We start from the raw sequence: 46,931 nt of genomic DNA, 5'->3' as shown, positions 1-46,931 counted from the left end.
CGACGACGACCTCCGTCGCCGCCCCCTTCTCCTTCAGCCGGATCGCCTCTTCCACCGCGATCTCATCGAACGGGTTCATCGACATCTTCACGTTCGCCAGATCGACGCCCGTCCCGTCCGCCTTCACACGCGGCTTCACATTGTAATCCAAAACCCGCTTCACGGGCACGACGATCTTCATCGCGGTTCCTTCCCGGCTGGATAGCCCATTGCTGTCACCGTCTTTGGCGGTCCTGCGAGCGTATCGCAAGACTTGCGCCGAACGAACGAGAAAGGGGCCCGGGCGTTTCCGCCCGAGCCCCCTTTATCGGTCCGTCAGGGCCGAAGGACCGATCAGGCGGCCTTCTGCACCTCGGCGACGATCTTCTTGGCGGCGTCGCCCAGATCGTTGGCGGGGACGATGGCGAGACCCGAATTGGCGAGGATTTCCTTGCCCTTCTCGACATTCGTGCCCTCGAGGCGGACGACCAGCGGAACCTGCAGGTTCACTTCCTTCGCCGCCGCGACGATGCCGTCGGCGATGATGTCGCAGCGCATGATACCGCCGAAGATGTTGACCAGGATGCCCTTCACCGCCGGATCGCTCAGGATGATCTTGAACGCCGCGGTGACCTTCTCCTTGTTCGCGCCGCCGCCGACGTCGAGGAAGTTGGCCGGGAACATGCCGTTCAGCTTGATGATGTCCATCGTCGCCATGGCGAGGCCGGCGCCGTTGACCATGCAGCCGATGTCACCGTCGAGCTTGATGTACGCCAAGTCGTACTTCGACGCCTCCAGCTCCATCGCGTCTTCCTCGGTGGTGTCCCGCAGTTCCATCAGGTCCTTGTGACGGAACATGGCGTTGCCGTCGAAGCCGACCTTGGCGTCGAGCACCATCAGCTTGCCGTCCTCGGTGACGGCGAGCGGGTTGATCTCGATCTGCTCGGCATCGGTGCCCAGGAACGCATCGTAAAGCTTCGACGCGACATTGGCGGCCTGCTTGGCGAGGTCGCCGGTCAGTTCCAGCGCGGCGGCGACGGCGCGGCCGTGATGCGGCATGAAGCCGGTCGCGGTGTCGATGTCGATCGAGTGGATCTTCTCGGGCGTGTCATGCGCCACAGTCTCGATGTCCATGCCGCCCTCGGTCGAGGCGACCATCGAGACGCGGCCGGTCGCGCGGTTGACGAGCAGCGCGAGGTAGAATTCCTTGGCGATGTCGACGCCGTCGGTCACGTACAGGCGGTTGACCTGCTTGCCCGCTTCGCCGGTCTGCACCGTGACGAGCGTATTGCCGAGCATGTCGGTGGCCGCCGCGCGCACCTCGTCGGCGGTCTTGGCGAGGCGAACACCGCCCTTCGCATCGGGGCCGAGTTCCTTGAACTTGCCCTTGCCACGGCCGCCGGCATGGATCTGCGCCTTGACGACGTAGAGCGGTCCGGGGAGCTTGGCCGACGCCTCGACAGCCTCCTCGACGGTCATCGCGGCGAAGCCGGCGGGGACGGGAACGCCGAACTTGGCGAGCAATTCCTTGGCCTGATATTCGTGGATGTTCATGCGCTAGCCTTCCGCCTCTCGGGTGGTTCTAGGGAAATTACTGTGCGCTAAAGCACAGGCGGGGATAGGAATCCAGCCCGAAACCGCTTTATTGCACATGCTTCGCAATTGCTATTCTGCGCTTCCCCTCTTTGCTTTATCGCCGAAAGCGAATGCTGCGCAATCCGCGCGCGATGCGCTATAGTGGGAAGATGCATTGGGTCGTCGGCATGTTCCTGTTCCTCGCCACCGTGATCTTCATGGAGGGATTCGCCTATGCGGCGCATCGCTGGATCATGCATGGCCCGGGCTGGTTCCTGCACAAGAGCCATCATCACCCGCGCACCGGCCACTGGGAATTGAACGACCTCTATGCCGCGATCTTCGCGGTCCCGTCCTTCGTGCTGATCCTCGGCGGCGCGCAATTGGGCTGGTGGCCGGGCTGTACCTGGATCGGGGCGGGAATCGCCGCTTATGGCGCGATCTATTTCGGCTTTCATGACGTGATCGTGCACAAGAGGTTGCCCACCCGCTACATGCCCAGATCCGAATATATGAAGCGGATCATCCAGGCGCATCGCCTTCACCATGTGGTGGAAACCAGAAAGGGGACGGTCAGCTTCGGCTTTCTGATCGCGCCCAGGCCCGAAGAGCTGAAAGCCGAACTGAAACGGCGCGCCCGCGCGGGAATGCGGAGCCCGGTCGGCGCGCGCCCCGCCACGGCATCGGAATGCGAAACGGCGTTGGCGGAAAAGTAACCTTCTTCGTCGATAGGGGGAGTGTCATGGAAAAACCGGTTTTCACACCGCCCTTCGAGCCGGTCCCCGGCCAGGATCTCCGTCGTTCGCTGCGCCATGCGGTGCGAATGCGCGCGCATCTGCGCGACAAGGGGCAGACCCGCTTCGAAATCGACGTGGTCGACCTGTCGCAGGAAGGATTCCGCGCCGAAACCAGTTTCACCCTGTGGCCGGGCACGATCGTGTGGCTGACCCTGCCGGGCCTCGCGCCGCTGGAAGCGGTGATCGCATGGCGCGACCGGTTCAAATATGGTTGCGCCTTCACCAAGCCGCTCCACCCGGCGGTGTTCGAGCATATCGTCGCGCTGGGCAATCGCTGACCCATCGCCCGCGCGGCTCACGGCCGACATCGGCGACATGACGAAGCCAGCCAGCGAAGGCCCCAGCCTGTAGCGAGGGCCTGTGACAAGGGCCTGTAGCGAGGCGACGCCCGACCGGACGCCGCCCCATGCGGATCAGTCGAACAGGCTCGACACGCTGGTTTCGTCCGCGATGCGCTTGATCGCCTCGCCCAGCAGCGGGGCGATCGCCAGGTGGCGGATCTTGTCCTTCCCGCCGATCGACTCGTGATTGCCGATCGAGTCGGTGATGACCAGCTCGCGCAGTTCCGACCCTTCGACACGCGCCACCGCGCCGCCCGACAGCACGCCGTGCGTGACATAGGCCACGACATCCTCGGCCCCCGCCTGGCGCAGCGCGGCGGCCGCGTTGCACAGCGTGCCCGCCGAATCGACGATATCGTCGATCAGGATACAGAAGCGGCCCTGCACGTCGCCGATGATGTTCATCACCTCCGACTCGCCCGCACGCTCGCGGCGCTTGTCGACGATCGCCAGTGGCGCGTTGTCGAGCCGCTTGGCGAGCTGGCGCGCGCGGACCACGCCGCCCACGTCGGGCGACACGACCATCAGATTATCGGCCTTGAACCGCGCCAGAATGTCCGCCGACATGACCGGCGCGGCATAGAGATTGTCGGTCGGGATGTCGAAAAAGCCCTGGATCTGACCGGCATGAAGATCGACCGACAGGACGCGGTCGGCGCCCGCGACGGTGATGAGGTTGGCCACCAGCTTGGCCGAGATCGGGGTGCGCGGGCCCGGCTTCCGATCCTGGCGCGCATAGCCGAAATAAGGGATAACCGCGGTGATGCGGCGCGCCGACGCGCGCTTCAGCGCGTCGATCATGATGAGCAGTTCCATCAGATTGTCGTTGACCGGATAGCCGGTCGACTGGATCACGAAGACGTCCTCGCCGCGAACATTCTCCTGAATCTCGACGAAGATTTCCTCATCGGCGAAGCGGCGCACGAGCGCCTCGGTCAAGGGCATTTCCAGATATGCCGAGATTGCCTTCGCCAGCGGCAGATTCGAATTGCCGGTCATCAACTTCATGGTGGTATCCCGTCCCCGCAGACAGCCCAGTGATGCGCGTCCCCTTAATCGCGCTGTCACAATAGCGCAAAGGTGATTCCCCGATTATGGCATCGCCCATGACCGCGATCACCGTGACCCGTTTCGCTCCTTCGCCCACCGGGCGGCTGCATGTCGGCAATATCCGCACCGCGCTGCACAACTGGATGTACGCGCAAAGCACCGGCGGCCGGTTCCTGCTGCGCATCGACGATACCGATGCCGAACGCAGCGAGGAGCATTATGTCGAGGCGATCCGGGCGGACTTGCAATGGCTGGGCCTGATCCCCGATGCCGAGATGCGCCAGTCGCAGCGGTTCGCGCTGTATGAATCGCGCTTTGCCGAACTGGTCGCCAGCGGCCGCGTCTATCCGGCCTATGAAAGTGCGCAGGAACTCGACCTGAAGCGCAAGATTCAGCTCGGGCGCGGCCTGCCCCCCGTCTATGACCGCGCGGCGCTGGCACTGGGCGACGACGATCGCGCCAGGCTGGAGGCGGACGGGGTGCAGCCGCACTGGCGCTTCAGGCTGGACCATGGCGCGACCATCCGCTGGGACGATGCGGTGCGCGGGCCCCAGAGCTTCGAGCCCGCGACGATGAGCGATCCGGTCATCCGCCGCGCCGACGGATCATGGCTGTACATGCTCCCCTCGGTGATCGACGATATCGACATGGGCGTGACCCAGGTGGTGCGCGGCGAGGATCACGTCTCCAACACCGCGCTCCAGATTCAGATGTTCGAGGCGCTGGGCGCCGCATTGCCGCGCTTCGCCCATGCCGCGCTGCTGACCGGCAATGAGGGCAAGCTGTCCAAGCGACTCGGCTCGCTGGGCGTCGATCATTTCCGTGGAGAAGGGATCGAGCCGCAGGCGGTGCGCGCGCTGCTGGCGCGGATCGGGACCAGCGATCCGGTCGAACCGGTCGTCGACATGGCCCCGCTGATCACCGGGTTCGACTTTTCGCGCTTCGGCCGCGCGCCCGCGCGCTTTGACGAAGCCGAACTGGCGCAATTGAACGCGCGCATCCTGCACCAGACGCCCTTTGACGCGGTCGCCGACCGCCTGCCCCACGGCATGGGCGAAGCCGAGTGGGAGGCGGTGCGCCCCAATCTCTCGACCGTGGCCGAGGCCGCCGATTGGTGGCGGGTGATCGAGGGGCCGATCGACGCGCCCGAGCCCGCCGAGGACGATCGCGCCTATCTGGCGCAGGCTGCGCAGGCGGCGGACCGCCTCGACTGGTCGCACGATCCCTGGCACGCGCTGACCGCCGCGCTGAAGGACATGACCGGGCGCAAGGGCAAGGCGCTGTTCCTGCCGCTGCGCCTCGCGCTGACCGGCCGCGCGCAGGGGCCCGACATGGCCGCGCTGCTGCCGCTGATCGGGCGCGAGCGGACGATCGCCCGCCTGAGCGCCGGGCTGACCGCCTGAATCCCGCGCATCGGGCTTTCAAACCGATGCGCCCTCGCCCACATAGGGCCCGCAACACGTAAAGGAGCGTCTTTTGGCCACGTTGGGAATGTCGCCCGCCGAGAAGGAGGCCGTCACGGCCTTCCGCCGCGATGTCGTCGAGCCGTCGATGACCAAGCTCGTGATCCTGGATTTCTGGGCCGAATGGTGCGGGCCGTGCAAGGCGCTGGGCCCGACGCTGGAGAAGGTCGCCGCCGACTATGCCGACAAGGGCGTGGTGCTGGCCAAGATCGACACCGACAAGAATCAGTTCATCGCCAACCAGTTCCAGATCCGCTCGATCCCGACCGTCTATGCGATGTTCCAGGGCCAGCTGGTCGCCGACCTGACCAGCGCCCGCACCGAAAGCGCCTTGCGCACGACGCTGGACCAGTTGCTCAAGCAATTGCCGATCCAGTCGGAAGCCGCCGAGGCGCAAGCCGAGCTGGAACCGCTGATCGCGATGGGTGAGGACGTGCTGGAGGCCGGGGACGCCCCGCGCGCACTGTCGATCTTCGACCAGTTGCTCGACATGGCGCCCGAGCATCCCGCCGTGCTGTCGGGGCGCATCCGCGCGCTGATCGCGGCCGGGCAGATCGACGAGGCGGAAACGGCGGCGAACGCGCTGCCCGAGGCGCTGGCCAAGGACCCCGCGATCCACCGCGCGGTCGCCGCCATCGCGCTGGCCCGTTCGGCGCCTCCGGCCGCCGATTATGCCGGCCTGGCAGCGGAAGTCGCCGCCCATCCCGACGATCACGAAAAGCGCTTCGCGCTCGCCAATGCGCAGATGGCGGCGGGCGATCGCGACGGCGCGGCGGACAATCTGCTCCACATCGTCGCCGCCGACCGTGGCTGGAACGAGGATGCCGCGCGCCAGCAACTGCTCAAGCTGTTCGAGGTGGTCGGCATGACCGATCCGTGGGTCTCGCAGCAGCGGCGGCGGCTGTCCGCCATCCTGTTTGGCTGAGCCGATGGCGCGGCTCTCGATATTCCCGCTGGCGGGCGCGATCCTCTTTCCGGGGATGCCGCTTCCGCTGCACATCTTCGAGCCGCGCTACCGCGCGCTGGTATCCGACGCGATGGCGCGCGACCGGCGGATCGGCATGATCCAGCCTTCGGGCGAGGGCGACAAGCCTTCGCTCTACGCGACCGGCTGTGTCGGCCGCATCGCCGAGGTCGAGGCGATGGAGGATGGGCGCTACAATCTCGTGCTCGAGGGCGTATCGCTGTTCCGCATCGTGCGCGAGCTGGAGGTGACGACGCCCTTCCGCCAGGTGGAGGCCGAATTGCTGCCCTTGCCCGAGGACGACCTGCTGTCCCTCGGCCGCCGCGCCTCGCTGGAGGAAGAATCGCGCCGCTTCGCCGATCTTCAGGGCTATGCCGTGGATTGGGACGCGGTCGCGCGGCTGGACGATGAGAGCCTGGTCAACGGCATCGCGCAGATCGCGCCGTTCGACGTGGCGGCCAAGCAGGCGCTGCTCGAAGCCGCCGATCTGGAGCAGCGCGCCGAACTCATCATCCAGTTGATGCAGTTTTTCGGCCGCCATGACGGCGAGGACCGGGTGACCCTGCAATGAGCGACACGAGACTCGATCCCTGGCTGCTCGAACGGCTGGTCTGCCCGGTGACGCGCCAGCCGCTCCGCTATGACGAGGCGGCGCAGGAACTGGTGTCGGAGGCGGCGGGCCTGGCCTATCCGATCCGCGACGGCGTGCCGGTGATGCTGGCGGAGGAAGCCCGTCCGCTCGACTGAGCCCGGGTTTCCGCTATTTCACGCCACACTGGATCAGCCCGCCACCCGCCATCGTGATGCGGCATTTGGGCGAGCCTTTCACCACCACGCTCCCCAGCCCGCCATTGGCGATGGTCGCGGTGTAGCGCGCCCGCGCGCTCACCTCGCCGCCGCCATCGCTCTGGATCGTCACATCGCCGGTCTCCAGCCCCTCGGCCGCCACGGTCGCGGGACCCTGCACGGCCAGCCGGGCCTTGCCGACGCGGCCGCCGGCGATTTCCAGGCTGCCCGGCCCCATCATGATCGCGTTAAACTGCTCACCGTCCGCGCGACCGATCCGCACCGCGCCCGCCCCCGTGATCGCGACGTTCATCGTGGCCCCACGCAGCGCCTGCGCCGTGACACGCCCGCCGCCGATGACGGTGATCGCGGCCACCGGCGGCCCGGCCAGGCTGAGCGTCACCGGCCCCGCATTCCCGCGTGGCGTCGGCGCCATCGCCGCCCGGTCGACACGCAGGATCAGGGTACGCCCCTCGATCCGCGCCTCGGTCCGCCGCAGCGCCGCGGCATCGCCCGTCAGCATCCCGCGCGGCGAGGGCCCGGTGGTCATGTCGACCACGAACGTCCCCTCCACCCGGATCGCATCGAAGCTGCTCAGGTCGACCCGCCGCTCCGTCGCCTGGACGGGGAAGGGCAGGAGAAGCGCGGCGATCAGGCACAGGCGGGCGGTCATGGCCCCTTTCCTACGCCACGCGCGGCGGATGACAATCAACCATAGCGGCCGCAGCGCGCGGTGCCCGATCCGGTCTTGCTTACCGTGCACACCGCATTCGGGCCCAGATCGGCATTGCCCGATCCGGTCAGGCCGACCTTGGCCCGGCCATTGACCCGGAGCATCACCTGTCCCGAACCGGTGACGCCGACCTCCGCCTGTCTGGTTTGCAGGTCCGCGCCGCGCAGATCGCCCGAGCCCGCGACGCCCGCCTTCACCGCATCGGCCATGCCCGTCGCACGGATCGCGCCGGAGCCCGTAATTCCCAGATCGGCCTTGCCGACCCGCATCGCGGCGATGACCAGATCGCCCGAACCCGCGACGCCCGCCTTGAAACTGGCCCCTTCGACCCGGTCGATCGTCATGCGCCCCGATCCGTCGACCGCCGCCCCGGCCAGACGCGGCAGCGTGACCAGCACCCGGACACCGGTGCGCCGGCCCCACTGGATGCCCTTCTTCACGCCGATCACCAAGGTGTCCCCGTCGCGCGCGACTCGCAGCTGGTCGAGTTCGGCCGCCGGCCCTTCGGCGCGGACCGAGAAATCGCGGCCCACGCGGATATCGACCGGGTCGCTGCCGCGTGCAGCGACGCTGGTGAAGTCGCGCACGACATAACGGCGCGCAGCCCCGGTCCCTTGCGCGGGCACATCCTGCCCGCGCGCCGCACTCTCGAACGAACAGGCCGCCATCGGCAACGCGCCGATGGCGAGCATCAGGGGAAGGGCGACGGACTTCTGCATGGACGGCCTCCTGTGTATTGCCAAAATAATACACAGGGTCATGGCGTCCGTGCAAATGAAAAGGGCGGCCCGATCGGGACCGCCCTTTTCGCTTCGGCGAAAACCGTCGGCGTCAGGCCGCAGGCTTTTCCTTGTTGTAGATGGCGGCGGCGGCGCGCAGGATTTCCAGGATCTTTTCCTGGGCGCGCGGCTCATCCACCTCTTCCATCGCGGCGAGTTCGCGGGCGAGGCGGCTGGTGGCCGCTTCGAAGATCTGCCGCTCGGAATAGCTCTGCTCGGGCTGGTCGTCGGCACGGAACAGGTCGCGGACCACCTCGGCGATCGACACCAGGTCGCCCGAGTTGATCTTCGCTTCATATTCCTGCGCGCGGCGCGACCACATGGTGCGCTTCACCTTGGGCTTGCCCTTCAGCGTTTCCATCGCCTCGCGCATGGTCTTGTCCGAGGACAGCTTGCGCATGCCGACCGACTCGGCCTTGTTCGTGGGCACGCGGAGCGTCATCCGCTCCTTTTCGAAGCGCAGTACGTAAAGTTCGAGCTGCATCCCTGCGATTTCCTGCTTTTGCAACTCGATGACGCGGCCCACGCCATGCTTGGGATACACGACATAGTCACCGACGTCGAAGTGGAGCGCCTTGGCAGCCATTGGGGGCCTTTCCGGATCAGGGCCTTCGCGCGAGCGCCGAACGAGCGGAATGGAGTCCACTGATCAAGTCGGCCTCGGGAAGGAAGGGTCGAACACATCAAAGGCGGGCAGTCGCGAAAACAGCTACGCCCGTCGCGAAACCCTATAGCATGGTCGCAACAAAATTACCAGCATCTCCAATCGCGGCCCTCGGAGCGAGCCGTCGTCGTTCCGGACGCGCCAGCCCCTCAGTCGCCCCTCAGTCGCCTTTGCCCGGCTCCGGGCTGAAGAACTGCTCATACTTGTTCTCGACGCCCTTCATCGCGTCGGCGTCGGGCGGAGTCTGGTCCAGCTTGCGCGTCACATTGGGCCATTGGGCGGAGAAGGTGTTGTTCAGTTCCAGCCATTGTTCCAGCCCGCTTTCGGTGTCGGGCAGGATCGCCTCGGCCGGGCATTCGGGCTCGCACACACCGCAATCGATGCATTCGGACGGATTGATGACGAGCATATTCTCGCCCTCATAGAAGCAGTCGACAGGACACACCTCGACACAATCCATATACTTGCAGCGAATGCAGGCATCGGTGACGACGTAGGCCATGACAACTCCCAAGGTACGAACGCGTGCTGCTATGCCGCGTATGGCGATCCGTCAACGTCCGAAACGGGGGAAGTGACCAGATCGCAGTAACAGGCGCGTCCCTCGGCGGGCGGGCCGCGCCGCGCGGGCAGCGACTCGACGCGCAACACCCGGACATTGCCCTGATGCGCGAACGTCAGGATGCTGCCCACCCGCACCGGTGCATGGGCGCGATCGATCGCGCGGCCGTCCATGCGGAAATGCCCGTCGGACGCCATCGCCTGCGCCGTCCCGCGCGACTTGGCGAGCCGCGCCCACCAGAGGAAACGGTCGAGCCGCATCGATTCAGGGGCCGGGGCGCGGGTGGTCATGGGCGAGAGCGGTCCTTTGTGAAGCAGGAAATCACAGACACGTCACCACCCCGGCGCAGGCCGGGGCCCACTGGCGATGAGCATGGTAACGCACCATCGGATCGTCCCGAATCCATACGCCGGCCTGCGCCGGGGTGGTAAAGCCGGTGGCGATCACGGCGTCCGCCCCCAATCGGCGAGCGCGGCGAAGGCGTTGCCGGGACGCGCCTCGACCCGCGGGGCGGGGCGGGCGGGGGGACGACCGCGCCAGATCCAGCGCACCGGCTCGCCATCGCCCGCGCGGACCCGGCGAAAACCCAGATCGCCCATCAGCCGGTCGAGCGTCGCGGGGTCCAGCCCGATCGAGGTGGCGAGCGCGGCGTCGGGCGTGAACGGCCCGCGCCCCACGCGCGCGTCATGCGCCGCGCGCGCAATGCGTTCGACCAGATCGATCCGCACCGCCTGCTCCCCCAGCGGACGGAAGCCGGAGGCGACGGTCCGCCCCGGTTCGTCACGCCGCAACGTGGTCGCCCCCGCCCGCGCCAGTTCGGGACTCTGGCCCCAAAGCGTCATCAGCGTACGCCGCCATGCCGCCGCGCCGGGCTTGAGCAGGCGCGGATCGAAGATGTCGAGCGTGCCGATGGTGATGCCGAGCCCGCGCAGCCGCCGCCGCTCCTCGGGCGACAGCGCGTCGATCATCAGCCGGAGCGGCTGGCGCGGCACGATCCCGCCCGCATCCTCCAGCGCGGCGGCGACGGCGCGCAACGCGGGCGACGCCCTGGCCTCGCGGGCCAGCGCCGCCAGCCGAACGAGCGCGGGAACCTGCCGGTCGAGCGCGCGCGCCACCCAATCATCCAGCCGCGCCTTTACCCGCTCACGCATCGTCGGCGCCAGGCAGTCGAGATCGCGTTCCAGCCGCACCACCGGCCGCCCCAGCGACGGCCCGGCGACCAGCTTCGCCACACCATGCCCTTCCCAGACCAGCCGATCCTCATCGAGCGCGATCGCCTCCGGCCCGGCGGCGATCAATGTCTCGGCACGGCGCGCGCGTTCGGTGCCCAGCCGCTTTTCGGCCGCCGCGAGCAGCAGACGCTTATCATTCGCCCGCGCATTCGCCTCGACGGTGAAGCGAAACCCGTCCAGCCGCCCGATCGGATGATCCTCGACCAGCACCGCGCCGTCCGGCCCGATGGTGACGGGCAAGGCCCCCGCATCCGCGCCGATCCGGCGGATGAGCGCGGTCGTCCGCTTGTCGACGAAACGCTGGGTCAGGCTGGCGTGCAGCCCGTCGGACAGCCGCTCCTCGATCTCACGCGTCCGCCCCGCCCAGTGCGCGGGGTCGGCCAGCCAGTCGGCGCGCTGCGCGATATAGGCCCAGCTACGAATCGCGGAGAGGCGGCCCGCCAGCGTCTCGACATCGCCCGCCATCGTATCCAGCCGCGCGATCTCGTCGGCGAACCATTGGTGCGGCACATGGCCCAAACCTTCGGACAGATGGCCGAACACGCGCGCGACGAAGCGGGCATGGGGGTCGATACCGACCTTGCGGAAATCGGGAATGCCGCACGCCGCCCAGAGACGCGCGACCATGGCGGGCCGCCGCACCCGGTCGCGCACCCAGGGTTCGTCGGCCAGCCGCTTCAGCACCTGCAGATCGGTGGCGAGCGGCGCGGCGCGCAACACGCCGGGCTCGGGCTTGCGTTCGAGGCTGGCGATCAGCGCATCGATGCTCGACAGGTCGGGCTTGCCGTCGCGCCAATAGAGATGGTCGAGCCGGGGAAAGCGATGCTCTTCGATCGCCAGCACCTCTTCGGGCAGAAAGGAATCCGGCCCCTCCTCGCTCAGTGCGCCGAAGGTGCCGTCGCGGTGGTGCCGCCCCGCGCGTCCCGCGATCTGCGCCATCTCGGCGACGGTCAGGCGACGACGGCGGCGTCCGTCAAACTTGTGCAGCCCGGCAAAGGCGACATGCGCGACATCCATGTTCAGGCCCATGCCGATCGCGTCGGTGGCGACCAGATAATCGACCTCGCCCGCCTGGAACAATTCGACCTGCGCATTGCGGGTGCGCGGCGACAGCGCGCCCATGACCACCGCCGCGCCGCCGCGCAGACGACGCAGCATCTCGGCCACCGCATAGACTTCCTCCGCCGAGAAGGCGACGATGGCGGACCGCTTGGGCAGGCGGCTGATCTTCTTCGCGCCGGCATAGGAGAGCGTCGAGAAACGCGGCCGCGCGACGACCTCCGCCTCGGGCACCAGCGCGCGGATCATCGGTTTCAGCGCCTCGGAGCCGAGGATCATCGTCTCGTCGCGGCCGCGCGCATGCAGCAACCGATCGGTAAAGACATGACCGCGCTCGGGATCGGCGCCCAGCTGCGCCTCGTCCAGCGCGACGAAGGCCACGTCGCGGTCGGGCATGGATTCGGCCGTGCACAGGAACCAACGTGCACCGGGCGGCACGATCTTTTCCTCGCCGGTCACCAGCGCGACCGTGTCCGCGCCCTTCAGCGCGACGACCCGGTCATAGACCTCGCGCGCGAGCAGGCGGAGCGGAAAGCCGATGATGCCGCTGCTATGGGCGCACATCCGTTCGATCGCGAGATGCGTCTTGCCGGTGTTGGTCGGCCCCAAAACGGCCGTCACGGCACCCGATACGCGGCTGGTCATGGCCCCTACATCGGGCTTCGCGCAGCCGGTTGCAACGTCATGCAGCACGCCGCGCGTTCGACCATGGTGTCCGGCCCGATGCGACCACGTCTGGTCGCGCCGGGCGGCATGGCGGTTTGACTTTGCCGGCAACGGCTTTCACCCACGATGCGGTGCGCCGGGGGGAATTCGGCGACGCTGCCACCGCCTGATATTCCGCCCAAAGATACGGACGCATCGCCCCGACATGTTCCTGGCTTCCGACGATATTTCGCAAGTTGCGGGCGGTGCCGCCGCGCGCCGGCTGCCCCGGACCATGGCACCGGTGCCGACCGGCCGGATCGACCGGCTTCGCCGTGCCGCACATGCCATCGACTGGGTGCCCGATCTGGGCGCGCGGATCGGCAGCCGCGACTGGTGGCGCGGCCTGGCCACCTGCACCGCGCTGTGCGCGGCCACGATCGCGCTGGCGCCCGGGCTGCCCCGGCCGATCCCGGCGGCCGCGCCTGCGCCACTGGCGGGCAGCGCCCTCGAACATGACCGGGACCAGGCCATCGCGCCGCTGGCGCTGGGGGCGGGTACCGGACGGCATGTCGCCGCCAACGAAATGGTGAGCCACCTCGCCGAGGCGCCCGAACGCCCCGAAATGGAATTGTCCGCGACGGTCGGGTCGGATGACCGGCTGGCGCGGGTGCTGCAACGCGCCGGGGTGGCGCGCGATCAGGCGCGGCAGGCCGCCGATCTGGTCGCGCAGGCGACCGATGGCGCGGCGATCGCGTCGGGCACGCGCGTCATGCTGACGCTGGGGCGGCGACCCAGCCGCGCGGTGGCGCGTCCGCTCGAACAGATGAAAATGCGCGCGCGCTTCGACCTCGCGGTGACGCTGCATCGCACGCCGCGCGGCCTGACCCTGACCCGCCAGCCGATCGCGGTCGATCGCACCCCGTTGCGCCTGCAGGGACTGGTCGGCAAAAGCCTGTACCGGTCCGCGCGTGCGGCCGGAGCCCCCGCCAGGGTGGTGGAGGCCTATATCAAGGCGCTCGCCTCACGTGTGGCGGTCGGGCGCGAAGTGCACGCAGCGGACAGTTTCGACCTCATCATCGAACGCGAGCGCGCCTCCACGGGCGAGACGCGGCTGGGCAAGCTGCTCTTCGCCGGACTGAACCGTGGCGCGCGCACCGTGCAACTGGCGCGGCTGGCCGATGATGACGGCGGCCAATGGTATGACGTGAACGGCCAGAGCGAACGGCGCGGCGCGATGGGAATGCCCGTCGCGGGCCACGTCACCTCATCCTATGGCCGGCGGATGCACCCGGTGCTGGGCTTCATGCGGATGCACAAGGGGCTGGACATCGGTGCCCCCTATGGCGCGCCGATCCATGCGATCATGGACGGCATCGTCCAGTTTGCGGGCCGGTCGGGCGGCTATGGCAATTTCGTCAAGCTGGCGCATGGTGGCGGGGTGGTCAGCGGCTATGGCCATATGAGCCGCTTCGTCGTGCGTTCGGGCACCCATGTCCGACAGGGGCAGGTGATCGGCTATATCGGCTCGACCGGGCTGTCGACCGGCCCGCACCTGCACTGGGAAGTGTGGAAGAACGGCGTGACCGTCAATCCCCAGAGCCTTAAACTGTCGAGCGTCGCGGTCCTGTCGGGCGCGAAGCTGCGCAGTTTCCGCCATGAGGTCCAGGCGCTGCTGGCGGTGAGGCCCGGGGCGTAGGCGCTACCGCCCCGCCGAGCGCCAGCGCGCGACCGTCTCGGCCAGCGCCTCCGCGCCGCGCGGCGCAGCATCGGCCCAGAGCGCGGTGATCCGCATGTCGCCGGAAGCGGGACGCTTTTCCTCCTCCAGATTGTCGAGACTGGCGCGCATCGGGAAGCTCACGCCTTCGCCGCACAGGATCGCCTCGCGATTGCGCAAGGCCGAGATGGTGTCGAGCAGCCCGCGCCCGCCCTCGGGCATGGCGGTCCGCACCATCGCCTGATCGCGCTCGTTGTTCAGCCGCATCGCGATGACGGTGCCGCATTGCGACAACACCCCTTCGGCCAGGTCGGACGGCCGCTGCGTCACCAGCCCCAGCGAGACGCCATATTTGCGTCCCTCCTTGGCGATGCGCGACAGGATGCGGCCGACAGCGCATCCCTGTTCGGTCCGCGCCGGGATATAGCGATGCGCCTCTTCACAGACCATCAGCACCGGGCGGCGCTCCTCGGGCCGCGTCCAGATGGCATGGTCGAAGATCATGCGCGCCAGCACCGCCACCACGACGCTGGTCACGTCGGACGGCAGGCCGGACACGTCGATGATCGAAATCGGCCGCCCCTCGCCCGGCATGCGCAGGATGCGCCCCAGGAACGATGCCATGGTGTCGGCGACCAGCATCCCGGAGAACATGAAGGCGTAGCGCGGATCGCCCTTCATCTCCTCGACCTTGGCGCGGATGCGCAGATAGGGGCCGGTATCGCCGGCCCGCTCCAGCTTGCTCATCTCCTGGGTCAGCAGGCTGGTCAGGTCGGACAGCAGATAGGGGATGGGCGTATCGACGGTGACGCGCGCCATGTCCTGCGCCGCGCGGCTGCGCATCCGGGCGGCGAGCAGGCAACGGGCCAGCACATCGGCATCGGCGGCGCGCGCATCGCCGCTGCCCGACAGGAGCAGTTCGCAATGCTCGTCGAAATTCATCAGCCAATAGGGCATCCGCAAATTGGCCGCGTCATGGATCGCCCCGGTCTCGCGAAAGGCGGCGGCATATTCGCCGTGCGGATCGATCATCACGATATGGCCGCGCGGTGCGACCTCGCAGATGCGGTGGAGGATCATCGCGGTCGCGGTCGACTTGCCGGTGCCGGTCGATCCGACCAGAGCGAAGTGCCGCCCCAGCAGCGCATCGATCGACAGCGTGGCGGGAATGGTGCGCGCCGGATGGACCGAGCCGATCCGGATCGTGGTCGTGTGGCGCTGGTCATGGATCCCGGCCAGTTCGTCTGCCGTCACCGCATGGATGGTGGCACCGGGCATCGGATAGCAGGTCACGCCGCGCCGAAAGCCGCGAAGCCCGCCATCCTCCTGGCGCATCCCCTCGCCGACCAGATCGATCTCGGTCGTGATCGCGGCGGCATCGCTCGACGGATCGAAGGAGAGACTGCGGATGGTGCCGACGATCCAGCGATCGCGGTGGCGGATCTTGACCGGCATCGCCACCTGCCCCGCCGCGGCCAGCACGGGATCGGCATGATCCGACAGCACGCCCAGCGCCTCGCGGTCCAACACGATGCGCGCCGTCGCGCCGCCAACCCCCAGCAGCCAGCCGATGACGGGGTCATCGGCCGGATCGGTCAGGATGGACGTCGCGGACGGCGCGATGGCACGCAAGGAAGACATACAGACGAACCGTTCAAACCAGATGGGAGCATTGGGCGGGGTAGGCCGTGAACGTTAACAAGGCGTATCGATCGTCAGACGCGACGCGCGATCCATCCCGCGGCCCATCCCAGCAGGACGGAAAGCGCCACCGCGGTCAGGCCATAGGGGATGGCCGCGCGATCGGCGGCGCGCGCGACGAACCGCTCAAAGCCCGATTTGCGGATGTCGATGTCGCGCACCGCCGCCGCCAGTACGCGGCCGTCGCGGATCAGGAAGGTCTCGGCAGTAAAGCGGCCCACCGGCACGCGCGCCGGTATTCGGACGCGGGCACGGTACAACACGTCGTCGGTGATCTCGACCGCGCGCGGTGCCTCGACATACAATCCCGCGCGGCGGCGCTGGTCGACCAGCCCGGCCTGGAACCGCGCCTGCACGTCGGACGGCGCATTGGAGGCGGGGGAGAGTTGCAGGCTGTCAAGCCCCAGTTCGTAGATGGCGCGCGTCCGGTCGTCGACGATCCGTTCGATCGGCCGTGACGAGGCGATGGCGTAGAAGGACGGTGCCGAGCGATAGCGCAGCCGCCCGGCATTGACCCACAGCCCGGCGATCTTCTCCTTCTCGCGGATCAGGATCGACTGGGTGGGGCCCTTCACCACCACCACGATATCGGTCGGCCGGTCGCCGCCGGGCGGGCGGCCACCGGGATAGAGGATCGCGCCGAACAGCAGCAGTTCCGCGCCGGTGAAGCTGTAGACGATCTGGATGTCACGCTGCGACACGTCGGGGACGAGGATCGGCTTGTCTTGCGCCATCAGCGCCGGGGCCATGAGCAGGGGCGACCCGAGCGCCAGCAGGACGCCCGCGATCCTCACGACAGTTCAACCGTGAAGATTTCCTCCGGCCGCCAGACCAGCCCCAGCAGGATGCGCAGGCCGACGAGCAGCACGATGATCGCCAGCCCGAGCCGCAGATATTCGGGCTTCACCCGCGACGCGAACTTCGCACCCAGCTGCGCCCCCGTGACCGACCCGATCAGCAGCAGCCCGGCCAGCACGATATCCACCGCCTTCGTCGTGGTCGCATGGACCATCGTCGCCGAGGCGGTGACGAACAGGGTCTGGAACAGCGAGGTGCCGAGGACGACATTGGTCGCCATGCCGATCAGATAGATCATGGCGGGCACCAGGATGAACCCGCCGCCCACCCCCAGCAGGATGGTCAGGATGCCGGTGAAGACACCGAGCAGCAGCGGGGCCAGCGGCGATATATACAGCCCGGAGGCATAGAATCGGGTGCGGAAGGGCAGCGCCGCCACCATCGGATGATGCCGCCGCCGCGCCGCCCGCTGGCTCACCCCGCGCCGCTCCGCCAGGAGCGCGCTCGTCGCCTCGCGCGCCATCATCGATCCGATCCAGCCCAGCATGACGACGTATATGATCGCGATGACCGTATCGATCTGGCCGCTCGCCTGGAGCAGGCGGAATATCCATGCGCCCGCGAACGAGCCGACGATGCCGCCCGCGACCAGCACGCCGCCCATCTTCAGGTCCACGCCGCCGCGCCGCCAATGCGCGAACACCCCCGACACGCTCGCGCCCGTCACCTGGCTGGCGGCGGAGGCCGCGGCGACGGTCGGCGGGATGCCGTAGACGATCAGGAGCGGCGTGGTCAGGAAGCCGCCGCCGACCCCCAGCATCCCCGACAACAGGCCCACGCCCGCCCCCAGCGCGATGATGACAAGCGCGTTGACCGACAGGTTGGCGATCGGAAGATACAGGTCCACGGCCACGTTATAGCCGCCCGTATCGCCCGGACCAGTCCGATCGCCGGGGAAAATCGGTGGATGGAGGCGCCACCCCCAAAAATCCCCGGCCAGCGAACCATCGCTAGAAATCGCTGGCCAGGGAGAGGGTCGGTCCCGACCCCGGCGCGGCGTGCCCCGCCACGCGCTGCCGCCATTCCAGGGACAGGCGCATGGCCGCGCCCGGCAGCGGCAGGGCGGCGCCCAGCATCGGACCGATATCGACCCGCGCCACCCCGCGCTGCGCGCCGCCCCACAGGCCGAGCCCCATGTCCAGCCCTTCGGCGACATCGCGCGTCATCCGCATCGCGCCATCGGCAAAGGGCTCGATCCGGTCGCGCGCGACCATCCCCGCCTGTGCATAACCGGTCAGCGAAAGCCCCGCCGCCAGCCGCCGTGGCCCGATCCCGCCGACCGCCAGCACCGCCGGACCGCCCTGCCCCCGGTCGAGCGCGATCCGCTGTTCGATCAGCAGACGGACCGGCAGGCGGGACGAGGGTCGCCAATCGACGCCCAGCGCCATCTCGCGCCCGATCCCCTCCCACGGCGCGGACACTCGCAGGCTCGCGGCGAGCGCGCCCCGCCGGTCGAGCCGCCGCAGCACCCCCACACCAAATTGCGATCCGCCCAATTGCCCACCGGGCAACAACGCCCCCGCCCCCTGGCGCAGGATCGCCCAGCCGCTGCCGCTCCAGCGGGGCGCGATATCGGTGCGGGATGCATCGCCGATCATGGCGATCCCGGGAGTCGATCGACATGCCAATGCTGGCCCCGACATGCCTCCTCCATAGGGGGACGGGGACCATGCGGTGCATGGTGACACGGTATCCCTGATCACCCGCGACCCTGTCACCTCGGCCCGGGGCTCCCCTCGGACAGGCCTTCGGCCTGCCACCTTCTCTTGCCGCGGAGCAATGGGGGGCGTGTCACGCGCGCTTGGCGGTGAGGGACGGCGCGGGACCAACGGCGCGGCATCGCGCAGGCCGGGGCGGTTGGCGCGCGAAAGACCGCCCCCCACCGGCAATCCGGGGCGTCGCCGGAGTGGATGGGAAGAAGGGGTTCGCTCCTCCGGCCGTTTCGCCACGATCTCCCCCGCCCCCGGCGGCATCAGGACCATCACGCGCGACAATGCCCATAATGCGACGATCCCGCCCAGGAATTGCAGGGGCCGTCCGCTCATGCGTCGGCCGACAGGTCGGGGAAATGATGCCGTGTCTTGTCCCACACCGCCGGTCGGCCGCGCAGCACCCAGATATAGCGGAACAGCGCGCGCGGCGCAGCGGCGAGGGTCACGAAATTGCCGATCACGAAGCGCGGCAGCGACCACAGGGCCTCGCGCCAGCCATAGGCGCGGCCGGTGAAGACCATCCGTACCACCAGCCGCCACCAGAGCAGCATCGCATTGATCGCGAACAGCGACCGCAGCCATGGGTCGAGCGGCATCGGCGTCCCATCCACGACCAGCTGGCCGCCCATCGCCCCCGCCTCGGCGAACAACCCCAGATACGCCGCCGCCAGCACCAGCATGGCCAGCGGCGCGCGCCGGTCCCGCAACCGCCACCAATGGTCGCCCAGCGCCCAGGGCCGCGCCCATCCGGTGCGGTCCCACCCGATCAGCGCGATGCCGGTCATCCACCGCGCCTTCTGGCGGACGGCGGCGACCAGATCGGCGGGAAAAAAGGCGCGCACCGCGACGACCCCACCCGGCGTCCCGTCCGCCACCCGCGCGAACAGCCCCTCCCCGCCCAGTTCGGCGATGCGCAGTCCCAGTTCATAATCCTCGGTCAGGCTGGTCGCGTCGAACGGATCGCCGCCGCGCGTCGCCGCGATCGCCGCCAGCATCGACGGCGCGATGGCGCAGCCGGTCCCGGCCAGCGGCAGGCCCGCGCCGATCCAGGTCCGCACGACCAATTGTTTCTGATGACTCTCGGCAAATTCGTCGGCGTAGTGGCCCGACACCAGCCGCGAGCCCGGCACGACCAGCGGCAGGACCGGCAGTTGGACCACCGCCCGCCCCTCGATCAGCGTGTCGAACACGGCGAGCTCGGCGGGATGCACCACATCCTCGGCGTCGTGGAGGATGATCGCCTTGGGATGGAAACCCTCCTCGCGGCTGTCACGTTGCATGGCGTGCCACAGGGTGTTGAGACAGTCCGCCTTCGTGGTCGGTCCCGCGTTGCCGCCGATGACCAGCCGGATCCGCTCATCCTGTTCCGCCACGCGCGCCGCAACGGCGATGGTGGCGGGATCATTGGGATATAATCCGACATAGAGGCGGTAATCGGGATGCGTGATCCGCTGTAGCGCGGTGGCCAGCATCGCGCCGATCACCTCCGCCTCGTCCCAGGCGGGAACGAAAAGGATGATCCGCCCGCCCCCGGCCGGCGCGGGGAGCCCATCGACCGGGGGCAGCCCATCCTGTCGTCGCATCGCCCGCCGGACGAGATACAGCAGGTCGACCAGCAGGTCGTCGGCACCGCCGATCAACAGTCCCGCCGCCGCGAACAGCAGCAGTTCGCGCGCGACGCCCTCCATCGCCCCGATGATCGCGTCCATCCGGCCGTCCCCCCTCGCCGATCGCGGCACTGTTTCCGACCGAAGAAGCGCTTTCAATCGTTTTTCGCACGCAGGCGCGGCACGGCCACCCGCCCCGGATCGGGAGCGATCGGGATAATCGGGACAATTCAAGGCCCAGCCGGCACATGCGCGGTTGCGATCCGTGCTGCGTCGCAACATATAGCAACGGAAAGGACTGTTTCTTGGCCAGGCAATTTCCCCCCGGCATCGTCCATGCCGCGCTGGCGATGGGCGGTTTCGCGATCGGCACCACCGAATTCGCGGCGATGAGCCTGGAACCCGATCTCGCGCGCGGGCTGGCCATCGACGCCCCAACCGCCGGGCATGTCATCAGCGCCTATGCCGCCGGTGTCGTGGTGGGCGCGCCGATCCTGGCCGTGCTGTCGGCGCGGATGGCGCGGCGCACGCTGTTGATCGGGTTGATGATCCTGTTCGCCCTCGGCAACGGCCTGTCGGCGCTCGCCCCCGATTATCACTGGATGCTCGCTTTCCGCTTTCTCAGCGGGCTGCCGCACGGGGCTTATTTCGGCATCGCCGCGCTGGTCGCCGCCTCGCTGGTGCCGGAGGCGAAACGCACCGTCGCGGTCGGGCGGATCATGCTGGGCCTGACCCTGGCGACGGTGATCGGCGTGCCGCTGGCGCAAATGCTGGGCCAGTGGCTCAATTGGCGCTGGGTGTTCGGCGTGGTCGCCATGCTGGCGCTCGTCACCGCGCTGCTGGTGTCGATCGCCGCGCCACGGGATCGTCCCGATCACGGCGCGACCATCCGACGCGAGCTCGCCGCGCTGGGCAAGCCGCAGGTCTGGCTGACGCTGGCGATCGGTGCGATCGGCTTTGGCGGGATGTTCGCCGTCTATACCTATCTCGCCGCGACCCTGACCGCGGTGACCGGCGCGTCACAGGCGATGATCCCGCTGGTGCTGGGTGTGTTCGGGCTGGGCATGACGATGGGCAATATCGTGGTGCCGCGCTTCGCCGACCGCGCACTGATGCCGACCGCCGGGGGGCTGCTGCTCTGGTCGGCGGCGATGCTGGCGCTCTACCCGCTGGCGGCGGGCAATATCTGGCTGGTGATGATCGACGTCTTCGCCATCGGGCTGGGCGGCGCGCTCGGCACCGTGCTCCAGACGCGGCTGATGGATGTCGCGGGCGAGGGCCAGGGACTGGCCGCCGCGCTCAACCACTCGGCGTTCAACACCGCCAACGCCATCGGTCCCTGGGCCGGCGGCCTGGCCATCGCCCATGGTCTGGGCTGGACCTCGACCGGCTATGTCGGCAGCGGGCTGGCGCTGGGCGGGTTCCTGGTGTGGATCATCGCAATGCGCACCGCGCGCGGGACGCTCGATACGACGGTCGACCGCCGCCAGCGCGCGGCCGCCTCGCACTGAAGGCTCAGGCGCCTTCGGCCTTGAGCGGGCGGGCAAGCAGCGTGCCGATCACGTCAGCCACCGCCGCGCCGTCGAGCAACCGGCACACCGCGTCGCAGACGGGCATGTCGACGCCCGCCTCCGCCGCCGCCTGACGCAGCACGGGGGCGGTGAACGCCCCTTCCGCCACGGTCCGCCGGTCGGCGAGCAGCGCGGTCGCGGAGCGTCCCTGCCCCAGCCCGACGCCGAGCGAGAAGTTGCGCGAGGCGGTCGACGAACAGGTCAGCACCAGATCGCCCAGCCCCGACAGCCCGGCCAGCGTCTCCGCGCGTCCGCCCCGGGCAAGGCCGAACCGCGTCATCTCGGCAAAGCCCCGCGCGATCAGTGCGGCGCGCGCATTCTGGCCCAGCCCCGCCCCCTCCACGACGCCGCAGCCGATGGCGAGGACATTCTTGATCGCCCCGCCAATCTCCGCACCGGTCACGTCGTCGGTGGCATAGGGCCGGAAATGCGGCGCCGCGATCCGGCGCGACAAGGCGGTGCGCAGGCCCGCCTCCTCGCACGCCAGGGTCACGGCGGTGGGCAGCCCGGCCGCTACCTCATGCGCGAAAGTGGGGCCGGACAGGACCGCGATCGGCGCATCGGGATGAAGCGCGCGCGCCACCTCGCCCATCAGCCGCCGCGAGCCCGCCTCGATCCCCTTGGAACACAGGACCAGCGGGGTGCCCTCCACCGGCATGGTCGCCAGCACCGCGCCCACCGCCTGCGCCGGGGTGACGACCAGCAGCGCGTCCAGATCGGCCATGGCGGCGGGATCGCTCACCGCCTCGATCGTCGGGGCGAGCGTGATGCCGGGCAGATAGAGCGGATTGGCATGGTCGCTGTTGATCGCCTCGGCCACTGCCGGGTCGCGCGCCCATATCCGCACATGCTGCCCGCCATGCGCCGCGACCTGCGCCAGCGCGGTGCCCCAGGCGCCCGCGCCGATGACCCCGATCCTCATGCCTTCACCCCCGCGCCGCGCACCGCCTCCGCCGCCGGATCGAGCGGCCAGCGCGCCCGCGCCGGGCTGTCGAGCGGATCGGTCAGCCCCTCACGGAACCGCTCGACCCCGGCCCAGGCGATCATCGCGGCATTGTCGGTGCACAGCCAGAGCGGCGGTGCGACGAAGCGCAGGCCATGCTGCGCCGCGAGCGTCTCCAGCGCCTCCCGGATGACGCCGTTCGCCGCGACCCCGCCCGCCACGACCAGCGCGGTGACCGGCGGTACGGCGGCGAGCGCGCGGGTGGTGCGATCGATCAGGCAGTCGACCACCGCCTGCTGGAACGATGCCGCAATATCCTCCGGCCGGTGATGCCCGACCGCGCGCGCCACCGCGCTCTTCAGCCCGGCGAACGAGAAATGCGGCTCGGCCGCGCCCTTCAACGGACGCGGCAGCGGTACGGCGAAGGGATCGCCCTCCCGCGCCGCCGCCTCGACGCGCGGGCCCCCGGGATAGCCGAGGCCCAGCAGCTTGGCGGTCTTGTCGAACGCCTCGCCCGCCGCGTCGTCGATCGTCGTCGCCATCCGGCGATAGTGCCCGACGCCCTCGACCAGCAGCAATTGGCAATGGCCGCCCGACACGAGCAGCAACAGATAGGGATAGGCCAGTTCGCGGTCCGACAGACGCGGCGACAGCGCATGGCCCTCCAGATGGTTGACCGCGATCAGCGGCTTGCCCGCCGCGTGCGCAAGGGCCTTGCCGGTGACCAGCCCGACCATCACCCCGCCGATCAACCCCGGCCCGGCGGTCGCGGCGATGGCATCGACATCGGCCAGCGTGACGCCGGCATCGGCAAAGGCCGCGGCGACCAGCGGCTCCATTGCCTCGACATGCGCGCGCGCCGCGATTTCGGGAACGACGCCGCCGAACGGGGCATGCGCCGCCTCCTGCCCCGCCAGCCGGTGCGCCAGCACCCGCCCGTCATCGGTGACAAGCGCGGCGGCGGTCTCGTCGCACGAGGATTCCAGTCCCAGGATCAGCATGGCTCCTCCATACCCCTTCGCATAGCGGTTGTCGAAGGGGGGCGTTTTGCGGCAAAGGCCTGCGCCATGGTTCGTTTCCGGCTCGGTACGCGCGGTTCGCCGCTGGCCCTCACCCAGGCGCATATGGTGCGCGCGGCGCTCGCGGCGGCGCATGACTGGGATGAGGAGGCGATCGCGATCGTCCCCATCAAGACGACCGGCGACCGGGTGCAGGACCGCGCGCTGGCCGAGATCGGCGGCAAGGCGCTGTGGACCAAGGAACTGGACCGGGCGCTGTTCGAGGGCGAGATCGACGCCTCGGTCCACTCGATGAAGGATGTGGAGACCGTGCGCCCCGACTGGCTGCGCATCGCCGCGATGCTGCCGCGCGCGGATGTCCGCGACCGGCTGATCGGGGTGTCCTCCATCGCCGAATTGCGCCCCGGCGCAGTGGTCGGCACCAGCAGCCCGCGCCGCCGCGCGCAATTGCTGTCGCATCGCCCCGACCTGACCATCACGCTACTGCGCGGCAATGTCGACACGCGGCTGGCCAGGGTGGCCAGCGGCGAAATGGACGCCACGCTGCTCGCCGCTGCCGGGCTCGACCGCCTGGGGCGCGAGGTCGGCCATGCGGTGCCGACCGACCAGATGCTGCCCGCCCCCGCGCAAGGGGCGGTGGGGATCGAAACACGCGCCGACAATGCCGCCGCGATCATGCTGCTCGGGGCGATCAACCATGCCGAGACCCATGGCTGCGTCATGGCCGAGCGGGCGCTGCTCGCCGCGCTGGACGCCGATTGCCACAGCCCGGTCGCGGCGCTGGCCTCGATGGCGGGCGAGATGTTGACGCTGCGCGCCGAATTGCTGGCGGAAGATGGCTCGGCGCGGGTTTCGGGCTGGATCGAAGGCGGCCTCGACGAAGAACTGGGTGCGCGACTGGCGATCGACCTGCTCGATCGCGCGCCACCATCGGTCCGGCACCTGTTCGCGGGCGGTTGACCGCGATGACGATCGTCGTGATCCGGCCGCAACCGGGCAATGACGCGACGATCGCCGCGCTGCGCGCCCAAGGCCTGCCGGCGCGCGCGCTGCCCTTTTTCGAAACGCGGCCGGTGGCCTGGACTCCGCCCGATCCCGCCATGGTCGACGCCCTGCTGTTCACGAGCGCGCAGGGGGTGATGCTGGCCGGGCCGGGGCTGGCAAAGCTCGCGGATCGGCCGGCCGTCGCTGTCGGCCCCGCCACGGCCGCCGCTGCCCGCTCCATCGGACTGTCGGTGGTGCTGGAAGGCAAACGCGATGCCGCCGCAGTGGTCGCGGCGGCGCGCGCGATCGGCCTGGCCCGGCTGCTCCATCTGGCGGGGCGCGACCGGGTGGCGACGGGCGCGATGGAGCGCATCGTCTATGCGGCCGATCCCCTACCCGTGACGCCGGATGCGATTCACGACCTGCGCGATTGCACCGTGCTTCTCCATTCCGCGCGCGCGGCGCGTCATCTGGCGCAATCGGTCGACGATCACGCTGTTCCACGTGCAACGATCGCGCTGGTCGCCATCAGCGCGAAGACGGCCGAGGCCGCCGGTCCTGGCTGGCGCAGCATCGTGACGGCGGACGCGCCGCGCGACGACGCAATGGTTGCGGCGGCGCGGACGTTGACCCGGACAGCCGCCACGGGGATAAGCGGCGGATGAACGACTTCGCGCCATTCGATCGACCGCCGCCGCGCGGCCCCCGTACGGGCACGATGATCGCGCTGATCCTGTTCGCTTTCGCGGCGGGATTGGCGCTGATGGCATATGGGGTTCACCGCTGGTCCTGGTTCGGCGGCGGTGCCGCGACGACGCAGCATGTCGGCGCGGCCAAGCCCGGCACGACGCCCGATGGCACCACCAATGACACGCCGCGCACCAACCCCGCCGCCGATCCGGCCGCGCTGGCCTCGCGCGAAGCCGCCCTGGCCGCGCAACTGGCCACGCTGGAAGCGCGCGCCGCCGCCATCGCCACCGATTCCGCCGCGGCGGGCGTGCAGGCGAGCCGCGCGGAATCGATCCTGGTCGCGGCCGCCGCGCGCCGCGCGGTCGATCGCGGGCAGCCGCTGGGCTATCTGGAAGAGCAGCTCCGCCTCCGCTTCGGGGCCAGCGAACCACACGCCGTCGCGGCGCTGGTCCTGGCCGCGCGTCAGCCGGTCACGCTGGAAATGCTGCGTCAAGGGCTCGACACGCTCGGCCCCAAGCTGGTGGTCAACGAGGCCCATGGCTGGTGGGAAGGGTTGCGGCAGGAATTGCGTCGCCTGATCGTCATCCGCGAGGCGACGGCGCCGACGTCCGATCCGGTCGACCGGCTGGCCGGTGCGCGTCAGCTGCTCGGCGACGGACAGGTGGATGCCGCGCGCGCCGAAGTGGAACGGCTGCCCGGTGCCGCCTCGGCCAAGTCCTGGCTGAATAACGCGCATCGTTACGCGCTGGCCCGCCGCGCGCTCGACCTGATCGAGAATGCCGCGCTGACGGCCCCAGTGACGCCACCCGCGTCGATCGTCACCAGCCCTCAGGCGGTGACCGCCCCGGCCCCGTCACGCAATGACGACGACGACGCGGCGGACACGCCCACCACACCGGTGACCGCCGCCCCTTCGGTCTGAGGCGTCGCCCCCTCAATCGGGGGCCCATTATTCCCCGCCCCGGATAGGGGCCGTCGCGTCCGGGAGCGGCGGTCAGTCCGTCTCAGGACCGGCTCATCGCGTCGCGCCGGGACGCTGCTCGCCCCGGCGCGACATTGGGTCAGCGCAGGTCCAGCATCACGACCGACTTGGCCGGGATCTGCACGGTCAACAGGCCGCCCGACAGGCCGGCACCGTTGAACGGCTGCGGCGCGACCTGGTTCGGCGCGTCGAAACTATTATGCGCATCCATCGTCGTGCCCGTCAGGATACGGCCCGACACCTGCGTCGCGGTCAGCCCATCCAGCTTGATGGTGACGGTCGCCCCCTGGTTGGGATCGACATTGGTCAGCCCGACATGGACCACGCCCGCCTTGTCCCGAACGGCCGAGGCGCTGACCGCCTTCATCACCCACTGGTCCTTGCTGTACCAGCGCGACTGGACATCGACCGGCAGGACGGTGGCGTCCTGATAGTCCTTGTACATGTCGAACACCCAGTAAGTGGGCGTCTTCACCATGCGCGCGCCGTCGACCAGGATCATCGCCTGAAGCACGTTGATCATCTGCGCGATGTTCGCGCCGCGCACCCGATCGGCATGGCGGGCAAAGATGTCGAGGTTCAGGCTGGTGACCATCGCGTCGCGCAGGCTGTTCTGCTGATAGAGAAAACCGGGATTGGTGCCCGGTTCGACATCATACCAGGTGCCCCATTCGTCGACGAGCAGCGCGACCCGCTTCTTGGGGTCGTATTTGTCCATGATCGCCGAGTGACGGATGAGCAGTTCCTCCATCTTCAGCGTCTTGGACAGGGTCCGCGCCCAGGCTTCCTCGTCAAAGCCGGTCGCCGCGCCCTTTTTCTCCCAGGTGCCGGGTACGGTGTAATAATGGACGCCGATGCCGTCGAACGCGCTGGACGCATCGCGCATCATCACTTCGGTCCAGTTGTAATCGTCGCCATTCGCGCCGCTCGCGATCTTCATCAGCTTTTCGCCGGCGGGAACCTTCAGGAAGGTCGAATAGCGCCGGGTCACGTCCGCCGCATATTCGGGCCGCATATTGCCGCCGCATCCCCATAGCTCGTTGCCGATCCCGAACATCGCCAGCTTCCACGGCTTGTCCCGGCCGTTGGCGCGGCGTTCCTCGGCATAGGTCGATTTGGCGGGGAAGGTCATATACTCGACCCACTCGGCCATTTCCGACGGAGCCGACGAACCGACATTGCCCGAGACATAGGCTTCCGCGCCGACCAGTTCGGTGTAGTTCATGAACTCGTTGGTGCCGAAGCTGTTATTCTCGGTCACGCCGCCCCAGTTGGTGTTGACCTTGGTCAGCCGCTTCGCCTGCGGACCCACACCCTCACGCCAGTGATATTCGTCGGCGAAGCATCCGCCCGGCCAGCGAATGATGGGCACCCGGATCGCGCGCAGCGCGTCGATCACGTCGCGGCGATAACCGTTGATGTTGGGGATATTGCTGCCCTTGCCCACCCAGATGCCGGGATAGATGCCGGTGCCCAGATGCTCGGCGAACTGGCCGAACATGTGGCGGTTGTACACGGGGCCGGGACGGTCGCCATGCACCTCCACCTGCTCGCCGCTCGCCGCGGGCGCGCCCTGCGCGCTCACGCCGCCGGCGAACAGCGCCGCGGCGGCCGCCGCGATCAGAAACTTCGTTGCCCTTTTCATGGTTTCTCCTCTGCCTGAAACCATATGATGGCTTATTGTCAGAGTAAAAAACAACCCCATTGCGCTCTGGTGCCGTGTCAGAGCGCCCCCCGATCCACCGCGCGCCTGGCCGCGCGACCCTATCGACGACGCCCGCCGCGCGGGGCCGCGTTCAAAATCCCCCGGCGTCGGGATCGGTCAGCGCGATCATCCGCCGCCCCGCGCGCCGGGCGAAGTTCAGCATGGTCTTCTTGCGGACATGCGCGGGCAGCGGGTTGCTATGCGCTTCGCGCAGGATCGCCGCGTCATAGCGGTCGGCGACGATGATCCCGGTCCGTTCGGGCAGGAAAGCCGCGCTTTCCAGCGGCGAATGATCGAACCCCGCCGGGACTGCCCAGTAGAAACGGTCGCAATGGCCGAGATAATCGGGCCATTTTCCGTCGCCCAGCATGTCGGCCCGCGTCACCTTGATCTCGACGATCACCAACTGCCCGCGGGCATCGACCGCCATCAGGTCGGCGCGACGCCCCCCCTCCAGCGCGACTTCGGGAATGGCGATCAGGTCGTGGCGCAGCAGCATCCGCGTCACCCCGCGCGCGACGTCGGCGGCACAGAGAGGCGAGGCAGGATCGTCGACACACGAAACGGGCGGCATGTCCAACATACCGCCCGCATAGAACATTTGACGAACAAACGCAAAGCCCCGCCGAAACGGGGCCGGTTCGTCAACGATAGAAGATGTGATTGCCGATCGCGGCGATCTTGGTCACGCGCACGCCGGGGCTGTTGCCGGGCGTGTTGAAGAACAGCGCCTTGCCGGCCTGGCTGTCCCAGGCATCGGCCAGCGCCACCTTCGCCACCGCGACGGCGGTACGATAGGCGCTGCGCGACGGGCTGATCGAAGGGATCTTGCCATGGCGTACGAAGCTGAACTGCCCGCGCTGCGTGATGACATCGCACACGCCGCTCGGGAACCGGCCCGATTTGGTGCGGTTCAGGATGACCTGGGCGACGGCGAGCTGACCGGCAAGCGGTTCGCCCTGCGCTTCGAAATAGATCGCCCCGGCGAGGCAGCGGAGTTCTTCACTCGACGCCAGATCGTCCTGGGCGGCAACGGCCTGCGCCAACGAGTCGAAATCTTCGCCATCGTCGGAGGAGTCGTCGGTGAGATCGGGAAGCGCCGACATGGTGGCCCGGGCGCTTTGTGGAACCAATGGCAGATCCGCCGCGTTGATAGCAGAAGTCGCCATGATGGTGGCCGGAGCCGCATCACCCGTTACGCTGCCTGTGACGTTGGTTGCCAGGCCGGGTGTGCTGGTGGCGAGAAGACCCGCCAGAGATAGAGCCATGGCCGCAGTTGCCGCGACTCGCTTGAAAACCGTCATTCAATCTAACAGACATGCGGTTGGATCACGGACCCGAGCATTGCCCGAAGGCGCTCGTCCGGGCTTCCCCCCGACTGCGTAACCGACCGGATCGCACCCAGCGCGGCACAACGCGAATTTGTGATGGATCGCTCGTGGCCGATCCGGCCGCGTTCGTCAATCGTTCAGGATCGTTTCAGCGGCGAAGCGTTCCGCCTCAGCGCCGCTCAGTTCCACCACCCACAGGTCGGGATCGCGCGACCGCCGCCGCCGCCAATAGCCCGTGACACCCTCGCGCGGGGTCGAGTCGATCAGCGTGGTGGCCCCGTTGAGCCCCAGGCCGCGCTCCAGAATCCGTTCGCGTCCATCGGGATCGACCACCACGACCAGCACGCCGCCCGCATGCGGATCGCCGCGCGCCAGCACCATGCCCATGCCGCCATGATCGTTCATCCGGCGCAGCAGCGCGGTCACCACCAGGCCGGTGGGCAGACGCCCCATGGCTCAGTCGAACCGATAGCCGGGCAGGCCGGCCAGCGCGATCTGCGAGCGCATGAAGGTGCCCGTGCCGCGCGCGACCTCTTCCCCCTGCGCATCGATCAGCCGTGCGTCGGCGACGAACACCCGCCGCCGTCCGCTGGCCCAGCGCCCCTCGGCGATCACCTCCCCCGCCTTCATCGGGCGGGTCAGCAGCAGGTTGAACTGTGTCGTCAGCAGGAAACGATCGGTGACCAGGCTGTTGCAGGCATAGAAAGCCGAATCGTCCAGCATCTTGAAATAGCTGGTGCCATGCGCCGCGCCGGCGGCGTGATAATGACGTTCGTCCACCGTGAAGCGGATGCGCGCGACGCCGGGCTCGGGGATCTCGAGCGCGGAGTCGAACAGCCGGTTGATCGGGGCCTGGGCATAGAGCGCTTCAAGGGCCCGGAAATGCGCGGCCTCGCCCTCAGACCGCGACGTCACGCGCCTCGTCCTGGGTCAGCAGCGCCCAGATCGCATCGGGAGACCCCGCCCCGCGCAGCTTGGCGACAAAGCCCTTGTCGCGCAGCCGCCGCGATACCCGGGCCAGCGCCTTGAGGTGGGCCGATCCGGCATCCTGCGGCGAGAACATCGCAAAGACCAGGTCGACCGGCATGTCGTCGACCGCCTGGAAATCGATCGGCTGGGCCAGTCGGGCAAAGACACCGACGATCTGGGTCAGGCCGGGCAGCTTGCCATGCGGAATCGCGACGCCGCCGCCAAAGCCGGTCGATCCCAGCTTCTCGCGCTCGGTCAGCACATCGGCGAGAAGCTTGGCATCCTGCCCCGCCGGCCCCGCCGCTGCGGACCCAAGCGTTTGGAACAAGGTCTTCTTGTTGGCCGCCGACAAGCCGGCAAGCACCGTTTCGTGGCGCAACAGATCGCTGAAATCATTCATGGTCTTTTCCGGTGCGCCCCCGCGCGGCCCGCCTATTAGCGACCCGCGCGGAAGAACGATAGGGCTTATCCGGCCGATCCGCCCCGTTGAGGTTCCACCCAGCCGATGGTTCCATCGCCCCGGCGATACACCATGTTATACGATCCCGTGCCCGAATTCTTGAACAACAGGGCCGCAGTATTGCGCAGGTCGAGCATCATCACGGCATCGGACACGCTGGCATCGGGAATATCCACACGGGTTTCGGCGATGATCAGGGGCGCATCGCCCGCATCGTCTTCATCGGTGGATTCGGCGAACAGCGTATAGCCGGCATCATAGGCCCCTGCCTCGGCCAGGCCGATCGCCTGGCTGGCATTGCGGTCCTTCAGGCGGCGGGAATAACGGCGCAGCTGCTTTTCGATCTTGGTCGCGGCACCGTCGAAGGACAGATGCGCATCCTGCGCATCGTGGCGACCTTTCAGCACCAGGCCGCGGGTCACGTGAAGGACGATATCGCATTTGAACCCGATGTCGTGCGGGCCCTTGCCGAACGTCACCTCGGCAGAGAGGGCGCGGGCGAAATATTTCTCGGCGATACCCTGAAGACGGTCCGTCACATGGGTCCGGAGCGCATCGCCCGTTTCGACCTGATGACCAGAAATCCGGATATCCATCACTTTCTCCTTACACTGATGGGACGGTCCTTTTGGCCTGTCCCGTGGCGTCAACCGGACGCCTCGGCCCCCCAGATCGGATCACTGATCCCTTTGAGGAACGCGGCATGCGCCGCGCGTTCCTCATCGCTGGGGCGGAACATGCGGGGCGGGCGGACCCTGGCGGGCGCGCGGGTGACGATCGGCTGATCCGTCCCCGGCGTCCCTTCCTCGGCGAGCAGACCCAGACCGATCTGCCGCCCCCCCATGAGCTCGACATAGACCTGCGCAAGCAGCTGCGCGTCGAGAAGCGCGCCGTGCAGCACGCGGTGCGAGCGATCGATGCCATAGCGCGAACACAGGGCATCGAGCGTATGCTTGGCGCCGGGATGCTTCTGCCGCGCGATGGCCAGCGTATCGACCATCCGCGTCTTTTCGCACACGGGCGCGAAGCCCAACGCGCCCAGTTCGCCATTGATGAAGCCGAAGTCGAAGGTCGCGTTATGCGCGATCAGCGGCGCATCGCCGATGAAGTCCAGAAAGTCGGCGACCCCTTCGGCAAAGACCGGCTTGTCCTTCAGGAACGCGTCGGACAAGCCGTGGACCGCCTGCGCCTCGGCCGGCATCGACCGCTCGGGATTGAAATAGGCGTGATAGGTGCGCCCGGTCTCGACCCGGTTGACCAGTTCGACACAGCCGATCTCGACCAGCCGGTCGCCTTCCGAAAATTTGAACCCTGTCGTTTCGGTGTCGAAAACGATCTCTCTCATCACCAGACTATCGGCCTTCCCCGTCACGCATGCAAGCGATCAACCGACGAACCTGCCCGGCGGTTTCGGCCAGCGGTACATCGGTGGCGACGACATGATCGGCCCGCGCGCGTTTCTGCGCATCGGGCAGCTGACGCGCGAGAATCGCAACGAATTTTTCCTCGGTCATCCCCGGCCTTGCCAACACCCTTGCCTTCTGGACATCGGGCTTTGCCGAAACGACCAACACCTTATCCACCGATTTATCCCCGTCCGTTTCGAACAGGAGCGGCACGTCGACCACGACCAGCGGCGCGCCCTGATGGGCGGCGAGAAACGCGCCGCGCTCGGCCCGGACCGCGGGGTGGACGATCGCCTCCAGCCGACGCATCGCCGAATCATCGCCCAGCACGGCGCGGCCCAGCGCGGCGCGATCCACGCCATCCGGTCCCGTGGTGCCGGGAAAGGCCGATTCGATCGCGGGCACCAGTCGCCCGCCCGGACCCTGCAATTGATGGACACAGGCATCGGCGTCGAACACCGGCACGCCTTCGTCGCGAAACAATTGCGCGACGGTCGATTTGCCCATGCCGATCGAGCCGGTCAGCCCAAGGACGATCATGCCAGCAGACGCTGCCGCAATTCCTCGTCCCGGTCGCGCGGCGGGGCGGCGCCGAAGAACAACTCGAACGCGACCGCCGCCTGGCCGATCAGCATCTCCAGCCCGTCGATCGTATCGAGGTCGCGCGCCCGCGCCGCCGCGAGCAGCCCGGTTTCCAGCGGCGCATAGACGATGTCATAGACCACCGCGTCATCGGGGAGGGCCGACAGATCCAGGTCGAGCGGCGGCTGGCCGGTCATCCCCAGGCTGGTGGCGTTGACCACCAGCGCACTGGACGGCACGGCGGCCCCGATCGGCAGCGCCTGTCCCTTCAACCCGAAAGCGGAAAGCAGCGCCTCCCCCTTCAACACATTGCGATTGAACAGGGTGACCGGCCCGACACCCATGCGGGACAGCGCGAACAGGATCGCGCGCGCCGCGCCGCCTGCCCCGATCACCGTCACCGGCTGCCCCGCCAGGTCGAGGCCGTCCAGCGGCGCATAAAATCCCGCCGCGTCCGTGTTGGTGCCGACCAGCGCGCCGTCCTCGGCCCGGATCACGGTGTTGATCGCGCCGATCGTGGCGCGCACATCACCGCGATCCTCGACATGCGCCAGCGCCTCCACCTTGTGCGGCACGGTGATGTTGCAACCGCGCCAGTCCGGGTCCGCGCGCCGCGCGGCGAAATAGGCGGGCAGCGCCTCCGGGGTGACATGGACGGCGCGATAGGCCGCCTCCAGCCCCAGCGCCTCCAGCCAGAAGCCATGGATCAACGGCGATTTGGTGTGGCCGATCGGGTCGCCGATCACCTCTGCATAGGGCTTGGTCATCATCTATCCTGTCAGGCGGCCATCCAGCCGCGTTCGCGCAGATAGCCCAGCACGGGCAGCAGCGGCATGCCGAGAATGGTGAAATGGCTCCCCTCGATCCGCGAGAAGAGCTGGACGCCCGGCCCCTCGATCCGGAAACAGCCGACACAGCCCGCAATGGCGGGCCATTCCTGATCCAGATAGCGGTCGATAAAGGCGGGCGAGAGCGGACGGACATGCAACCGCGCGCGCTCGACATGGCGCCAGACGGGGCGGCCATGTTCGGCGATCACGGCCGCGCTCCACAGGTCATGCGATCCGCCGCTCATCCGCGCCAGATGCCCGGCCGCCTCTTCGCGGCTCTCTGGCTTGTCGAGCAGCGTGCCGTCGGCCAGCGCGACGATCGAGTCCGACCCCAGCACAGGCACCGGCCCGGCCTTGGCCGACACCTTCACCGCCTTCATCTCGGCCAAGGCATCGGACAGGTCGCGCGGGGAGGCCCCCGCCATCGCCGCCTTCATACCGGCTTCGTCGACCCGCGCCGGAAGCGCTTCATAGGCGACACCGGCCGCGTCGAGCATCGCCCGGCGCGAGGCGCTTTGCGAAGCGAGGATGATCATGCGTCGGCCTTTCGCTGGTTGACCAGCGAGATGATCGCCGCCGCCGTTTCCTCGATCGAGCGGCGGGTCACGTCGATCACCGGCCAGTCATTGTCGGCGAACATCCGCCGCGCAAAGGTCAGTTCGCGGTTCACCGCCTCCTGCTCGACATAATCGGTGTCGGGCGGCTGGTTGAGCGAGAGCAGGCGGTTGCGCCGGATCGCGATCAGCCGGTCCGCGCTGGTGGTCAGCCCGACGACCAGCGGCTTCTTCAGGGTGTAGAGCGACGGGGGCGGGGGGCTTTCCACCACGATCGGGATGTTGGCGGTCTTGTACCCGCGATTGGCGAGATAGATGGACGTCGGCGTCTTGGACGAGCGGCTGACCCCGGCCAGCACGATATCGGCCTCCTCCCATTCCTCCCAGCCGATGCCGTCGTCATGCGCGATGGTGAATTGGATCGCATCGACCCGCGCGAAATAGGCGGCGTCCAGCGCATGTTGCCGCCCGGGCCGCATCTTGGCCTGCACCCCCAGCAGTCCCGACAACGCCGCATTGACCGGGTCGAGCGGCGCGACCGTGGGCAGGCCCAGCGCATGGCAACGGCTTTCCAGGATCCGGCGCGTCGCGGGATTCACCAGCGTGTAGATCACCAGCCCGGGATTCTGCGCGATCTCCTGCAGGATGCGCTCCAGATGGCTTTCGGTGCGGACCATCGGCCAGAAGTGCCGGACGGTTTCCACATCGTCATATTGCGCCAGCGCCGCCTTGGCGATGTTCTCCAGCGTCTCGCCCGTGGAATCGGACAGAAGGTGGAGATGAAGCCGTGTCGTCATGGGCACGGGAATGACTCTGTGGATAACATGGGAAGAATCGGTAGCGTAACTCGGCAGCCCGGCCAAGCGGGCGGCACGCGGTGGATAACCGATGATTCGTCCACAATGAATCTCACAGGCCCGATTCTTTTCCACAGGCTGTGAGTTACGGGGGGCATGAATCCGAATCCCGTTGAATCGGCGATTCCCCTTGAGTCAACGTGTTGGCATTTTGGGGATGGCCGCATAATCCCGACAACCAACGTGCCATCCACATCAACAATCCATTTCTAGAATCTTCTTAGACAGAAGAAGGGGGATCACTTGACCCAAGTCCCGATCCAAAAGCCCCTGCTTGCCGTGCTGAAGGGCGAGCGGCAGGCGACGCCGCCCATGTGGCTCATGCGGCAGGCCGGTCGCTATCTGCCGGAGTATCGCGAACTCCGTAGCCGGAAGGGCGGTTTCCTCGCGCTCGCCACCGATCCGGACGCCGCGGCGGAGGTCACCGTGCAGCCGGTCCGGCGATTCGGGTTCGACGGGGCGATCCTGTTCTCCGATATCCTGATGGTCCCCTGGGCCTTAGGACAGGATCTGAGCTTCGGCGCGGGCGAGGGGCCTCGCCTCGCACCGGCGCTGGTCGATCATGCCCTAAATGCCCTCACACGCGTCCCTGAGCGGCTTGACCCGGTCTATGCCACCGTCGCACGGGTCGCGGGCCAATTGCCCCCACAGACCAGCTTTCTGGGCTTTGCGGGCTCTCCCTGGACGGTCGCCACCTATATGGTCGCTGGCCAGGGGTCGAAGGACCAGGGCGAGACGCGGCGGTTCGCCTATGCCGACCCCGAAGGCTTTGGGGCGATCATCGACGCGATCGTGGCGATGACCATCGACTATCTGGCCGGACAGGTCGCCAACGGGGTCGAGGCGGTGCAGCTGTTCGACAGCTGGGCGGGCTCCTTGTCGCCGGCGCAATTCGAACGCTGGGTCATCGCCCCCAATGCGGCGATCGTGGAGGGCTTGCGGGCCCGTTGCCCGGGCGTGCCGGTGATCGGCTTCCCCAAGGGGGCAGGGGCCAAGCTGCCCGCCTATGCGCGTGAGACGGGCGTCGATGCGGTCGGGCTGGACGAAACGGTCGATCCGGTCTGGGCGAACGGCAATCTCCCGGAAGCGCTGCCGGTGCAGGGCAATCTCGATCCGCTGGCGCTGATCGCCGGCGGCGCGGCGCTGGACGAGGCGGTCGACAGGATTCTTGCGGCCTTCGCCGACCGGCCGCATATCTTCAACCTGGGCCATGGTATCCTGCCCGACACGCCGATCGCGCATGTCGAGCGGCTGATCGCCCGCGTACGGAGCATGTCATGATCGGACTATTGGGCCCCGCCTATGAATGGGTGAAGGCGGCGCATATCATCTTCGTGATCTTCTGGATGGCTGGCATGTTCATGATGCCACGCTATCTGGTCTATCATCAGGAAGCTTTGGTCGCGGGGGACGCCGCCGACGCCGCCCGCTGGGTGGAGCGCGAGGGCAAGCTGCGCAGCATCATCCTGACGCCCGCGATGATCGCGGTGTGGGGGCTGGGGCTGCTGCTCGCGGCCTCTCTGGGGCTGTTCTCGGGCGTGCCGGGGCTGGGATGGCTCCACGCCAAGCTGTTCCTCGTGCTGCTGCTGAGCGCCTATCATGGCTGGATGGTCGGCTATGCCAAGAAACTGGCGCGCGGGCAGATGACGCTCACCGGCAAGCGGTTGCGCATGATCAACGAAGTCCCCGCCCTGGCCGCGACGATCATCGTCGTGCTGGTCATCGTCAAGCCGTTCTGATCGCCCGTCCGGAGGCGCGGCGTATGTCCGCGCCTCCTTTGCCCCCCGCTTCCTTTGCCCATTGACTTGGGGCTCCCCGAATCCTAACCCGCAGGACGTACGGTGCGGTCCTCGCCCCGGTACGCTTATCCTTTATCGACAGCCTCGTTTCGCCGCGATCCTCGCCGACCGACGCCCTCCGACCATCCGGACCGATCATGCATCTGAAAGACCTGAAGAAGAAAACCCCCGCCGAACTCGTCCAGCTGGCCGAGGAACTGGGGGTCGAGGGCGCGTCCACGCTGCGCAAGCAGGACCTGCTGTTCGCCATCCTGAAGGAACAGGCGGAAAAGGGCGACCAGATCATGGGTCTGGGCACGATCGAGGTGCTGCCCGACGGTTTCGGCTTTCTGCGTTCGCCCGAAGCGAATTATCTGGCCGGGCCGGACGACATCTATGTCTCGCCCAACCAGGTCCGCAAGCATGGCCTGCGCACCGGCGACACGGTCGAGGGTGAGATCCGCGCGCCCAAGGACGGCGAGCGCTATTTCGCGCTGACCAAGCTGACCTCGGTCAATTTCGACGATCCCGAGGCGGTTCGCCACCGCGTCAATTTCGACAATCTCACCCCGCTCTACCCTGAGCAGAAGCTGATCCTCGACCCTGCCGACCCGACCCAGAAGGACAAGTCGGCACGGGTGATCGACATCGTCAGCCCGCAGGGCAAGGGTCAGCGCACGCTGATCGTGGCGCCGCCGCGCGTCGGCAAGACGGTGATGCTGCAGAACATCGCCAAGGCGATCACCGACAACCACCCCGAAGTCTTCCTGATCGTCCTGCTGATCGACGAGCGTCCGGAAGAAGTCACCGACATGCAGCGCTCGGTGCGCGGCGAGGTCGTCTCCTCGACCTTCGACGAACCGGCGCAGCGCCACGTCCAGGTCGCCGAGATGGTGATCGAAAAGGCCAAGCGGCTGGTCGAGCACAAGAAGGATGTGGTCATCCTGCTCGACTCGATCACGCGTCTGGGCCGCGCCTACAACACCGTGGTCCCGTCGTCGGGCAAGGTGCTGACCGGCGGTGTCGATGCCAATGCGCTCCAGCGGCCCAAGCGCTTCTTCGGTGCGGCGCGCAATATCGAGGAGGGTGGTTCGCTCTCGATCATCGCCACCGCGCTGATCGACACGGGCAGCCGCATGGATGAAGTCATCTTCGAAGAGTTCAAGGGCACCGGCAACTCGGAAATCGTCCTCGACCGCAAGGTGGCGGACAAGCGCATCTTCCCGGCGATGGATGTCGGCAAGTCGGGCACCCGCAAGGAAGAGCTGCTGGTCGAGAAGGACAAGCTGTCCAAGATGTGGGTGCTGCGCCGCATCCTCATGCAGATGGGCACGATCGACTCGATGGAATTCCTGCTCGACAAGATGAAGAACTCGAAGACCAACGAGGATTTCTTCGACTCGATGAACCAGTAAGCGCGGGACAGGGGGCCGGGAGGCCCCCGCCGGCCGGATGGCATGATGGGTTCGCACGCGGGCAAATTGGCCCGCGTGCGAACCCATTTTGGTTTTGGGGCGTTAGCAGGCCCGATCCCACCCCCTTTCGGGATCGTGCCGGTCCAAGCACGGCACGGCCGCGTCGTTGCTTAATTGACGACGCGGCCAAACGGGGGGCTCTCAGGGCAATTCAGGGTTGAGCGAGGCTGCCCATGGCTTCACCGCCACGGGCCCATGGCGACGTCCATGCCTTATGCTCGCCAATCGATCAGGGACGGGTCCGTCCACCACCGCCGGTGCCCGGTGCGCCCGCACCGGCGCCCGGCGCTCCGACCGCACCGATATTGCCGAACAGATCCTGGAAGAAGCCGCGCGAACGACCGAGCGTCGGCGTCGTCTTGCCATAGGGCGAGATGTCGGCGACCTGATCAACGCCCGAACGGCGGATCGCACTGACATTGCCCGCCTGGTCGAAGCTGATCTTCAGCGTGATCTGCGACACCGGATGCGGCAGGTTATAGCCCAGGTTGCGGCTGTCGCGGGCGACATAATACCAGTCGCCGCCGCCGAACTGGCTGCTGATCGTCGGGGTGCCCAGGGTCTGGAGCACCGACTGGCGATTGTCGACGCCCGGCTGGATCGAGTTGACGAGATCGGTGTCGACCACATAACCCTGATGCGAGCGGAGCGGCGCGCAGGCGGCGACCGTAACGGCCAGGCCGAGCCCGAGAACGGCAAGCCGGGTGGAAGAAACGCTCATCATCATCTCCGGGCCGCAGACGGCCGCACACGCGGGAAACAGGCACAGGCGGTCGATCGGCTCGACCGTCGCCCCCTCGATATGCGAAGGGAAAGGCGCATACAAGCACTCGCGCGGTGGACCCGCGTTCGGAAAGGGTAGGGGCGGATGGCCTGGGACTGGCTGAAGCGCATGACCGCGCGCTATTTCGGGCGCGACGGCGACATCGCGCTGCCGCTCTACAATGCGGTGGTGCGGCATGCCCGCGAACCCCGTTGGTATGTGGAGGGGGCGGTGCCCGACACCGTCGACGGTAGGTTCGACATGATCGCCGCGGTGTTGTCGCTGGTCCTGATCCGCCTGGAAGTCGAACCGGAAGGCGCGGTTCCGGCAGCGCGGTTGACCGAACGCTTCGTCACCGACATGGATGGCCAATTGCGCGAGCTGGGTATTGGCGACATCGTGGTTGGCAAGCATATCGGCCGGATGATGGCAATGCTGGGCGGCCGATTGACCGCCTATCGCGACGGCCTGACGGGAGAGGCGCCGACCGGGGAGGCGGGGGCGCTGGATGCGGCGCTGGTCCGCAATCTGTACCGGGGCGCGGCCCCGGCCGATCCCGCCGCCGTCCCCCATGTCCGGGAGGCCCTGCGCGCCCTGCACGAAAGGCTGGCGGCGGTGCCGTTGGCCCGATTGATCCTTGGAGAATTGCCGTGACCCCCGAATGGAGCCGCCCCGAAAAGATCGACACGATCGGCGAGCGTGAAAAACCCGTCGCCATCGAGGCCCAGGTGGAGGAGCGTCAGGCGCTGGCGGCCCGCTTCGGCCTGTTGGCGATCGACGCGCTCAGCGCCGCGCTGGTCGTGCGGCGCGATGCGATGGGCATCCTCGTCACCGGCAGGGTGCGGGCCTCGGTCGTGCAAGCCTGTTCGGTGACCGGCGAGCCGGTGCCCGCCAGGGTCGACGAGCCGGTGGCGCTGCGCTTCGTCGCGCCGGTCGAGCCGGGTGGAGACGAGGAAATCGAACTGTCCGAGGACTCGCTCGACACGATCGAGATCGAGGGCGGCGCGATCGATCTGGGCGAGGCGGCGGCGGAGACCATGGCCTTGTCGCTCGACCCCTTTCCGCGCAGCCCGCATGCCGCGGCGGCGCTGAAGGAAGCGGGGGTCATCAGCGAGGATGAGGCGGGTCCGTTCGGCGCGCTGGCGGGATTGAAGGCGAAGCTGGAAGGCAAGGGGTAAGGGGATGTTTATCCCCGGATCGGCGCAATCCGCCAACAGGGTGGGATCTATCCGAAATGGGCTGATCCAAGATGGTATATGATTGATTTTAAAGAGATATTTCTCTTTATTCTCAATCTATCAACAGCATTGCCAACAGCGGCCCTGACGCCCCGCCGTCGCGATTATCCCCATTCTGGTGGTGGGTCGGCTGCGATCATTGTCCTGACATTCACCCATGAAAGTGCGAGCAGGCGCTGGTCGCCTCGCCGCAATCTATCCACAGGTGGCGGATAGTTGCCAACAGGCTATCGAATGTTGTTGATCATCATGCCGGCGGCGGTCGCGATCCGTCGAGCGCTATGGGCGGCCTCGCGAATTGGCGTCGGGGCGGCAGAGTCGGTGCCGTCTCTCGCCTGTGGATAACTATGGCGTATCCGGTCCCAGCGTCGGATCGAGATCGCGTGGCCGGATGAAGGCCACCAGCGTGGCACTGTGCGATCGGGCGCCGCGCCAATGCTCGATGGGCAAGGTCATCTGCGCCACGGTCGCGGTGGGATATTTGTCCTCCGCCCGGTCGCGCAGGTCATTGTCCAGCGTCAGGTCGAGAGTCAGATCCTCCAGCCCTGGATTATGCCCGACCAGCAGCACATGCCCGGCCGCATCGGGCAGCGACTGGACCAGGTCGAGCAGGCTGGAGGCGGAGGCGAGATACATCGCCTTGTCCCATACCGGCTCCAGCTTGCGACCATAGCCGCCCCAGACTTCGTCCAGCGTTTCGATCACCCGGATCGCGGGGGAGGCGATGACATGGTCGAACCGCATGTCGAGCGTCTTCAGATGCCGGCCGATCATCGCGGCGGCGCGCCGCCCCTTGGTATTGAGCGGGCGGTCGAAATCGCGCGCGACGGGATCGTCCCAGCTCGATTTGGCATGGCGAAGCAGAGTCAGCGTCTTCATCGGTCCGGTGTCTCCGTCGCGGTGGCTGGCCGGGATGCCGCCTGTCCATGCCCGATCCCGGCATCGGAGGAAAGCCGCTCGGCCACCCGCGCGACCGCTTCGTCCAGCGTGACGCGCGAAATCGCCACGCCGGGGGGAAAGGCATCGAGCAACCGCGACGGCATGGCGGCCGACAGCAGGACGAAGGCGCCGCGATCGTCGGCGCGCCGGATCAGCCGGCCGAACGCCTGGGCGAGGCGGGCCCGAACGATCCGGTCGTCATAGGCACTGCCGCCACCCGCCAGCTTGCGCGCGGCATGCAGCACGGTTGGCTTGGGCCAGGGCACTCCCTCCATCACCACGAGGCGCAGCGAAGAGCCGGGCACATCGACGCCGTCGCGCAGCGCATCGGTGCCCAGCAGCGAGGCGGCCGGATCGTCGCGGAAGATGTCGACCAGCGTGCCGGTGTCGATCGGGTCGACATGTTGCGCGTGCAGGGCGAGGCCCTCGCGGGCCAGCCTATCGGCGATCCGGCCATGCACACCGCGCAACCGCCGGATCGCGGTGAACAATCCCAACGTTCCGCCGCGCGCCGCGGCGATCAACCGGGCATAGGCATTGGCCAGCTGCGGAATATCGCCGCGTTTCACATCGGTGACGATCAGCACTTCGGCGCTGGCCGGATAGTCGAACGGGCTGTGCGCGACGAAATGGGCGGGTGCGCGTGCCAGATGCGGGGCGCCGCTGCGCGCGTCGGCGACGTCCCATTCGCCGCCTGCTCGCAAGGTCGCCGAGGTGACGACCGCGCCATGGGCGGGTTTCAGCACGATCTCGGCAAAGGGGCGGGTGGGGTCGAGCCAGTGGCGGTGCAGCCCGATATCATATTCGCGGCCCTCGACCCGATCGACCGCCAGCCAGTCGACGAAGTCGGGATCGACCGGCCCGCCGATCCGTGCCAGCAGCGACAACCAGGCGGCCAGGGTTTCGGCGCGCCAGCCAAGCGACGCGATCGCTCCCTCCACCCGCGCGCGCGCCGGGCCGTCCAGCCAGTCGGGCGCTTCCTGCAGGACCGCTTCCAGTCGCTGGCCCAAGCTGACCAGCGGGCGCAGCAGGGCATCGAGCGCCTGTGCGGCGGGACCGGCGGCATCGATCAGCTCGGGCGACGGATCGGCCAGCTCGGTCTCCAGCCCATAGCCCGCGTCGCCCGGCTGTTCGGCGCGGGCGAAGGCCAGGCCGCGGACCGCCGCCAGCAGCGTTTCGATCGGACCAAAGGGCTGTCCCTCCGCCAACCGGCCGAGCCAGCCATCGCTCGCCAAGGCCTGCGCCGCCTGTACCGCATCGCCGATCGCGCGATTGCCGCCCTCGTCATAGCTCGCGACATCGGAGAGCCGCGCCGCCAGACCCCGGCGGCGTCCACGCGATCCGGCCTCGGGGCCGAGAATCCAGCGGCGCAGCTCGATCGTTTCCGATCCGGTCAGCGCGGTGGCGAACATCGAGTCCGCTGCATCGAACAGATGATGCCCTTCGTCGAAGACATAGCGGGTCGGCCGCGTCTGCGTCTCGCGGCCGCGCGCGGCGTTGACCATTACCAGCGCATGGTTGGCGATGACGATATCCGCCTGGACCGACGCACGGGCGGCGCGCTCGATGAAGCATTTCCGGTAATGCGGGCACCCCGCATAGACGCATTCGCCGCGTCGGTCGGTCAACGCCGCTGATCCGTTGCGCCGGAACAAGGTGGTCAGCCAGCCGGGCAGGTCCCCGCCGACCATGTCGCCATCGCTGCTATAGGCTGCCCAGCGCGCGACCAATTGGGCCAGCACGGCCGCGCGCCCGGCGAACCCGCCTTGCAGTGCATCCTCCAGATTGAGCAGGCAGAGATAGTTTTCGCGTCCCTTGCGCGTGACGACCCGTTCCTTGCGCAGGACGGGGTCGGCGAAGAGTCGCGCGGTTTCCGCATTCAACTGGCGTTGCAGCGCCTTGGTATAGGTGGAGATCCATACCGCGCCGCCTGCGCGCTCGGCCCACAGGCTGGCAGGGGCGAGATAGCCCAGCGTCTTGCCGATGCCGGTGCCCGCCTCGGCCAGCACCATGTTGGGCGCATCGCGCACCACGCGCGGCGCGAAGGCCGCGGTGACGGCGGCGGCATAGGCGCGCTGGCCGGGGCGTTCCTCCGCGCCTTCGCCGGTCAGGTGGCGCAGCCGGTCCTCGGCATCGGCGGGTGGCAGGTCGATGGTCCGGGGGGCGGGGCGGGGGGCATCCTCCTCCCATTCGGGGAGCGCGGTGAACAGCCAGCGCTCATGGCGATCGGGACGGGTCAGTCGTGGGCCGATCAGTGGTGTCCAGGGCCAGCGCAACCGAGCCAGGCTTTGCGCGGCGGTCCAGGCGCCTTCGCGCTCGGGCCAGGCGCCGTCGGGTGTCGCGAGCAACGTTTCGGTCGCGCGCAGCAGGAAGGCGGCGACATCGGCATCGCTTTCCGGCGGGGGCAGGTTGCAGGCACGGGCGAGACCATGGGGTGTCGGCACGGCGAACCGGGCAGGGCGAAGAAAGGCGAAGAGTTCGAGAATGTCGAGGCCGGACAACTCGGCATAGCCCAGTCGCTGGCCGATCAGCGGCGCATTGAGCAGGATGACCGGCGTCTCTGCGGCCAGGCCGATCGCCTCGCCGCGCGATACCGCGCGCGTTTGTCCCCCGGTGGAAAGCCACACGCCACTATGGCTGGCATGGAGGGCGGGGTGGGGCAGCGAACTCACCTTTGCGATATCGGCGACCATGGACGGGTTGGCAACGGGGCAGCGGGGGAATCTCGCCATGGCCTGCCGTTGTTCGCCGATCGCGCGAACAGAGAGGGTCTCTCTGTTCCACGTGGAACACGGCCAACTGTGTACAAAATTGTGGAAAACATCTTGGTAGATCGCGCTTCAACCTCTCTTCAGACCCTTGCAAGTCGTGGACAAGTCCGAAAGTCATTGTGCATCCTCGCCCGACTTGTCAGAGGCAGTTTCATGACAGACGAACTACGCTCCACCGCTTTCGAGTCCAAGGCCTGGCCCTATGAGGAAGCGCGCAAGCTCCTCAAACGCTATCCCGATGGCAAGCCGGGCGGTGAGCCGATCCTGTTCGAAACCGGCTATGGTCCTTCGGGCCTGCCGCATATCGGCACGTTCAACGAAGTGCTGCGCACCACCATGGTCCGCAACGCCTTCCACGCGCTATCGGACCAGAAGACGCGGCTGATCGCCTTTTCGGACGATATGGACGGCCTGCGCAAGGTGCCGGACAATGTGCCCAATCAGGCGATGTTGCGCGAGCATCTCGGCAAGCCGCTGACCCAGGTGCCCGATCCGTTCGAGACGTTCGACAGCTTTGCCGCGCACAACAACGCGATGCTGCGCCAGTTTCTGGACCGCTTCGGCTTCGACTATGAATTTGCGTCGTCCACCGATTATTACATGTCGGGGCGTTTCGACGACGCGCTCCGGCTGGTGCTCCGGCACTTTCAGGGCATTCAGGATGTGATGCTCCCGACCCTGCGGGCCGAGCGTCGCGCGACCTATTCGCCGGTGCTGCCGATCAGCCCGAAATCGGGGGTCGTGCTTCAGGTGCCCGTGGAGGTGGTCGACGCCGACGCGGGGTTGATCGCGTTCGAGGATGAGGGCGAGCGGATCGTCCAGTCGGCGCTGGGCGGCCTGTCCAAGCTGCAATGGAAGGTCGACTGGGCGATGCGCTGGGTCGCGCTGAACGTCGATTATGAGATGGCGGGCAAGGATCTGATCGACTCGGTCACCCAGTCGTCGAAGATCGCGCGTGTCCTGGGTGGTCGTCCGCCCGAGGGCTTCAACTATGAGATGTTCCTCGACGAGCATGGCGAGAAGATCTCCAAGTCCAAGGGCAATGGCCTGAGCCTCGACCAGTGGCTGACCTATGGCCCCGAGGAGAGCCTGGCGTTCTTCGCCTATCGCGAGCCCAAAAAGGCCAAGCAGTTGCATATGGGCGTCATCCCGCGCGCGGTGGACGAGTATTGGCAGTTCCGCACCAACTATCCGGGCCAGACGCTCAAGGAGCAGCTGGGCAATCCGGTGCATCACATCCATGACGGCAAGCTGCCCCAGGGCGAATTGCCGGTGACCTTCGGACTGTTGCTCAATCTGGTCGGGGTGATGGGTGAGGCGACCAAGGCGCAGGTCTGGGGCTATCTCGCCAATTATGTTCCGCAGGCGTCGGCGGAGAAATATCCGGAGCTCGACCGGCTGATCGATCATGCGCTGGCCTATGCACGCGATTTCGTCGCGCCGACGCTCCAGCGCCGTGCGCCGGAGCCGCATGAGGCGGAAGCGCTGCGCCAGCTCGATGCCCAGCTTGCGGCTCTCCCGGCGGGGGCGAGCGCCGAGGATATCCAGAATATCGTCTATGAGATCGGCAAGACCGATGCCTTCCCGTCGCTGCGTGACTGGTTCAAGGCGCTGTACGAAACGCTGCTGGGTTCGGCGCAGGGGCCCCGTATGGGCAGCTTCATCGCGCTGTACGGTGTGGATAACAGCCGGACGCTGATCGCCGAGGCACTGGCCAAGGCGGCGTAATGGAAAGGGGGGAGCGGGATGCTCCCCCCCCTTTTTTGTCAGCCGAGATGCTCGGCGAAGAAGGCCATGGTGCGTTCGTCGGCCAGCCTGGCCGACGCGTCCGACCGGCGCTGTCCAAATTCGGTGGCGAAGCCGTGATCCTCGCCCGGATAGTCATAGAGCGTGACCTTGGGGTGATCGTCCAGCCCGTCATGCATTCGCGCCTGCGCGGCCTTGTCGACGAAATGATCCTCCTCCGGGATATGGAGCAGGACGGGCCTGGCGATCGCGTTCTTCTCGACCAGGAGCCCATCGATACCGACGCCATAATAGCCGACGCTGGCATCCACATCGGTGCGCGCGGCGGTCATGAAGGCCAGTCGCCCGCCGAGGCAATAGCCGACCACGCCGACCCTGGTATCGGCGCCATGCTCGTCCCGGATCGCGCGGATGGTCGCTTCGATATCGCGAATGCCCGCATCCTGGTTGAAGCGGCCCATCAGTTCGAGCGCCTGCTGCATTTCATTGGGCAGGTCGGGGTCCAGCTCGATGCCCGGCGCGATCTTGTGAAAAAGATCGGGGGCGACGGCCAGATAGCCCGCCGCGGCCAGTGTATCGCATTTGCGGCGGATGCCCGCATTGACGCCAAAAATCTCCTGAATGACGATGATCGCGGCCTTTGGGGCTCCGGCCGGCTCGGCATAATAGGCGTTGAACTGTCCGTCGCCGCTCGTGGTGGCGATGGTCTTGGTCCCGGTCATATCCCTCGATCTCCTGTCATGAGCGCAACGAAGCGTTGCGGTTGGATGGTCGGCACGACCATAACGCCATATGCCCCGCGGGTCGCGTGATGGAGGATGACTCATGAAAGTGAATGTGGAAATCGACTGCACGCCCGAGGAAGCGCGCCGCGCCATGGGCCTGCCCGACCTGACGCCGATCCACGAGCGCTATGTCCAGATGATGCTCGAAACGATGGAGTCGGGGGTGAAGCCCGAGATGGTCGAGGCGATGATGCGCAGCTGGTTGCACAGCGACATCGCAGTTGAAGGGTCAGCGACATCGTAGATGACGTGTGGGGGGAAGCGGAGGCCGGGCGTAGCCCGGACGTAGCTTCCCCCCACACGGGCGCGGGTTTCCCCGTGCCGTTGGC

The 46,931-nt window shown here is 67.7% G+C and carries 49 protein-coding genes and 1 pseudogene; 18 read left to right on the top strand and 32 right to left on the bottom strand.

The window, feature by feature from the left end; translation table 11 throughout:
* Both RN629_RS15255 and sucC read right to left on the bottom strand, forming a co-directional pair.
* Positions 1-181, bottom strand: a pseudogene (locus RN629_RS15255) (electron transfer flavoprotein subunit beta/FixA family protein); the annotation flags it as partial.
* A gap of 152 nt (positions 182-333) precedes the next feature.
* Positions 334-1,533: an ADP-forming succinate--CoA ligase subunit beta gene (sucC, locus tag RN629_RS15250; RefSeq protein ID WP_407035993.1), complete on the bottom strand. Its 1,200-nt coding sequence runs from the start codon at positions 1,531-1,533 to the stop codon at positions 334-336.
* 152 nt (positions 1,534-1,685) lie between these two features.
* Between sucC and RN629_RS15245 the strand changes: the two genes are divergently transcribed.
* Positions 1,686-2,270, top strand: a complete 585-nt coding sequence (locus RN629_RS15245; RefSeq protein WP_407035992.1) for a sterol desaturase family protein — start codon at positions 1,686-1,688, stop codon at positions 2,268-2,270.
* A 26-nt stretch (positions 2,271-2,296) separates the two neighbouring features.
* Positions 2,297-2,629, top strand: a complete 333-nt coding sequence (locus tag RN629_RS15240) for a pilus assembly protein PilZ (RefSeq protein WP_407035991.1) — start codon at positions 2,297-2,299, stop codon at positions 2,627-2,629.
* A gap of 135 nt (positions 2,630-2,764) precedes the next feature.
* On the opposite strand, the gene RN629_RS15235 is transcribed toward RN629_RS15240, so the two are convergent.
* Entirely contained in the window at positions 2,765-3,700 is a 936-nt protein-coding gene (locus tag RN629_RS15235; RefSeq protein ID WP_407035990.1) for a ribose-phosphate pyrophosphokinase, read from the bottom strand.
* Positions 3,701-3,798: 98 nt separating this feature from the next.
* On the opposite strand from RN629_RS15235, the gene gltX reads away from it, so the two are divergent.
* The 4 genes from gltX (at position 3,799) to RN629_RS15215 (ending at position 6,916) form a co-directional block, all read left to right on the top strand.
* On the top strand, positions 3,799-5,145 hold the full coding sequence (gene gltX / locus RN629_RS15230) for a glutamate--tRNA ligase (RefSeq protein WP_407035989.1): 1,347 nt from the start codon (positions 3,799-3,801) through the stop codon (positions 5,143-5,145).
* An 88-nt stretch (positions 5,146-5,233) separates the two neighbouring features.
* Positions 5,234-6,130 carry a tetratricopeptide repeat protein gene (locus tag RN629_RS15225; RefSeq protein WP_407035999.1) on the top strand — a complete coding sequence of 299 codons (897 nt, stop codon included), beginning with the start codon at positions 5,234-5,236 and terminating at the stop codon, positions 6,128-6,130.
* Between the two features lie 4 nt (positions 6,131-6,134).
* The gene (locus RN629_RS15220) at positions 6,135-6,740 is read left to right on the top strand and encodes an LON peptidase substrate-binding domain-containing protein (RefSeq protein WP_407035988.1); all 606 of its coding nucleotides are present in this window, start codon (positions 6,135-6,137) and stop codon (positions 6,738-6,740) included.
* A complete protein-coding gene (locus RN629_RS15215) occupies positions 6,737-6,916 on the top strand; it encodes a Trm112 family protein (protein ID WP_407035987.1) in 180 nt (59 codons plus the stop codon). Before RN629_RS15220 ends, RN629_RS15215 begins: the two co-directional genes overlap by 4 nt.
* Positions 6,917-6,929: 13 nt before the next feature.
* Here the strand turns inward: RN629_RS15215 and RN629_RS15210 are convergent, their stop codons facing one another.
* The 6 genes from RN629_RS15210 to RN629_RS15185 form a co-directional block, all read right to left on the bottom strand.
* Entirely contained in the window at positions 6,930-7,628 is a 699-nt protein-coding gene (locus RN629_RS15210; RefSeq protein ID WP_407035986.1) for a GIN domain-containing protein, read from the bottom strand.
* A gap of 35 nt (positions 7,629-7,663) precedes the next feature.
* A complete protein-coding gene (locus RN629_RS15205) occupies positions 7,664-8,407 on the bottom strand; it encodes a head GIN domain-containing protein (protein WP_407035985.1) in 744 nt (247 codons plus the stop codon).
* A gap of 112 nt (positions 8,408-8,519) precedes the next feature.
* On the bottom strand, positions 8,520-9,053 hold the full coding sequence (locus RN629_RS15200; RefSeq protein WP_042486954.1) for a CarD family transcriptional regulator: 534 nt from the start codon (positions 9,051-9,053) through the stop codon (positions 8,520-8,522).
* A gap of 238 nt (positions 9,054-9,291) precedes the next feature.
* Positions 9,292-9,633: a ferredoxin FdxA gene (fdxA, locus tag RN629_RS15195; RefSeq protein ID WP_407035984.1), complete on the bottom strand. Its 342-nt coding sequence runs from the start codon at positions 9,631-9,633 to the stop codon at positions 9,292-9,294.
* 29 nt (positions 9,634-9,662) lie between these two features.
* Entirely contained in the window at positions 9,663-9,983 is a 321-nt protein-coding gene (locus tag RN629_RS15190) for a S4 domain-containing protein (protein WP_407035983.1), read from the bottom strand.
* A 153-nt stretch (positions 9,984-10,136) separates the two neighbouring features.
* Positions 10,137-12,629 carry a helicase-related protein gene (locus RN629_RS15185; protein ID WP_407035982.1) on the bottom strand — a complete coding sequence of 831 codons (2,493 nt, stop codon included), beginning with the start codon at positions 12,627-12,629 and terminating at the stop codon, positions 10,137-10,139.
* Between the two features lie 226 nt (positions 12,630-12,855).
* On the opposite strand from RN629_RS15185, the gene RN629_RS15180 reads away from it, so the two are divergent.
* The gene (locus RN629_RS15180) at positions 12,856-14,328 is read left to right on the top strand and encodes a M23 family metallopeptidase (protein WP_407035981.1); all 1,473 of its coding nucleotides are present in this window, start codon (positions 12,856-12,858) and stop codon (positions 14,326-14,328) included.
* 3 nt (positions 14,329-14,331) lie between these two features.
* On the opposite strand, the gene RN629_RS15175 is transcribed toward RN629_RS15180, so the two are convergent.
* The 5 genes from RN629_RS15175 to RN629_RS15155 form a co-directional block, all read right to left on the bottom strand.
* Positions 14,332-15,987, bottom strand: a complete 1,656-nt coding sequence (locus tag RN629_RS15175; protein ID WP_407035980.1) for an ATP-binding protein — start codon at positions 15,985-15,987, stop codon at positions 14,332-14,334.
* Between the two features lie 74 nt (positions 15,988-16,061).
* Positions 16,062-16,781: a TIGR02186 family protein gene (locus RN629_RS15170; protein ID WP_407035998.1), complete on the bottom strand. Its 720-nt coding sequence runs from the start codon at positions 16,779-16,781 to the stop codon at positions 16,062-16,064.
* A gap of 56 nt (positions 16,782-16,837) precedes the next feature.
* On the bottom strand, positions 16,838-17,752 hold the full coding sequence (locus RN629_RS15165; protein WP_407035997.1) for a sulfite exporter TauE/SafE family protein: 915 nt from the start codon (positions 17,750-17,752) through the stop codon (positions 16,838-16,840).
* Positions 17,753-17,855: 103 nt separating this feature from the next.
* Positions 17,856-18,503 (bottom strand): hypothetical protein, encoded by a 648-nt coding sequence (locus RN629_RS15160; protein ID WP_407035979.1) that lies wholly within the window; start codon positions 18,501-18,503, stop codon positions 17,856-17,858.
* Positions 18,504-18,946: 443 nt separating this feature from the next.
* The gene (locus RN629_RS15155; RefSeq protein ID WP_407035978.1) at positions 18,947-20,326 is read right to left on the bottom strand and encodes a glycosyl transferase family protein; all 1,380 of its coding nucleotides are present in this window, start codon (positions 20,324-20,326) and stop codon (positions 18,947-18,949) included.
* 248 nt (positions 20,327-20,574) lie between these two features.
* Here RN629_RS15155 and RN629_RS15150 point away from each other — a divergent pair, with 248 nt between their 5' ends.
* A complete protein-coding gene (locus tag RN629_RS15150; protein ID WP_407035996.1) occupies positions 20,575-21,735 on the top strand; it encodes an MFS transporter in 1,161 nt (386 codons plus the stop codon).
* A 4-nt stretch (positions 21,736-21,739) separates the two neighbouring features.
* Here the strand turns inward: RN629_RS15150 and RN629_RS15145 are convergent, their stop codons facing one another.
* Entirely contained in the window at positions 21,740-22,717 is a 978-nt protein-coding gene (locus tag RN629_RS15145) for an NAD(P)H-dependent glycerol-3-phosphate dehydrogenase (protein ID WP_407035977.1), read from the bottom strand.
* Positions 22,714-23,739: a tRNA (adenosine(37)-N6)-threonylcarbamoyltransferase complex transferase subunit TsaD gene (gene tsaD / locus RN629_RS15140; protein ID WP_407035976.1), complete on the bottom strand. Its 1,026-nt coding sequence runs from the start codon at positions 23,737-23,739 to the stop codon at positions 22,714-22,716. Before tsaD ends, RN629_RS15145 begins: the two co-directional genes overlap by 4 nt.
* Before the next feature lie 66 nt (positions 23,740-23,805).
* Here tsaD and hemC point away from each other — a divergent pair, with 66 nt between their 5' ends.
* The 3 genes from hemC to RN629_RS15125 are packed head-to-tail and all read left to right on the top strand — an operon-like array spanning position 23,806 to position 26,353.
* Positions 23,806-24,717, top strand: a complete 912-nt coding sequence (gene hemC, locus RN629_RS15135; RefSeq protein ID WP_407035975.1) for a hydroxymethylbilane synthase — start codon at positions 23,806-23,808, stop codon at positions 24,715-24,717.
* Between the two features lie 5 nt (positions 24,718-24,722).
* The gene (locus tag RN629_RS15130; protein WP_407035974.1) at positions 24,723-25,406 is read left to right on the top strand and encodes a uroporphyrinogen-III synthase; all 684 of its coding nucleotides are present in this window, start codon (positions 24,723-24,725) and stop codon (positions 25,404-25,406) included.
* Positions 25,403-26,353 carry a hypothetical protein gene (locus RN629_RS15125; protein ID WP_407035973.1) on the top strand — a complete coding sequence of 317 codons (951 nt, stop codon included), beginning with the start codon at positions 25,403-25,405 and terminating at the stop codon, positions 26,351-26,353. Before RN629_RS15130 ends, RN629_RS15125 begins: the two co-directional genes overlap by 4 nt.
* A gap of 139 nt (positions 26,354-26,492) precedes the next feature.
* On the opposite strand, the gene RN629_RS15120 is transcribed toward RN629_RS15125, so the two are convergent.
* The 12 genes from RN629_RS15120 to RN629_RS15065 all read right to left on the bottom strand — a co-directional run bounded on the left by RN629_RS15120 (position 26,493) and on the right by RN629_RS15065 (position 35,047).
* Entirely contained in the window at positions 26,493-28,058 is a 1,566-nt protein-coding gene (locus tag RN629_RS15120; protein ID WP_407035972.1) for an alpha-N-arabinofuranosidase, read from the bottom strand.
* A gap of 151 nt (positions 28,059-28,209) precedes the next feature.
* Positions 28,210-28,701, bottom strand: coding sequence for an MmcB family DNA repair protein (locus RN629_RS15115; RefSeq protein WP_407035971.1), 492 nt, complete (start codon positions 28,699-28,701; stop codon positions 28,210-28,212).
* Between the two features lie 61 nt (positions 28,702-28,762).
* The gene (locus RN629_RS15110) at positions 28,763-29,386 is read right to left on the bottom strand and encodes a cell wall hydrolase (protein WP_407035970.1); all 624 of its coding nucleotides are present in this window, start codon (positions 29,384-29,386) and stop codon (positions 28,763-28,765) included.
* A gap of 192 nt (positions 29,387-29,578) precedes the next feature.
* A complete protein-coding gene (locus tag RN629_RS15105) occupies positions 29,579-29,902 on the bottom strand; it encodes a DUF1491 family protein (RefSeq protein ID WP_407035969.1) in 324 nt (107 codons plus the stop codon).
* Between the two features lie 3 nt (positions 29,903-29,905).
* Positions 29,906-30,364 (bottom strand): PaaI family thioesterase, encoded by a 459-nt coding sequence (locus RN629_RS15100; protein ID WP_407035968.1) that lies wholly within the window; start codon positions 30,362-30,364, stop codon positions 29,906-29,908.
* Positions 30,348-30,818, bottom strand: coding sequence for a PTS sugar transporter subunit IIA (locus RN629_RS15095; RefSeq protein WP_407035967.1), 471 nt, complete (start codon positions 30,816-30,818; stop codon positions 30,348-30,350). Before RN629_RS15095 ends, RN629_RS15100 begins: the two co-directional genes overlap by 17 nt.
* Before the next feature lie 65 nt (positions 30,819-30,883).
* Positions 30,884-31,474 carry a ribosome hibernation-promoting factor, HPF/YfiA family gene (gene hpf / locus RN629_RS15090; RefSeq protein ID WP_407035966.1) on the bottom strand — a complete coding sequence of 197 codons (591 nt, stop codon included), beginning with the start codon at positions 31,472-31,474 and terminating at the stop codon, positions 30,884-30,886.
* A 50-nt stretch (positions 31,475-31,524) separates the two neighbouring features.
* Positions 31,525-32,223, bottom strand: coding sequence for a DNA polymerase III subunit epsilon (gene dnaQ / locus RN629_RS15085; RefSeq protein ID WP_407035965.1), 699 nt, complete (start codon positions 32,221-32,223; stop codon positions 31,525-31,527).
* Positions 32,224-32,230: 7 nt separating this feature from the next.
* Positions 32,231-32,824, bottom strand: a complete 594-nt coding sequence (gene coaE, locus RN629_RS15080) for a dephospho-CoA kinase (protein WP_407035964.1) — start codon at positions 32,822-32,824, stop codon at positions 32,231-32,233.
* On the bottom strand, positions 32,821-33,633 hold the full coding sequence (aroE, locus tag RN629_RS15075; RefSeq protein ID WP_407035963.1) for a shikimate dehydrogenase: 813 nt from the start codon (positions 33,631-33,633) through the stop codon (positions 32,821-32,823). Before aroE ends, coaE begins: the two co-directional genes overlap by 4 nt.
* An 11-nt stretch (positions 33,634-33,644) precedes the next feature.
* Positions 33,645-34,232: a Maf family protein gene (locus RN629_RS15070; RefSeq protein WP_407035962.1), complete on the bottom strand. Its 588-nt coding sequence runs from the start codon at positions 34,230-34,232 to the stop codon at positions 33,645-33,647.
* Positions 34,229-35,047: a pyruvate, water dikinase regulatory protein gene (locus RN629_RS15065; RefSeq protein ID WP_407035961.1), complete on the bottom strand. Its 819-nt coding sequence runs from the start codon at positions 35,045-35,047 to the stop codon at positions 34,229-34,231. The genes RN629_RS15070 and RN629_RS15065 overlap by 4 nt, the downstream gene beginning before the upstream one ends.
* A gap of 318 nt (positions 35,048-35,365) precedes the next feature.
* Between RN629_RS15065 and hemE the strand changes: the two genes are divergently transcribed.
* The 3 genes from hemE (at position 35,366) to rho (ending at position 38,300) form a co-directional block, all read left to right on the top strand.
* Positions 35,366-36,388, top strand: coding sequence for a uroporphyrinogen decarboxylase (hemE, locus tag RN629_RS15060; protein ID WP_407035995.1), 1,023 nt, complete (start codon positions 35,366-35,368; stop codon positions 36,386-36,388).
* The gene (locus tag RN629_RS15055) at positions 36,385-36,846 is read left to right on the top strand and encodes a CopD family protein (protein ID WP_407035960.1); all 462 of its coding nucleotides are present in this window, start codon (positions 36,385-36,387) and stop codon (positions 36,844-36,846) included. The genes hemE and RN629_RS15055 overlap by 4 nt, the downstream gene beginning before the upstream one ends.
* A gap of 197 nt (positions 36,847-37,043) precedes the next feature.
* Positions 37,044-38,300 carry a transcription termination factor Rho gene (gene rho, locus RN629_RS15050; protein WP_407035959.1) on the top strand — a complete coding sequence of 419 codons (1,257 nt, stop codon included), beginning with the start codon at positions 37,044-37,046 and terminating at the stop codon, positions 38,298-38,300.
* A 289-nt stretch (positions 38,301-38,589) separates the two neighbouring features.
* On the opposite strand, the gene RN629_RS15045 is transcribed toward rho, so the two are convergent.
* Complete coding sequence (locus tag RN629_RS15045; RefSeq protein ID WP_407035958.1) at positions 38,590-39,081, bottom strand: outer membrane protein assembly factor BamE; 492 nt, start codon at positions 39,079-39,081, stop codon at positions 38,590-38,592.
* 147 nt (positions 39,082-39,228) lie between these two features.
* On the opposite strand from RN629_RS15045, the gene RN629_RS15040 reads away from it, so the two are divergent.
* Positions 39,229-39,777 (top strand): ubiquinol-cytochrome C chaperone family protein, encoded by a 549-nt coding sequence (locus RN629_RS15040; RefSeq protein WP_407035957.1) that lies wholly within the window; start codon positions 39,229-39,231, stop codon positions 39,775-39,777.
* Positions 39,774-40,301, top strand: coding sequence for a YceD family protein (locus RN629_RS15035; protein WP_407035956.1), 528 nt, complete (start codon positions 39,774-39,776; stop codon positions 40,299-40,301). Before RN629_RS15040 ends, RN629_RS15035 begins: the two co-directional genes overlap by 4 nt.
* A 405-nt stretch (positions 40,302-40,706) precedes the next feature.
* On the opposite strand, the gene RN629_RS15030 is transcribed toward RN629_RS15035, so the two are convergent.
* Together RN629_RS15030 and RN629_RS15025 are read right to left on the bottom strand one after the other, a co-directional pair.
* On the bottom strand, positions 40,707-41,240 hold the full coding sequence (locus RN629_RS15030; protein WP_407035955.1) for a SixA phosphatase family protein: 534 nt from the start codon (positions 41,238-41,240) through the stop codon (positions 40,707-40,709).
* Positions 41,237-43,993 carry an ATP-dependent DNA helicase gene (locus tag RN629_RS15025; RefSeq protein WP_407035994.1) on the bottom strand — a complete coding sequence of 919 codons (2,757 nt, stop codon included), beginning with the start codon at positions 43,991-43,993 and terminating at the stop codon, positions 41,237-41,239. The genes RN629_RS15030 and RN629_RS15025 overlap by 4 nt, the downstream gene beginning before the upstream one ends.
* Positions 43,994-44,224: 231 nt before the next feature.
* Between RN629_RS15025 and RN629_RS15020 the strand changes: the two genes are divergently transcribed.
* Complete coding sequence (locus RN629_RS15020; protein WP_407035954.1) at positions 44,225-45,799, top strand: lysine--tRNA ligase; 1,575 nt, start codon at positions 44,225-44,227, stop codon at positions 45,797-45,799.
* Between the two features lie 38 nt (positions 45,800-45,837).
* On the opposite strand, the gene RN629_RS15015 is transcribed toward RN629_RS15020, so the two are convergent.
* Entirely contained in the window at positions 45,838-46,539 is a 702-nt protein-coding gene (locus RN629_RS15015) for a dienelactone hydrolase family protein (protein WP_407035953.1), read from the bottom strand.
* Between the two features lie 103 nt (positions 46,540-46,642).
* Between RN629_RS15015 and RN629_RS15010 the strand changes: the two genes are divergently transcribed.
* Positions 46,643-46,846 carry a DUF6489 family protein gene (locus RN629_RS15010; RefSeq protein WP_407035952.1) on the top strand — a complete coding sequence of 68 codons (204 nt, stop codon included), beginning with the start codon at positions 46,643-46,645 and terminating at the stop codon, positions 46,844-46,846.
* The last annotated feature ends 85 nt before the right edge of the window (positions 46,847-46,931 follow it).

Origin of the sequence: Facivitalis istanbulensis (genome assembly GCF_040560405.1) — a bacterium.
GTDB classification, from domain to species: domain Bacteria; phylum Pseudomonadota; class Alphaproteobacteria; order Sphingomonadales; family Sphingomonadaceae; genus Sphingomonas; species Sphingomonas istanbulensis.
This window is presented reverse-complemented; position numbering and strand designations above follow the sequence as displayed.

Bases quoted from the DNA above. Each gene is read 5' to 3' on its own strand.
- RN629_RS15200 (WP_042486954.1), bottom strand. From the start codon at position 9,053: ATGGCTGCCAAGGCGCTCCACTTCGACGTCGGTGACTATGTCGTGTAT.
- RN629_RS15170 (WP_407035998.1), bottom strand. From the start codon at position 16,781: ATGGCGCAAGACAAGCCGATCCTCGTCCCCGACGTGTCGCAGCGTGAC.
- dnaQ (WP_407035965.1), bottom strand. From the start codon at position 32,223: ATGAGAGAGATCGTTTTCGACACCGAAACGACAGGGTTCAAATTTTCG.
- RN629_RS15240 (WP_407035991.1), top strand. From the start codon at position 2,297: ATGGAAAAACCGGTTTTCACACCGCCCTTCGAGCCGGTCCCCGGCCAG.
- RN629_RS15015 (WP_407035953.1), bottom strand. From the start codon at position 46,539: ATGACCGGGACCAAGACCATCGCCACCACGAGCGGCGACGGACAGTTC.
- RN629_RS15045 (WP_407035958.1), bottom strand. From the start codon at position 39,081: ATGAGCGTTTCTTCCACCCGGCTTGCCGTTCTCGGGCTCGGCCTGGCC.
- coaE (WP_407035964.1), bottom strand. From the start codon at position 32,824: ATGATCGTCCTTGGGCTGACCGGCTCGATCGGCATGGGCAAATCGACC.
- RN629_RS15125 (WP_407035973.1), top strand. From the start codon at position 25,403: ATGAACGACTTCGCGCCATTCGATCGACCGCCGCCGCGCGGCCCCCGT.
- RN629_RS15245 (WP_407035992.1), top strand. From the start codon at position 1,686: ATGCTGCGCAATCCGCGCGCGATGCGCTATAGTGGGAAGATGCATTGG.
- RN629_RS15215 (WP_407035987.1), top strand. From the start codon at position 6,737: ATGAGCGACACGAGACTCGATCCCTGGCTGCTCGAACGGCTGGTCTGC.
- RN629_RS15180 (WP_407035981.1), top strand. From the start codon at position 12,856: ATGTTCCTGGCTTCCGACGATATTTCGCAAGTTGCGGGCGGTGCCGCC.
- RN629_RS15070 (WP_407035962.1), bottom strand. From the start codon at position 34,232: ATGATCATCCTCGCTTCGCAAAGCGCCTCGCGCCGGGCGATGCTCGAC.
- RN629_RS15065 (WP_407035961.1), bottom strand. From the start codon at position 35,047: ATGACGACACGGCTTCATCTCCACCTTCTGTCCGATTCCACGGGCGAG.
- RN629_RS15225 (WP_407035999.1), top strand. From the start codon at position 5,234: ATGTCGCCCGCCGAGAAGGAGGCCGTCACGGCCTTCCGCCGCGATGTC.
- RN629_RS15010 (WP_407035952.1), top strand. From the start codon at position 46,643: ATGAAAGTGAATGTGGAAATCGACTGCACGCCCGAGGAAGCGCGCCGC.
- RN629_RS15025 (WP_407035994.1), bottom strand. From the start codon at position 43,993: ATGGTCGCCGATATCGCAAAGGTGAGTTCGCTGCCCCACCCCGCCCTC.
- hpf (WP_407035966.1), bottom strand. From the start codon at position 31,474: ATGGATATCCGGATTTCTGGTCATCAGGTCGAAACGGGCGATGCGCTC.
- RN629_RS15160 (WP_407035979.1), bottom strand. From the start codon at position 18,503: ATGATCGGCGATGCATCCCGCACCGATATCGCGCCCCGCTGGAGCGGC.
- RN629_RS15115 (WP_407035971.1), bottom strand. From the start codon at position 28,701: ATGTTGGACATGCCGCCCGTTTCGTGTGTCGACGATCCTGCCTCGCCT.
- RN629_RS15210 (WP_407035986.1), bottom strand. From the start codon at position 7,628: ATGACCGCCCGCCTGTGCCTGATCGCCGCGCTTCTCCTGCCCTTCCCC.
- RN629_RS15040 (WP_407035957.1), top strand. From the start codon at position 39,229: ATGGCCTGGGACTGGCTGAAGCGCATGACCGCGCGCTATTTCGGGCGC.
- RN629_RS15110 (WP_407035970.1), bottom strand. From the start codon at position 29,386: ATGGCTCTATCTCTGGCGGGTCTTCTCGCCACCAGCACACCCGGCCTG.
- RN629_RS15095 (WP_407035967.1), bottom strand. From the start codon at position 30,818: ATGAATGATTTCAGCGATCTGTTGCGCCACGAAACGGTGCTTGCCGGC.
- RN629_RS15020 (WP_407035954.1), top strand. From the start codon at position 44,225: ATGACAGACGAACTACGCTCCACCGCTTTCGAGTCCAAGGCCTGGCCC.
- RN629_RS15055 (WP_407035960.1), top strand. From the start codon at position 36,385: ATGATCGGACTATTGGGCCCCGCCTATGAATGGGTGAAGGCGGCGCAT.
- RN629_RS15185 (WP_407035982.1), bottom strand. From the start codon at position 12,629: ATGACCAGCCGCGTATCGGGTGCCGTGACGGCCGTTTTGGGGCCGACC.
- RN629_RS15150 (WP_407035996.1), top strand. From the start codon at position 20,575: ATGGGCGGTTTCGCGATCGGCACCACCGAATTCGCGGCGATGAGCCTG.
- RN629_RS15105 (WP_407035969.1), bottom strand. From the start codon at position 29,902: ATGGGGCGTCTGCCCACCGGCCTGGTGGTGACCGCGCTGCTGCGCCGG.
- RN629_RS15145 (WP_407035977.1), bottom strand. From the start codon at position 22,717: ATGAGGATCGGGGTCATCGGCGCGGGCGCCTGGGGCACCGCGCTGGCG.
- RN629_RS15155 (WP_407035978.1), bottom strand. From the start codon at position 20,326: ATGGACGCGATCATCGGGGCGATGGAGGGCGTCGCGCGCGAACTGCTG.
- RN629_RS15130 (WP_407035974.1), top strand. From the start codon at position 24,723: ATGACGATCGTCGTGATCCGGCCGCAACCGGGCAATGACGCGACGATC.
- tsaD (WP_407035976.1), bottom strand. From the start codon at position 23,739: ATGCTGATCCTGGGACTGGAATCCTCGTGCGACGAGACCGCCGCCGCG.
- RN629_RS15030 (WP_407035955.1), bottom strand. From the start codon at position 41,240: ATGAAGACGCTGACTCTGCTTCGCCATGCCAAATCGAGCTGGGACGAT.
- RN629_RS15220 (WP_407035988.1), top strand. From the start codon at position 6,135: ATGGCGCGGCTCTCGATATTCCCGCTGGCGGGCGCGATCCTCTTTCCG.
- RN629_RS15120 (WP_407035972.1), bottom strand. From the start codon at position 28,058: ATGAAAAGGGCAACGAAGTTTCTGATCGCGGCGGCCGCCGCGGCGCTG.
- aroE (WP_407035963.1), bottom strand. From the start codon at position 33,633: ATGACCAAGCCCTATGCAGAGGTGATCGGCGACCCGATCGGCCACACC.
- RN629_RS15235 (WP_407035990.1), bottom strand. From the start codon at position 3,700: ATGAAGTTGATGACCGGCAATTCGAATCTGCCGCTGGCGAAGGCAATC.
- RN629_RS15205 (WP_407035985.1), bottom strand. From the start codon at position 8,407: ATGCAGAAGTCCGTCGCCCTTCCCCTGATGCTCGCCATCGGCGCGTTG.
- fdxA (WP_407035984.1), bottom strand. From the start codon at position 9,633: ATGGCCTACGTCGTCACCGATGCCTGCATTCGCTGCAAGTATATGGAT.
- rho (WP_407035959.1), top strand. From the start codon at position 37,044: ATGCATCTGAAAGACCTGAAGAAGAAAACCCCCGCCGAACTCGTCCAG.
- RN629_RS15190 (WP_407035983.1), bottom strand. From the start codon at position 9,983: ATGACCACCCGCGCCCCGGCCCCTGAATCGATGCGGCTCGACCGTTTC.
- RN629_RS15175 (WP_407035980.1), bottom strand. From the start codon at position 15,987: ATGTCTTCCTTGCGTGCCATCGCGCCGTCCGCGACGTCCATCCTGACC.
- gltX (WP_407035989.1), top strand. From the start codon at position 3,799: ATGACCGCGATCACCGTGACCCGTTTCGCTCCTTCGCCCACCGGGCGG.
- sucC (WP_407035993.1), bottom strand. From the start codon at position 1,533: ATGAACATCCACGAATATCAGGCCAAGGAATTGCTCGCCAAGTTCGGC.
- hemC (WP_407035975.1), top strand. From the start codon at position 23,806: ATGGTTCGTTTCCGGCTCGGTACGCGCGGTTCGCCGCTGGCCCTCACC.